Below are 55,000 nucleotides of genomic sequence, written 5' to 3' on the forward strand. Positions count from 1 at the left end.
GCGTGCCCGGCCACGCCAGTTGCTGTAGCCGGTACGGATACCGGCCGTGCCGACGCCTGCCTGATGCAGCGCCAGCAGCGTCAGGCCCAGCAGGACGAACGTCATGCCGGAGAGCCCGCCGGGGATCCGGGCGCCGACCAGGTCGAGCAGGAACCCCAGTCCGAAGATGATCGCTGCGACCACCGCGAGCATGTCAGGTCACCTCTTTCCCCAGGTCTGTAGGTGGGTCTGGGTCTCGGTCCGGCGGTTGGAGAGGGCGAGCAGGCTTTCCAGGACGTTCCTGTAGTCGCGCAGCGCCAGGCGCATCTGCTCGGTGTCGGCCGCCTCGGTGTCCTTCCAGCGGTCGCGCAGGCCGTTCGTGCGGTTGGTGAGGCTGCTGGTGAGGGCGTCCACGACCTCGCCGACCAGCCCGTCGGCGCGCCGCACGGCCTCGCCGGGGTCGTCGACGAACGACGCCTGCAGGTCGCGCCAGCGAGCCTGGACCTGGTCCGGGTCCTGGTCGAAGAGGACGACGTCCTCGGGGGCGGCGTGCGCGGGGACCTCGCCCGGCTCGGTCTCCGGACCGCTCTGCATGTCCTCGCCGGTCCTGGCGTAGGGGTCGCGGTACGCGCCGTCGTCGTACTCGGCCGCGGTCGATGTCACGGCGCCGGGCACGGCGGCGGTCGGTGTCACGGCGCCGGGCACGGCGGCGGCGTACTCGTCGCCGGCGCGCGGGCTGTGCCTGTCCGGCTCGTCGTCGTCCGCCACATGGTCGTCGTCCCCCGCGACACGGACGTCGCCCGGGACGTGATCGCCCGGAACACGGTCGTCGTCCGGGACCTGGTGGTCGCCCGCGACATGGGGAGAGTCGTCGTCGGCGAGCTTGCGGTCATCCGCGTACTCGCCGGGGCGCTCACCTGGGAACTCGTCATCGCGGAGGTGCTCATCGCGATGAGCGCGCTCCTCCTCGCTGCCACTCCTTGGGGTGCTGGGGGTGCTCATGTGCTCGTTCACCGTCCTCGTGTGGTCTCCTGCAGCAGTTCCTCGAACAGCGCGCGGTAGTGCACCATGGCCTGCCGCAGTTCTTCCGTGGAGGCCTCCTTCCTGGCCGCCCGCCCGCTGATCTCGTGGGCCGTCCGGTAGTGGTCGAGAGTCTTCGCGTGGCCCACCGACAGGGTGGACAGGCGCTCCTCGTAGTTCTCCGTCGGGTAGCCCCGTTCCGCCATGACCGCGGTGACCAGCTGGTCGGCCTCGGTCACCGCGAACCCCGGTGCGTCGACGAAGCGCTCCTGCACCTCGGTCCACTGGTTCGCGTAGGTGTCGCGCGACTCTTCCGTCAGGGGATGGATGTCGAGCTCCGCATGCCGGCGCTCCCGGTCGAGCAGCTCCTGCTCGGCCTCGTGGCGGTTGTCATGCTCGGCGACTATGCGTTCGTACTCGGGGCCGAAACGTTCGCGGAGATGGTCGCGACGCCTCTGCTGCATCACGAGATAGCCCACAGCGACGAGCGCCACCACCACGACCGCGACGACGGCCACCCAGATCAAGGTGGTCATGTTGTTCGCCTCCGGTCTCTTTGTTGAGACCAGCGACTGCCCTCGAACAGGTGGGTCGAAACTTACCGGTTCAGTGGGCTTCCAGTGCCTCCCTGGCCGCGGCCAGCACGGCTGCGACATGTGAGCCGGTTGGTGCGGCGGGGACCTCGCTGAACCCTTCAGCGGCGTCGTACCGCACGTCGAGCCCCGCGTCGACGAGCCGTTGAGCCCACCGCAGAGCCGTGTTCAGCCGCTCCGCCGAGGGCGGCTTCCCCTGCGCGGCCGCCGACAGATTACGCAGATTGGTGGCGGGACCGGACTGGGAGTGCTCGCGAGCCAGCTTCCACGGCACGGCCCGGCTGTGGTCGAGCATCGCCTTGGCCAGCCCGGCGGCCCGCTTGGCCTGCAGCACCCCGGACTCGCTGACCCCGAAGTGCGCGGCCAGCTCCTGCACGCTCATCCCCTCGGCCACCAACCTGGCCAGCTCTCGCCGATCGATGGTCGGCTTCCGCCCCACTCGGCCACCTCCGCCCCAGCTCTCCGTGTACGCGTGCACCTCCGATGTGCGCTAAGGTTATGACGTCCCGCTCCGCAGGGAGCGGCCGACACGACCGGGACGTAGCGCAGCTTGGTAGCGCACTTGACTGGGGGTCAAGGGGTCGCAGGTTCAAATCCTGTCGTCCCGACTGGTCACGCACGTCAGGGCCTTGATTCACATGGTGAGTCGGGGCCCTTTCTGCTTTCTCGCCACAAGATTGAGGCCGTCGGCTTCCTCTGCCTCAACGGGCTACCCACGATTTCACCGCCCCGGTACCCTTGCAAGATTCTTTGACTCCAGTGGAGGTCGTCGTGGGCTCCGATGCTCGCCATGCCGATCAGCGCGCTCGGGCGGAGCTTCGACTTCTTCCTGGCCGGACGGAAGTGACTGATCCGTGGAGTGACCGCCCCAGGACCTGAGCAGGTCCTGCACCCCTCAACCCCCGGGAGGTAGAGCCGTGGGCTCTGGCAAGAAGACGTGGACGGCAGCGTTGCTGGCCACTGCTGTGCTGGTGATCACTGCGGCCTGCGGCAGCGAAGGCGCCGACGGTGAGATCAAGTTGCGTTTCTCCTACTGGGGCAGCGACGCACGGCAGAAGATGACGCAAGAGGCGATCAAGAAGTTCGAAGCGAAGAACCCGGACATCGACATCGAGGAGGAGTTCTCCGGCTTCGGCAGCTACTATGACACGCTGGCCACGAAGGTCGCGAGCGACCAGACGCCTGACGTCATCACCCTGGAGATCCGCGGCCTGCGGGAATACGCCGAACGCGGCACGCTCGCCGACCTGTCCAGCGCGGTCGACACCGCCGACATCGACGGCAAGGTGCTGGCCACCGGCGCCATCGACGGCAAGCAGTTCGCCATCCCCACCGGCGTCAACGCCTGGTCCCTGGTCGTAGACCCGAAGGCGGTCAAGGACGCGGGGCAGCAACTGCCCGACGACACCGCGTGGACCTGGGACGAGTACGTCGACCTGGCGGCGCGGATCACTGCGAGGACCGGCGGCAAGGTCTACGGCACGCAGCAGGCCTTCAACCCGGCGTTCCTGCAGATCTTCGCCGCTCAGCGGGGCGAGTCCCTCTACAAGGGCAACAAGATCGGCGTCTCGCCGGAGACGCTCAAGGCGTGGTGGGCCATCCACCAGAAGCTGATCAAGACCAAGGGTTCTCCTGACGCCGCCAAGAGCATCGAGCTCGGCACCCAGGGCGAGGACCGGTCGCTGTTCGCCACCCGCAACGGCGCGATGGGGATGTGGTGGAGCAACCAGCTCGGCTCGATCAACAAGGCGGCCGGCGGCAAGGAGGTGGACCTGCTGCGGATGCCGAAGGCGCAGGGCGCCGCCGCGGGCGGCATGTTCCTCCAGCCCGCGATGTTCTACACCGCCTCGGCGAAGTCTCAGCACCAGGCCGCGGCGGCCAAGTTCATCGACTTCATGATCAACGACCCGGAGGCGGGCGCGATCATCCTCAGTGACCGCGGCCTGCCGGCCAGCTCCAAGGTGCTGGCGGCGGTCAGGGACAGGCTTCCGCAGAGCGACAAGAAGACGCTGGCCTTCCTCGACGAGATCAGGGGCGAGCTCACGGACCCGCCCGCCGTCCCGCCGAAGCGCGCCAGCGCCATCGAGGCCGTTGTCACGCGGTACACGAACGAGGTTCTGTACGAGCGGATGACGCCTGACGAGGCCGCCCAGAAGCTCATCACGGAGGCCAACGCCCTCATCGCAGGCTAGCTGGGCGGTCGCCGTCACCAGGTCCGGCCTATGTGGGGATGCGCAGGGCTGAGCGGTGGGCCCAGGTGGCCCACCGCCAGAGCCACTCGATGGGGCCCTGCCGGTAACGGCGCAGCCAGAGACTGGAGAACAGCCACTGGGCCGCGAGGATGGCTCCCGCGGCCAGGTACGCCACCTGCAAGGATTGGCCGATCGGCAGACCGAGGATGCGAGCGGCCACCAGAACGAGGAGGGTGGCGGTCAGGTAATTGGTCAGCGCCATCCGGCCCAGCGGCGCGAAGACGGCCGACAGCGCCGGTCGCAGCGGCGTTCTGAGCAGGACCAGCAGGGTGCACACGTACGCACCGGCGAGCAGCAGGTCGGCCAGGCCGGACGTGAAGGACGGCATGCCCGCCCCGGCTTGCACGCCGCCCCGCACCCACATGGCAGCGGCCGCCCCCGCCGCGAAGGCCAGGCCCATCAGGAGCGGCCCTCGGGCGGACCGCTCGATCTTTTCGATCATCCCGTAGCGGACCAGCGCCGAGCCTGCCAGGAACAGCCCGCCGATCATCAGGGGCCCGCCGCCCCCGCCGCCGATCAGCGCCCCCGCCACGAGCGCCGGGGCGAGGCCGGCCACGGCCCATCGCGGCAGCCAGGTCGAGGGCAGCAGCACCAGCAAGCCGACGACGGCGTAGGAGGTGAGGATCTCGGCCCGCCACAGCTGCATGTGCACCAGGCCGATCGCGAGCAGCGCCAGGAGCCGGCGCAGCAGGACGAGCCGTGGGCGGGGGGCGCGGCTCGCGGCGGAGTCCAGCAGCAGCGAGAACCCGATGCCGAACAGCAGGGAGAAGATCGGGAGTCCGAGCCACGGATCCCAGTCCCCCATGGGCTGGGTCATGACGGCGCTGTCGCCGTTGGCTATCAGCTGGATGTTGGCGAGCAGGATCTCGCACAGCGTGAACCCGCGCAGGACGTCGAGCGCGGCGACACGGGGCCGGCCGGGGGAGGTCATCGCGGGGCTTCCCCCGGTCGTCGTCTCGGCGCGGGTGGAGGGCGTGTGATCTTGATAGGGCATGCACCTCATCCTGGGGATGAGGCCCGGTACGGACATCGACCACCGGTTGGGGCTCGCGGTCCGCGACGGTACTTTCGGCCGATTCCGCCCTGGCGATCACCGTGGGGGTGCGGTGGGGGATCCGGGCGACCCCGAGATGGCCGCCGTGACCAGGCCGGCGGCCAGAAGCAGCGGAGTGGCACGGCAGGGCCCCGACGAGCCCGGCGTCACGGACACCTGGCACGGCCGGGGCAACCGTGGCCATCGGCGTCGACCCGCCATGAACGGGAGAGCGCGTCAGGCGTAGGAGCCCTCGACGAGATCGGCGACGATACCGGGACGGGAGGGCTGCCAGCCGAGCGTTTCGCGGGTACGGGTCGCGCTGACGCGCTGGCTGAGCGCCAGGGCCTGCGCGAAGCCCTCCCCGAGCTCCTGCGCGGCCTCCTCGACAGGCCAGGGCTCGGCCGCCTCCTTGACCCCCGCCGACCTGGCCGCCGCCTGGGCCACGACGCCGACGGGCACCGCCTCCTCGCTGATGGCGTGGTAGACGGCCGCGTCCCCCTTCTCCACGGCGGCCACGATCAGCTCGGCCGCATCGTCCACGTGCACGAAGGTCCACGTCGGCGCCGTGCCGTCCGCCGTCACGTACACACCGGTCCCGCGCCGCGCGGCCTGAGCCTTCAGCAGCGCCGGGATGCCCGTGCCGCGCCCGTGGACGACGCCGGGACGCACCACGGAGCCCCCGCCGTCGATCACCAGCCGCTCCACCTTGTCCCGGTACGCCACCAGGGGGATCGGGTTGGCCGGGCTGTCCTCGTCGGCGCCGTCGGTCTCGCCGAGCACCCAGACGCCGCTGACATAGACGACCTTCTTGGCCGATCCGGCGAGCACGCCGATCGTGGCCAGGTCGATCTCCTGCTCGCCGACCAACTGACCGGCGTGCACGATCGCGTCGAGGTCCGCGGTGATCGCCTTCTCCAGCGCGGCGGCGTCCGCGAGATCCCCGTACCGTACGTCGGCCACGCCCGGCACCCGCCTGTCCCCCTCCGCCGCCGGCCGTAGGTAGGCCGCCACCTCATGCCCCTGCGCGACCAGCCGCTCCACCAGGGCGCCGCCGATGTACCCCGTCGCGCCCAGCACCAGTACCTTCATGGTCCCACCTCAAAACTTCGACATTGAACATTTCCATGTAGGACGATAACCGATGACATCGAACATTTCAATGTCGTACGATTGCCGCCATGGGAGATGCAGTCGACGCGATCCTCGGGCAGTGGGCACGCACCCGGCCCGACGTGGACGTGTCCCCGATGGGCGTAGTCGGCCGGGTGTCGCGGGCCTCGCGGCTCCTGGAGCGGGGGGTCAAGGAGTTCCTGGTCGAGCAGGGGCTGGAGGCGTGGGAGTTCGACATGCTGGCCACCCTGCTCAGGAACGACGCCGACTCCATGTGCATGAAGGACCTGTCGGCCGCGGCCATGGTCAGCCCCGGCGCGCTCACCAACCGCATGGACCACCTGGTGGAGCGGGGACTGGTCGACCGCTGGCCGGCGCCGGACAACCGCCGCATGACGCTCGTGGCGCTGACGGACGAAGGCCGGCGGGTGGCCAACGACGTCCTGGAACGTCATGCGGCCAACGAGGCCCGGCTCCTGTCCAGCCTCTCCCCCACCGACCGCGACACCCTGGCCGGCCTCCTGCGCAAACTCCTCGTCTCCCTGGGCGACACCGGCCACCCGGCGTAGAGCGCTTCCCGGGGTGCGGCTCACCGCAGGTTGGGCGACACCGGCCGCCCGGCGTAGAGCATTGCCCCGGGGTGCGGCTCACCGCAGGTCGCGAACGACCCGGGTGCCGGCGAGACGGTCGCGCAGAGTGCCGCCCGTGCCGTGTGAGCGGGAGTGGTGCCCGTTGTGCGGCAAGCACGTCGCCTGGCTGGACGGCACCTCCAGCTCCCGGCACCGGCCGAGGCGTGGACGAGCCCGATCCTGCTGCGTTCACTGAACGCCGTCGCGGTCGGGCCCGGCAGATCCTCCTGGGGACCGGTCTACTCCTTCTTGGCGCGGGCCTCGGCCTCGGCGGCGTCCATGGCCTCCGCCTCCTCCGGCGTCGGAGCCGTGCCGCCCAGGTGGGCGGGCTGCCACCAGACCCCCGGCGGCACCTCCGGGTAGGTGCGCTGCGCCTGGTCCACCAGCTCCGACATCCGCTTGTGCAGGTCGGCGGTGTGGTCGTTGACGTTCTCGCCGCGCTTGGGGTACATCGGCTCGCCCACCAGGATGGTCAGCGGGACGTGCCGTTGCGTGAGCTTGCGGGGCCGGCCCTTGGTCCAGAAGCGCTGGCTGCCCCACAGCGCGACGGGGATGAGGGGCACGTTGGTGGCCTGGGCCATGCGGATGGCGCCGTTCTTGATCTCCTTGACGGTGAACGACCGGCTGATCGTCGCCTCCGCGAAGACCCCGACGACCTCGCCGGCCTTCAGCATGCGCAGGGCCGTGGCGTACGAGCCCGCGCCCGCCCCCCGGTCCACCGGGATGTGGTGCATGCCGCGCATCAGCGGCCCGGAGATCCGGTGGTCGAACACGTCCTGCTTGGCCATGAAGCGCACCAGCCGCCGCGAGGGCAGCGCGGCGAACCCCGCGAAGATGAAGTCGAGGTAACTGATGTGGTTGCTCACCAGCACCGCTCCCCCGGTCTGCGGCACGTGCTCCGTACCCTCCATGTGGAACCGTACGTCGAGCACGCGAAACAGGGTCCGCGCGGCGGCGATCACCGGCGGGTACACGATCTCAGCCATGACCAGAAGGTAGCCTACTCAGGCGGGTGCCACGATAGTCGGGAGCCGGACCATCCCGCGTACGTTGCCATGCGAGATGCGCCGGATGCCGTCCTGGTCGATCTCGTACGAGGGCGAGACGGCCTTGATGAGCTCCTCCAGCGCCACCCGGGCCTCCAGCCGGGCGAGCGGGCCGCCGAGGCAGTAGTGGCGGCCGACGCCGAAGCTGATGGACCTGGAGGTGTCGCGGCCCAGGTCGTAGACGTCGGGGTCGGGGAAGACCGACTCGTCCCTGTCGGCGGAGCCGATCAGGATCCACACCTTGGCGTCGGCGGGGAGCTGGACGCCGTGCCACTCGGCGGGCTTGGTGAGGCGGCGGGCGATGCCGTGCGCCGGGGTGTCGTACCGCAGCGACTCCTCCACCCACTGTGTGATCGCCCCGCCGAAGGCGGCGGCGCGCTGGCCGGGGTTGCGCCACGCCCAGTACCAGGCGGCGCTCAGCAGGTGGGTCGTGGTCTCCGAGCCCGCCCCGATCAGCAGGAACAGGAACGCCACGATCTCCTCGGGGCTCAGCCCGCCGTCGGCGACGAGCGCCGAGACGAGGTCGTCGCGGGGAGTGGCCCTGCGGTCGGCGACGATCGAGGCGTAGTAGTCGCCGAGGGACAGGATGCTCTTGAGCCCCGTGTCCGCCATCTTGCCCTGGGGGTCATACCTCACGAGGATGTCGGACCTGCGGCGGACGTCCGCGCGGTCGGAGGGCGGCACGCCCACCAGCTCGGAGATCACGTCGAGCGGCAGCTTGGCCGCGAAGTCGCGGGCGAAGTCGAACGTCCCGCGCTCGACGCCCTCCTCGATGTAGCCCCGCGCGATCTGCCTGATCATGGGTTCGAGGGCGGCCACCCGGCGCGGGGTGAAGGCCCGCGAGACGATGGCCCGCATGCGGGTGTGGTCCGGCGGGTCCATGGCCACGAACGACAGGTACGTACGCGCCTGCGGCCCCCACGCGGCCGGGTCGAGCACGGGGCCGTGGTCGCTGGACAGCAGGGTGCTGTCGCCGAGCGCGGCGGACACGTCGGCGTGCCGCGACAGTGCCCAGAAGTCGTGCTCGGCATTGTGATAGAGCGGCGCTTCCCGTCGTAACCACGCGTAGACGGGGTACGGGTCGTTGTTGACCGCCGGGTCATAGGGGTTGTAGACGACGTCCACCCCGCCCACGCTACGACGCTTGCGCCCTCGTGAAAATGGGCAGATCTTCTCACCATGAAGAAGCTCATCAACACGGCCGACTCCGTCGTTGAGGACGCGCTGAACGGCATGGCCGCGGCCCACCCCTCGCTGCGGGTGCGCGACCGGGTGGTCTACCGGGCCGAGGGACCGCGGCCGGGCAAGGTCGGCCTGGTCTCGGGCGGCGGCTCGGGGCATGAGCCGCTGCACGCCGGTTTCGTCGGGTACGGCATGCTCGACGCGGCCTGCCCCGGCGAGGTCTTCACCTCACCGGTGCCCGACCAGATCATCGACGCGACCAGGGCGGTCGACGGCGGCGCCGGGGTCCTGCACATCGTCAAGAACTACACCGGCGACGTGCTGAACTTCGAGATGGCCGCCGAGCTGATCGAGGGCGTCGAGGTGGCCAGCGTGCTGGTCGACGACGACGTGGCCGTACAGGACTCCCTCTACACGGCGGGCCGGCGCGGCACCGGGGCCACGGTGTTCGTGGAGAAGCTGGCGGGCGCGCTGGCCGAGCAGGGCGCGCCGCTGGCCCAGATCGCCGCGGTGGCGGGCGAGGTGGACGAGCGCAGCAGGTCGTTCGGCATCGCCCTGACCTCCTGTACGACGCCGCACGCGGGCAAGCCGACGTTCGACCTGCCGGAGACGGACGTGGAGCTGGGCATCGGCATCCACGGCGAGCCGGGGCGGGCCCGCGTGCCGATGGTGTCGGCGCGCGAGCTGGCCGGGATCGCCATGGAGGCCATCCACCGCGACCTGCCGCTCCGCGGCGACCTGCTGGTCATGGTCAACGGCATGGGCGGCACGCCGCTCATGGAGCTGTACGTGGTGTTCGCGGAGGTCGCGGCCTTCGCCAGGGGCAAGGGCGCCCGGGTGTCGCGCTCGCTCGTCGGCAACTACGTGACCAGCCTCGACATGCAGGGCTTCTCCGTGTCGATCTGCCTGCTCGACGACGTGCTCACCCGCCTGTGGGACGCGCCGGTCGAGACGCCGGGGCTGCGCTGGGGGCGCTGATGGACACCGACGTGTTCGTGGCCTGGTTCGAGGAGGCGGCCAGGCTGGTGCACCACGACCGCGACCGGCTGACCCGCCTGGACGCGGCGATCGGCGACGCCGACCACGGCACGAATCTCGACCGCGGCCTCACCGAGGTCCGCAAGACGCTGGCCGAGTCGCCGCCGGGCACTCCCGGGGAGGTGCTGGCCGCGGCGGGCGCGACGCTGATCCGCCGCGTCGGGGGCGCCTCAGGGCCGCTGTACGGGTCGGTGTTCCGGCAGATGGGCAAGTCGCTGGAGTCGCCGGTGACGCTGGCCGGGTTCTCGGCGGCGTTCGAGGCGGGGGTGGTCGCGCTCGAACGGCTGGGCAAGGCCGCGCTGGGCGACAAGACCATGGTGGACGCGCTGGTCCCGGCCTCCCGGGCGCTCGCCCTGGCCGTACGCGACGGGATCGGGGTGAAGGAGGCGTTCGAGCGGGCGGCCAGGGCCGCCGAGGAGGGGTCGAAGGCCACGATCCCGATGCAGGCGCGCAAGGGCCGGGCCAGCTACCTGGGCGAGCGCAGCATCGGGCACGAGGATCCGGGGGCGGCGTCGGCGGCCCTGTTCATGGCGGCCCTGGCGTCGGTGGTGGCGTGATGAGCGGCCCCGTTGACGATGTGGTCACCCTCGGAGCCGGGTGATGGTGGGGCTGGTGCTCGTCTCGCACAGCGCGGGGCTGGCGGCGGAGGCGGCGGCGCTGGCCCGCGGGATCGCCGGCGCCGACGCGCCCGTGGCGGCCGCCGGGGGCACGGAGGACGGCGGGCTTGGCACGAGCCTGGACCTCATCGAGGCGGCGCTGCGCAGCGTCGACCAGGGCGACGGGGTGGTGCTCATCCCCGACCTGGGCAGTTCGGTGCTGACCGCCCGCCTGCTGGAGGAGGACGGCCGGGTGGTGGTGGCGGACGTGCCGTTCGTGGAGGGGGCGATCGCCGCGGCGGTGGCGGCGGGCGCGGGCGTGCCGCTGGCCGACGTTCTGGAGGCGGCCGAGGAGGCCCGCACCTACCGCAAGCTGTGAGCTCCATCCACCGCAAGCTGTGAGCTCAGAGGGCGCCGGCGCCTGCCGCGAGCTGTGAGCTCAGTGGCCCTTGAAGGCCTCCTCCAGCCACCAGGAGCCGTGCTCCGCCGTGACCTTGGCGTGCACCAGGAGCGGCCGGTCGCGGGGCCCGGCCACCCATTCGGCCACGCCCGCCAGGTCGCCGGGCCCGCCGACGGTGACGGCGGCGAAGCCGTGGCCCCGGGCGATGGCGGCGAGGTCGGCCGCTGGGAACGTGACCGTCCCGAGCGGGTGCCCGTGCGGCCCGAAGTGATGGACCTCGGCCCCGTACGCCTCGTCGTCGTACACCACGATCACCATGGGCAGGCCGAGCCGGACGACGGTCTCCAGCTCCGCGCTGCCCATGAGCGCGCCGCCGTCGCCGAGCGCGGCCACCGGCAGCCGGTCCGGCCGGGCCACCGCGGCGCCGATCGCCGTCGCCAGGCCCAGCCCGATCGACTGGAACGCCTGCGTGAAGCAGAACCCACCCTCATCCGGGACATCCATAAACATCGACGGATATCCCATGAAATTTCCGGAATCGATGGCGACGATCCGCTCCCGCGGCAAGAGGTCGTCCAGCCCGATGCTGAGCGTCCGGGGGTCGATCCTGCCGCCGCCGCTCTCGTCCTCGTACGGCACGTCCCGCCAGCGCCCCTCGGCCCGCACGCGGGCGGCGATCTCCGGCGACCGATAACCCGGGCGGGACGCGACCTGAGCGGCCAGTGCCTCCGCGACGCGCGCCACGTCACCCGCCACGCCCAGGTCGGCGGGCACGTGGGTCTTGAACGCCGCCGGGTCGAGATCGACCTTCACGACCTTCGCCCCCGGCGAGACGAGCGTGCCGTGGCGGGTGGTCCACATGTTCAGCGCGCATCCCCAGGCGACGACCAGGTCGGCGCCGCGGATCAGCTCGGCGGCCAGCGGCGTCGCGAAGCCGCCGCTCACGTCGAGGTCCCACGGGCTGCCGCGGAACAGCCCCTTCGCGACCGCCGAGGTGGCCAGCAGGGCGCCCGCGAGGTCGGCCAGCTCCTCCAGCTCCCGCCGCGCGTGCCGGGCGCCGCGCCCCGCGATGAACACCGGCCGCTCGGCCGCGCCGAGCACCCGCGCCAGCTCCGCCGCCGCACCCGCCGAGATACCCCCGGAGGCACCGGCCGAAGCACCCCCTGAAGCACTGGCCGAAGCGCCCGCCGAAGAGTCCGCCGCGGGAACCGCCGAGGCGAGCGCGGGCGGCGTCACGTCGACGGTGCCCTCGAAGGGGGCGGCCTGGACGTCGAGCGGCAGGTTCAGCAGAACCGTGCGCCGCTCCTCCACCGCCACCCGGTACGCCTCGACCGCCCGCGACACCGCCTCCCGCGGCGAGGCGACGCGCATCGCCACCGCTCCCACCGCCGTCGCGAGCGCGGCCTGGTCGATGTGGAAGTTGGACTGGACCTCCGTGGCCTCCCCCGCCAGCACGATGAGCGGCGTGCGGCTCTTGGCCGCCTCGGTGAGACCGGTCAGGGCGTTGGTGAGACCGGGCCCCTGGTGCACCGACACGACGCCGGCCCGGCCGCTCATCCGCGCGTACGCGTCGGCCATGGTGGCGGCTCCGCCCTCGTGGCGGGCGGCGACGAAGCGCACGCCGCCCGCCACCAGGGCGTTGGTCACGTGGAAGTTGCCGCTGCCGACCACCCCGAAGGCGGTCCCGACGCCGCACGCGGCCAGGGCCCGCCCCACGGCCTCCGCGACGATCAACGTTCCACCAGGGCCAGCACGCGCACGGGGCTGCCGGAGCCGCCCACGATGGGCAGCGGCGGCGCGACCACGACGGCGCCGGTCACGGGCAGCCGGTCGAGGTTGCGCAGCTGGGTCAGGCCGTACTTGCCCGCCCCCAGCAGGAAGGAGTGGCACGGGAAGGCCGGGTCGAAGGAGTGGGCGGCGCCCGCGTCGGTGCCGACGGTCTCCACGCCGATCCCCGCGATCGGGGTCTCGGAGGCCAGCCATCTGGCGCACTCCACCGAGATGCCGGGCGTGTGGGGGCCGGAGGAGTCGGCGTTCAGGAAGGCCGCCTGGTCGCCGGAGCGGGTGTCCCAGCCGGTGCGGTAGAGCAACCAGCCGCCGTCGGGCAGCGGGCCGTTGGCGCGTTCCCACTCCTTGACATGGTCGATCTGCAGGAGGAAGTCGGCGTCCTTGGACGCCTCGGCGGCGAAGTCGAGAACGACGGCGGGCGCGATGAGGCTGCGCACGGGCACCTGGGAGACGTCCTGGCCGTCGCGGGCGGTGACCCAGTGGACGGGGGCGTCGAAGTGGGTGCCGGTGTGCTCGCCGGTGTGGATGTCGTTCCAGTACCAGGCGGGGCCGCGGTCGTCGTAGCGGCTGATCTCCTCCAGGCGGAACGGGATCGTGTTGCCGAACGGCTCGGGCAACTGGAGGATCGGCGTCTCGGACGAGAGGGGCGCCGTGAGGTCGATCACCTCGATCGCCCCGCTGCGCAGGCTGTCAACGAGGCTCTGCAACACCGACATGTCATCCTCCCAGTGGGCTGTGCGGTGGGCTGTGCGGTGGGCTGTGCGGTGGGCTGTGCGGTGGGCTGTGCGGTGGGCTGTGCGGTGGGCTGTGCGGTGGGCTGTGCGGTGGGCTGTGCGGTGGGCTGTGCGGTGGGCTGTGCGCATCCTCCTACGCACACCCCACCACTGCCAACAACCTCAGCCCTTGAGTCCGCTGAAGCTCATCGTGGCCACGAAGTGCCGCTGCGCCAGGACGAACGCGAGCACGAGCGGCAGCACCGCGATCACGTTGCCGGCCATGAGCGCCGACCACTCGGTGTGCCGGGCGCCGGCGAAGGTGGCCAGCCCGAGCTGCAGCGTGTAGCCCGACTCCGACGAGATCGCGATGAGCGGCCAGATCAGATCGTTCCAGGCGCCGAGCAGCGTGAACACCACCAGCGTGGCCAGCGCGGGCCGGGCCAGCGGCAGCACCACGCGGAAGAAGACGCCCAGGCGGGAGCAGCCGTCGATGACGGCGGCCTCCTCCAGCTCCTTGGGCAGCGACAGGAAGAACTGCCGCATGAGGAACACCCCGAACGCCGACGCCAGCCACGGCACGATGGCCGCCCCCAGCGTGTCGATCAGCCCCATGTTCTTGAACAGCAGGAACGTCGGGATCATCAGCACCTGGGTCGGCACCATGATGGTGGCCATGACCGCCGCGAAGGCGACCCCGCGGCCGCGGAACTCGATCCGGGCGAAGCCGTACCCGGCCAGGGAGCAGAGCACCACGTGCCCGAGCACCGCCGCCCCGGCCACGATCATCGTGTTGGCCAGCCAGAGCGGGTACTCGTCCTCGGTGAAGATGCGCCTGAACCCGTCCAGCGTGAAGTGCTCGGGCCAGAGCTTGGGCGGGTAGGTGTTGATGTCGGCGTCCGGCATGAACGCGGTCAGCGCCATCCACACCAGCGGCGCCACGAACAGCAGCGCGAGCGGCATCAGGAAGAGATGGGCGAGGCTGCGGCGCGTCACTTCGCACCCCTCCACAGGACCGCGCCCGACACGGCGAGCGTCACGATGAACAGGACGTAGGCGATGGCCGTGCCGTAGCCGGAGTGGAAGAGCTGGAACGCCTGCCGGTAGAGGTAGAACACGATGGTCGTCGTGGAGTCGAGCGGCTGGCCCTTGGTGGTGGTGTAGACGAGGTCGAACAGCTGCAGCGCGGTGATCGTCTGCCAGATCAGCAGGAAGACCGTGGCCGGGCGCAGCTGCGGCAGCACGACGTGGCGCAGGACGTGCCGCCCGGCGCCGCCGTCCACCCGGGCCGCCTCGATCAGCATGCGCGGGATGTCCTGCAGGGCGGCCAGGTAGACGACGGCGGGCATGCCCACGCCGCCCCAGAGCGAGATCGCGACCAGGGTGAGCATCGCCTGGTCGGGGTCCTGCAGGAACCCCATCGCGGGCAGGCCGAGCGCCTTCAGCCCGGCGTTGACGATGCCGAAGTCGGGGTCGAAGACGAAGTTCGACAGGATGCCCGTGGCGGCGGCGGAGACGACGTACGGGACGAAGAAGCACGTGCGGTAGAACCCGATGAGCCGGATCTTGAGGTTGAGCGCGAGCGCCAGTGCCAGCCCGAGCACCACCGAGCCGGGCACGAACAGCACGGTGTAGAGGAGCGTGTGCCCGGCCGCCGCGGCCAGCTCGGCGTCGCCGAACATGTCGCGGTAGTTCGCCAGCCCGACGTAGTCGCCGCCGGTGAGCAGGTCGCCGTCCCGCAGCGAGAGCAGCAGCGCCCACACCGCGGGGAACAGGCTGAGCCCGACGATCACGAGCGTCGCGGGGAACACGAAGCCCCACCCGGTCAGCTGGGGCGCCAACCGGCTCCGCCGCGCGGGCGGCGCGCTCACCCGCGCCGCCCCGCTCATCGTCGGGGCTGTCATCGCGAGCGCCCCAGCACCGCGTCGGCCTCGGTCGCGGCCTTGGTGAGGACCTGCTGCGCGGGCGTGCCGCCGACCAGCGACTGGGCGATCGCGTCGCCGACCTTCTCGGAGAACTCCGGGTACGCCGGCAGGGGCGGCCTGGCCTGCTTGGCGTTCTCGAGGTTCGCGGTGAAGACGTCGATGCCGGGGAAGTCCTTGACGAACTTCTGGTACGCCGGCAGCGCGGTCGTGGCCTTGCGCAGCGGCAGGTTGCCCAGGCCGAGCGACCAGCGGGCGTCCTGCTCCGGCCGGGTGAGCCAGGTGAGGAACTCCGCGGCGGCCTTGGCCCGGCGCGAGCCGTTGTCGAACACGACCCAGTTGTCCGGCCCGGCGACCGTCTCGTGGTTGCCGTTGTAGCCGGGCAGCACCTGCACGCCGTAGGAGATCTTGTGGTCGATGATGTCCAGCAGCGCGTACGGCGCCGCCGCGATCATCCCGATCTTGCCGCTCTGGAACAGCGGCAGGAACTTCTCACCATTTTGATCGAGATATACGGACTTATCCTGCTGGGCCATGGCGCTCCACAGGTCGAGCGCCTGCGCCGCCTGCGGCGTGTTGAACGCCGACTTCTTGCCGTCCGGCGTCAGGATCGAGCCGCCCTGCTGCCAGATCATCGGCCAGAACCGCCACACGGTGTCCTCGAGGCCGGTCACGGGGTACGCGGTGCCGTACACGCCGCCGCCGGTCAGCTTCTTCGCCGTGGCCCGGAAGTCGTCCCAGGTCCAGTCCTTGGACGGGTACGGCAGCCCCGCCGCGTCGAACAGCTTCTTGTTGTAGATGACGGCCAGGTTGTCGACCAGGGCCGGGATGCCGACGACCTTGCCGTTCACCTCCGACACGGCCCGCTCCGACGGCCAGAAGTCGTCCCACCCGAACCCGGAGGCCTTCACGGTGGCGGCCAGGTCGTACACCTTGGGGTTGCGCGCCAGGTGCGGCATCCACGTGCCGTACATGTACGCGATGTCAGGCGCCTTGCCGCCGGCCAGCACCGCCTGGACCTTCTGCAGCATGTCGTCCACGTTCGTGGACCCGACGGCGGGCGTGATCTTCACGTCCGGGTGGGCCTTGGAGTACTCGGCGGCCAGCTCCTCGATGACCTTGGCCTGCAGCTCCGTCTGGCCGTGCCACCAGGTGATCTCGACCGGGCCCGAAGCGTCCTCGGAGGAGGAGCCGCAGGCCGTCAGCAGCCCGGTGACCAGGACGAGCGCCGCCATCCCTGTCACGACCGGGCCCTTCATGACCGGCTCCTGAGAGACTCCGGCATCAGCTCGCCGTGGGCCTCGATCAGCGCGCCGCACAGCTCGTCGATCTGCTCGACGGTGAGGGTGGCGGCCGTGTTCGGGTCGGCCATCATGGCGTGCCGGACGTGCTCGGGCCGCCCCTCGGTGACGGCGCGCACGGTCAGCTCGTTGACGCTGACGTAGGCGCGGTTGAGCGCCGCGCACTGCGCGGGCAGGTCGCCGACGGCCGTCGGGCGGACGCCGAGCGCGTCGGCCACGCACGGCACCTCCACCACGCAGCCGTCCGGCAGGTTCGCGACCAGGCCCCTGTTCTGGACGTTCCCGTAGACGACCCGGCTCGTGCCGGTGGTGACGCTGTGGATGATCTGCGGGGCGTATTCCATGGTCCCCTCCACGGTGATCGGCCGGCCCGCTCTCAGTGCGTCGCGGGTGGCCTCGTACTGGCGCACGTTCTCCTCGCTGATGCCGATGTACGCGCCCACGGGGATCCGCAGGCGCTCGATCTCGCTCTCGTCGCGCAGGTACCAGGGCACGTACTCGGCAGAGTGCTCGCTCGTCTCGGTCGGGTAGTGGCCGAGCCTGCGGTACATGTCCACGCGCACCCGGCGCAGCAGGCCGGGATCGCGCTCGATGGCCTCGTCCAGGCGCGGGTAGAGGTCCTGGCCGCCGGACTCGAAGCGCAGCATCCACGACTGGTGGTTGACGCCCGCCGCGAGGTACGACACCTCCTCCAGCGGCACCCCGACCAGCTCGGCCAGGTCGTGGGCGGTCCAGTAGATGGAGTGGCAGAGCCCGACGACGTTGCGCACGGGGGTGGCGGCGGCCAGGTACCAGACGTTCATGGCCATCGGGTTGGTGTAGTTGAGCAGCCACGCGTCCGGGCACACCTCGGCCATGGCCCGCCCGATCCGGTCGAGCGCCGGGAAGGTGCGCAGGGCGCGGAAGATGCCGCCCACGCCGATGGTGTCGGCGATCGTCTGGCGCAGCCCGTACCGCGCGGGCACCTCGAAGTCGACGCGGGTGGCGTCGATCATGCCGACCTGGATCATGTTGATCGCGAAGTCGGCGCCTTCGAGGGCCCGGCGCAGGTCGAGGTGGGCGGAGATCTTGACGGGCCGCCCGGCCGCGATGACGCGGGCGGCGGCCTCGGCGGTGTCCAGCCGCTCGGGGTGGATGTCGTGCAGCGCCACCTCGAACTCCCCCAGATCGGGGAAGGCGACCAGGTCCGCCAGCAGCCCTTGGGTGAACTCGACGCTCCCGGCGCCGAGAAAGACGATTTTCATAGCTCCTTCCAGGTGGGCTGGGCGGCGGTGCCGCCGGCGGCCTGGGTAGAAAGGGATCCGCAGGTCACGGCCACGCGCAGGCATTCGCGCAGGCTCATCCCGCGCAGCCGGGCGGCCAGGAAGCCGGCGTTGAAGCTGTCGCCGGCGCCGACGGTGTCCACCGGCTCGACGGGGGCGGCGGGGGCCCGGGTCAGCTCGCCCGCCTGCCACGCCAGCGCGCCCTCGCCGCCGTCCTTGACGACCACGGCGGGCCCGAGCCCGCCGATCCGGGCCGCCGCGGCCTCGATGCATTCGGGATCGGTGTCGAAGAGCCGGGCCGCGACGGCCCGCGCCTCGGCGGCGTTCGGGAGGAACACGTCCACCTCGGCCAGCACCTCCCCGAGCCCCTGCCACTCTCCGGCGGGGTCGTCGTTGGTGTCCAGCGAGGTGGTCGCGCCCGCGCGCCGCTCCTCCGCCAGGAAGCCCGGCAGGCCGGACGCGAGCCCCGGTTGCAGGAAATATGACGACACGTGGACGTGGCGGGCCGCGCCGCGCGGCAGGTCCTCCACGCTCAGGTACGGCAGGCAGCCCGGCGAGGTGAGGATGGCCCGGTCCGCCCCGTCGGCCAGCACCACGGTCATGGCCGTGGGCCGGGAGTCGATCACGCAGCGGGAGACGTCCACGCCCCGGCCGGCCAGGGCGTCCAGCACGAAGCGCCCGGCGGCGTCGTCACCCACGCGCCCGGCGAACGCGGTCCGCACGCCCAGCCGGGCCGCCCCGCACGCGGTGATCGCGCCGGACCCGCCGAGCACCAGGTCGCCGCCGGAGACGAGCTGTTCACGCTGGCCGTACGCCAACCCGCGCGGCACCCCGGAGAGCACCACGTCGGGGTTGGCGTCACCGACGACCAGCAGGTCGAAGTCACGCGCCACGGCAGGGCACGCGGTAGGCGTCGAGCTCGTACTTCTTCTTCAGCGAGTTGAAGTTCTGAGCGTTGGACCTGGCGCAGAAGGCCGAGGTGGCCAGGTTGTACTCGACGTTGAACACGGCCTTGCCCGCCTTGACGAACTGGTCGTACCCGTAGTCGTCGTTCTGCGCGGTGGTGCACTCGGAGTGCTCCCAGCACTCCTCGTTCACCGCGAAGTCGAAGTACGGCAGCAGCGCCGGGATCTGCTCCACGTCGTTCTTGAGCGCGACCGACAGCCCTCGCTTGTGGGCCTCGTTGGCGAACCAGGTGTTGTAGGCGAGCTGGTCGCCGGCCTTGAGCGGGAAGCCGCTGCCGTTCGCGTAGCCGTCGACGTTGTCGGGCTCCACGGCGTCGAACCCGGCGGCCTTGCACATGTCGAGCCGGGCCTTCATGATCTGGCCGAGCTTGCCGGTGTACTTGCGGATGTCGAGCCAGCGCTCGCCCGGCCAGTCCTCAAGCGGCTTGCCGAGCACCTCGGTGGCGAACTGGCTCGCGTCGGGGCGCCAGTCCTCGTACGTGCCCGCGCTGATGTAGCAGACGACGCCGCGGCCCGGCTTGTCGGCCTTGAGCGACTTGACGATGGCGCCGTCCTTGGCGGCGAAGCCGTCGATATCGAACATCTGCACGTTCGGGTACGGCTTGGCCGGCAGGGAGGAGAGCTGCCACTGCCAGGAGGTGTTCAGCGCGGGCTTCCAGCAGCCGTCGCAGGCGACGGGGGCGGGCAACGCCCTGGCTTCAGCAGCGGGTGCGGTGACGAGGGCGGTGGCGGCCAGGGCGGCCGCGGAGATCACAGCAGGGATCAGGGCAGGGAGACGACGCACAGGCACTCCTCGCGAACGGATCGGGTTCGGATTTGTGGCGCTGCGCACTGTTCCGCACTCTCCGAGTCGCGTCCTGGCCGGGGACGCCGGAGTGGCGTGGCCCATAACCGTAGGGCGTCACGCCAGCACGCTCCAGGCGTGCCTCCCTTCTTACTTGCCGCACAGAATTGCGCATTCCTGCTCTTTTGTCCAGGGTTTGACGCACAAAAGCGTCATGCCCTGATCCACTCCGCGCATCCGGCGGTCCTGAACGCCTTGTCCGTGGCCAGGACGGTGACGCTGACCGGGCCCGTCGGCATGCCGCTCGCGATCTCGCCCCCCGTGGCGCTCCTCAGCCTGGCCCAGTAGCACATGGGGATTCCCCCGGTCGGGCCCGCCGTGCGGTAGGTGCCCGGCTGGATGTCCGTGCCCACGACGAGCGTCCGCATGGACACGGAGTTGAAGGCGGGACTGCTCCCGGTCCCCCCGCTCGGCTGACCGGTCTGGCCGGGCGCCGTCTGGCCGGGCTGGGTGGCGCCCGGCTGGGTGGCCGGCGGCTGCGTTCCCTGGGGCGGCGTTCCCTGGGGCTGCGTGGGCTGTGTGGGTTGCGTGGGCTGTGTGGGCTGGACCGGCGATGACGGGCCCGTGCCGGTGTCCCCCGACTCCGGGGGCTGCGTGTCCTCGACCGTGACCGTGACCCGGGGGGCGGGCTCCGCGGACGGCGTGGCCGCGCCGTACCCCACGAAGACCCCCAGCAGGAACCCGAGCAGCGCGGCGAGCCCGGACACGAGCACGATGATCGTCGGACTGCTCGTCGCGCGCGGATACTCAGGCGGATATTCAGGAGGCCCGTACATCACGGACCAAGGGTGCCATCCCTGTCAACGGTGGAGATAGTCGACCAGCGACGCCTTCTCCGTCTCCAGTTCCTCGATCGCGCTCTTGACCACGTCGCCGATGCTCACGATGCCCACGAGCCGGCCGTTCTCGACCACCGGCATGTGCCGGAACCGCTGCGTGGTCATGATCTGCCGCAGCGAGTCGACGTTCTCGCCGGGCCCCACCGTGCGCACCTCGCTGGTCATGATCGCGGATACCGGGCCGTCGAGGATCGCCGGGCCGCGGTCGTGCAGGCGGCGCACGACGTCGCGTTCGGACACGATGCCCTCGATCGTGAGGCCGTCGGTGGAGACCACCACGGCACCGATGTTGCGTTCAGCGAGCGTGGCCAGCAGCTCGCGCACGGTCGCCCCGGGCGACACTGTCGCCACGTCGCTTCCCTTGGCGCGGAGAATCGTTCCGATGAGCATGTGCACCACCTCTTGCACCTCAGTCTTCCAGGCCTTGCGTACAGGCAAACAACCCTGCGGGGACCGCGTCAAGGGGAGCCGGGTTGTAACGGCGCGGTCACTTTTCGTGCCTGGCTGACAACATGTGACCTGCGTCTCATACCTTTCGCGCAAATTCCCACGAAAGCATCGACTACTAGACAACCCGTCAGTAGGGTTGCCACTCATCCGTAGGCGGCGGAGGTGGTCATGGCGGTAACCCGAGGTCGCCGATGACCCTGTCCGGGTACATCGGACGCCGGGCCGGGTCGACGCTCGGCCAGATCGGCGAGCTGTTCGTCATCGTCCTGGAGGGGCTGCGCAGGACCTGGGACGTCAGGCGCTGGTGGTGGGAGTTCGTCGAGCAGTGCTGGTTCCTGGCCCGCGTCACCAGCGTCCCGGTCCTGCTGGTCGCCCTGCCGCTGGGCGCCACCGTGGCACTCCAGGTGGGCGAGCTGGCCAGGCAGCTCGGCGCCAGCTCCGCGACCGGCAGCGCGGTCTTCGTCGGGCTCATCCGCGAGGTGGCGCCGCTGGCCAGCGCGCTGCTGATCGCCGGGGCCGGCGGCAGCGCGATGACCTCCGACATCGGCGCGCGCCACATCCGCGACGAGCTGAGCGCGATGGAGGTCATGTCGGTCAACCCGATCCACCGCCTGGTCACGCCGCGCATGTGGGCGGCCAGCACGATCGCGGTCTGCCTGTGCCCGCTGGTCATCCTGGCCGGCGCGAGCGGCGGCTACTTCTTCAACGTGATCGTGCAGGGCGTCACCCCGGGCGCGTACTTCGACGGCGCGTTCTCCCTGGTCGTCGCCTCCGACCTGTACGTGACGCTGTTCAAGGCGTGGATCTTCGGGTTCATCGCGGCGGCGGTCGCCTGCTACAAGGGCATGACGTGCGCCTCCAGCCCCGTCGGCGTGGGGCGGGCGGTCAACCAGGCGACCGTGGTGACGTTCATGCTGGTGTTCGCGTTCAACTACGTGATCTCGGCCGTCTACTTCCTGGCCTACCCGCCGAGGTCGCTGTGATGATGGTGACGCGCACGGCCGGTCTGCGGCTCGCCCTGCGGGGGCGGGACGTCGCCGAGCGGTTCGCGACGCTGGCCGACTGGCCGCTGTTCGTGTGGAAGGTGCTGTTCTACTCCGTACGCGACGTCGTCCTGCGGCTGAAGTTCTTCAAGGTCGTCATCAGGCAGGTCAGCGACGTCGTGGTGGGCGTCGGGGCGACCGTCATCGGCGGCGGCATGATCTTCGTGGTGTTCACGATGGCGTTCGTCGTGGGCGCCACCGTGGGCCTGCAGGGCTACCAGGGATTACAGGCGATCGGCGCGGAGTCGTTCATGGGGCTGGTGGGCAGCTTCGCGAACGTCCGCGAGATCACCCCGATCATCGCCGCGACGGCGCTGGCGGCGCAGGTGGGCTCGTCGTTCACGGCGGAGCTGGGCGCGATGCGGATCTCGGAGGAGATCGACGCGCTGGAGGTCATGGGCATCAACGCCTTCACGTACCTGATCTGCACCAGGGTCGTGGCGGCGCTGCTGGCGCTGGTGCCGATCTACCTGATCGCGCTGTTCGCCAGCTTCTTCGCCACCCGGCTGATGTGCACGGTGCTGTTCGGCCTGGCGCCGGGGGTCTACGACTACTACTTCTACCTGTATCTGCCGGTCCGGGACATCGCGTTCAGCGTCACCAAGGTCGGCGTGTTCGCCTTCGCGGTCATCGTGATCCACTGCTACCACGGCTTCCACGCCACCGGCGGACCGGTGGGCGTGGGCGTGGCGGCGGGCCGCGCCATCCGCCAGTCGATCGTCACGATCGTGCTGCTCAATCTGCTGCTGTCGTACCTGTTCTGGGGCAGCGGCGGCAACATACCGCTGACGGGGTGAGCCGGTGGGCCGATTCCAACTCTCCCTCGCCGCCCGGGTGGGCATCGCGTTCGCCGTGCTCGCCGTGCTCGCCGCGGCCACCCTGTACGTCGTCCGCACCGCCACCGAGCTGAGCGGGACCAGGATCGACGCCGTGTTCGCCAGGGCCGGGCAGGGCCTGGACGCCGGCTCCCCCGTCAAGATCCGCGGCATCACGGTCGGCAGGGTGACGGGCATATCACTGGACGCCAGGGGCCGGGCCGTGGTGACCATGCACCTCGACCCCGGCGTCAAGGTCCCGAGCTCCACGGTCGCCTCCGTCGAGCCGGCCTCGGTGTTCGGCCCCAAGTTCCTCGACCTCAAGCCCGGCTCCGGCGAGACCACCGGCCCCTACCTGGCCGCCGGCGCCGTCATCACCGACACCGAGGGCCCGCTCGACCTGTCCGACACGCTCGGCGCCGCCTACCGCGGCCTGGACGCCGTCGACCCGCGCGAGGTCACCGTCATCGTGCACACCCTGGCCCAGGGCCTGGACGGCGAGGGCGAGAACCTGCGCGAGCTGATCGGCGACGCCGGCACGCTCGTCGGCGTCGCGCACCGGCAGCGCGGCCGGGCCAGGCAGTTCCTGCACGACGCCGCCCTGCTGGGGACGGCCCTGCAGGACAAGGGCGACGACCTCGTCTCGATCTCCTCCGACGTCAACGTCATCACCCCCGACCTGCTCGCGCGGGCCGACAAGGTGCGCGCCCTGCTGGACGAGGTCACCTCGGTCTCCGGCCTGGCCGCGCACGGGCTGGCCAAGCACCGTCAGGACCTGCGGGCCGGCGTGCACTCCACCGAGCGGGTGGCCGCGCTCATCTACGCCCAGCTCGGCCTGGCCGGCGACGGCGTACGCGGGCTGAACAGGCTGGTCGACCTGCTCAACGAGCTGATCGAGGCGCCCGGGCCGGGCAACACCCGCCAGCTCCAGGTCGAGGCGTTCGTGGCGACCGACCTCTGCGAGCTGATCGTCGGCGCCTGCGGCCCGACCGACGGGAGGCGCTGACATGCGGCGGGCCTGGACCTTCGCGCGGTTCGCGGTCTTCGTCGGCGTGTGCGTGACACTGATCGCAGTGATCGGCGTGCAGATCGCCCGGGTGAGCACGGGCGCCGGTTACCCGCTGGTCGCCGTGTTCGACGACGTGTCGGGGCTGAACGAGGGCGACCAGGTGAAGATCGCCGGGGCGCCCGTGGGCCAGGTGGACACGATCAAGGTGGTGGACGGGCGGGCGGAGGTGACCATGGAGGTGCAGCAGGGGGTCACCGTGCCCGCCGACACCGAGGCCGCCATCCGCTGGCGCAACGCCGTCGGCCAGCGTGTGGTCTACCTGCTGCCCGGCACCGCGCCCGGCAGGCTGACGCCCGGGGCGCGCATCACCCGTACCTCCTCCGTGGTGGATATCGGCCAGCTGGTCAGCGACCTCGGCCCGCTGACCCGCAGCCTGGACCCCGACCAGATCAACCAGCTCCTCACCGCCGCCGCCAGGTCGCTCAAGGGCAACGAGCAGAACATCCCGAGGCTGCTCGACAACGTCAACGCCATCACCACCACGGTCACCGAGCGCAAGAAGACCATCGAGCAGCTGCTGAAGGACTACGCCACCGTCACCGGCGTGGTCGCCCGGCGCGACAAGCAGATCGAGCAGCTGGTCGACAACCTCGTCACGCTGTCGGAGGCGTTCGCCGACAACCGCGAGCTGATCGACGAGTCGCTGGTGGAGCTGTCGACGACCGTCCACACCTCCAACGAGGTGCTCGGCAAGAACGCCGACGAGCTCGGCCGGCTCGTCGACAACCTGTCGGGGCTGACCGGCGGCATCAGGCGGCACGTGAACCAGATCGACAGGACGGTCAGCACGTTCCAGCCGCTGTTCGCCCGCGCGTACCAGACCGTGGACCGCGGCCGCTACTTCATCACGGCGGTCCCGTGCGTGGCGCTGAGCGCCGCGCCCTGCCCGTACGGGATGCAGGCGCCGCCGCCGCTGCGCAACACCCGGGTCCAGAGCACGAAGGACCTGCAGAAGCTCCTGGTGGGCGAGTGATGGCGCTCAAGTCCTTCCGCGACCGCAACCGGATCGTCGTCGGCCTCGTGTCGCTGGCCACGCTCGCGGCGATCCTCGTCGGCACGTTCCTGGTCGGCAACCTGGGACTGCTGGAGGGCGGCTACTACATGTCCGGCGTGTTCGTGGACTCCGGCGGGCTGCGCACCGGCAACGACGTCAGGGTCGCCGGGGTGCGCGTCGGCAAGGTCACCGAGGTCCGCGCCGACTACGCGCGGGGCGACGTCGTGGTCACCTGGAAGGTGGACGACGGCGTGCGGCTCGGCCGCGGCACCCGGGCCGACATCGCCCTGTCGAACCTGCTCGGCGGCCGGTACGTCAAGCTCACCGGCCCCGTCACGGCCCCGTACATGGACCAGCTCCCCGAGGGGCAGAGGCGCATCCCCGTGACGCGGACCGGCGTGCCCACCCTGATCAACGACGCCATCAAGGACGCGACCCGGCTGGTCGAGCGCCTGGACACCGACGCCGTGGACGACCTGCTCACCGAGCTGGACAAGGTCGACCTCGGCAAGCGCGGCCACATCACCCGGCTGTTGCAGAACATCGGCGACCTGTCGGACACGATCAGCAAGAGCGAGCCGCAGCTCCAGCGGCTCATCGACAACGGCACCCGGATCATGAACGTCCTGGAGAGGAAGGACAGGCAGCTCGGGCGGCTCATCGACGCCATCGGCGTCATGCTGGCCGAGCTGCGCAGGCGGCGCGAGGAGCTGCGCACGCTGCTGGGCGACGGCAGCGACCTGGTGCGCAGCACGACCAAGCTGATCAACGAGCACGAGAAGACCCTCGTCCAGGTGCTGGACGACAACGCGGCCATCACGACGCGGCTCAGCGACAGCAACAAGCAGTTCAATTCGCTCCTGGCATGGGCGGGCCCGACGTTCTCCGGCCTGTCCACGATGGGCGGTCAGGGCCCGTGGCTCGAGGCCATAGCCACGGGCCTCGGCCCCATCAACCCCGAGGTGCTCGCCGCCATCCGCAAGGACAGGGAGAGCGCCAAATGAGACGACTCGTGGCGGTCCTGCTGGCCGTGGCCGGGGTGTTCCTGACCTCGGGGTGCACCGTGCTGGGGCCGGAGCCGTACCGGCTGGTGGCGATCTTCCGCAAGGCGCCTTCCCTGTACGAGCAGGCGCGGGTCAAGGTGATGGGGCTGGACGCCGGATATGTCGAGAAGATCCGGATCGATGGGGACAAGGTGAGGGTCGACCTGCTGGTGGACCGGCAGGTGCCGCTCCCGGCCGGGGTGAAGGCCGTGGTCGCGCCGCAGAACACGCTCGGCGAGCGGAACGTCGTCCTCTACCCCCCGTGGAAGCCCGGCGACCAGAAGGTCGCGCCGGGGACGGTCATCCCCCTGGAGCGCACCGACCTGCCGGTGGAGATCGACGACGCGCTCGACGCGTTCACCAAGCTCACCGACGCGCTCGACGACAAGAAGCTGGGCTCCGTGGCGAGCGACCTGGCCGACGGCGTCAGGGGGCGCGGCAAGACCGTCAACAACGCCATCGCCGACACCTCCCGGCTCACCGGCACCCTGGCCAAGCAGGACCAGCAGCTCGTCGACCTGGCCAAGGGGCTGAACCGGCTGGCCACCGGCCTCAACCGGCGCGAGAGCCAGGTGACGGGCGCGATCGACGCGTTCGCCGAGGCCGGCTCGATCCTGGCGGAGGAGCGGCGGCGGCTGCGCGACTTCATCACCGGCATCTCGGACTTCGTCCGGCGCGGTGACGTGATCATCGAGCAGTACTCCGAACGGCTGCCCCAGGCCGCCGGGACGCTGGCCGAGCTGGTGCTGACCATGCGGGCCAACAGCGCGTCCGTGGCCCGGGCGGTCAAGGGCGCGGCCGACTTCGCCGACGTGGTGATCGACTCGTGGGACAGGAAGCAGCACGTGCTGAAGATCCGCGTCGTGCTCAACGCGATGACCAGGGCGTGGCTGACCCCGCTGTTCGAATCGCTGAACCTGGGGCGGGTGCCGTGCCTGCCCGCCGGGCTAAGCAACTGCCCCTACGAGCAGCAGGGGAGGCGGCGATGAGGGCACGCCTGCTCGCCGCGATCCTCGCACTCGCCGTGACGGCGTCGTGCTCGCTCCAGACGCTCGGCGCGACCACCGGCGACCTGACCCTGCACGCGGTCTTCGACGACGTGCAGAGCCTGGTGGCCGGGCACAGCGTGCAGATCTCCGACGTACGGGTGGGCACGGTCACCGACATCAGGCTGGAGGGCTACCGGGCCAAGGTGACGATGTCGATCGTGTCCAAGTACCGGGTGCCCGAGGGCAGCACGGCCACCGTGGCCAAGACATCGGTGCTGGGCGAGAACTACGTCCTGCTCGCGCCGCCCGCGGGCAAGGACCTGGCCACGGGGCCGTACCTGAGCAACGGCGCCACCATCGCCGACACGTCGGTCGAGCCGGACATCGAGCAGGTCACCGCGAAGGCCGGGCCGCTCATCGAGGCGCTCGGCGCGCAGGACGTGAACGCCATCCTCGACGCGGCCTCGACCGCCTTCGCCGGGAAGGGCGACGACGTCAACAAGCTGATCAAGCAGACGGCCGAGGTCACCGACGCCTACGCCGCGGCCCGCCGGGACCTGGGCACCAGCATCGACGCCCTGGCCAAGCTGGGCGACGACCTCGCCAAGGGCAGCGGCGAGCTGGACCGGCTGCCGGGCACGCTGGCCGCGGCCACCGCGCGGATCGCGCACGGGCGCAAGCACGTCAAGAAGACGATCATCGCGCTGACCAGGCTGGCCAAGGAGGCCAACCTGACCGTCTACCCGCGCCACGCCGCCCGGCTGCGGACGCTGCTGCTGGAGCTGGAGGCGATCTCCTCGGCGATGCAGCGGGGCAAGGAGGACCTGAAGACGCTGGTGGCGCGGCTGCAGAAGTTCATCGACGCGCCGCCGATCACCGTCAACGGGCAGGTGCTGATCTACCTGTGGCTGAAGGGCGTCCTGCTGCCCAAGAGGTCGGCGCAGGGGCCGCTGCCTAACCGGATCGAGGACTTCCGCCTGCTCCTGGAGCCGCCGCGATGAGAAACCGGATCTATCTGAACCTGGGCTTCTTCGCCGTCCTGGGCGTGGTCATGACCGTCTGGGCGTTCAGCACGATCATCCGGCTCGACGCCATCGAGCGGCCCTACCGGGTCTCGGCCGAGTTCGTCTCGTCGCCGGGCCTCATCCAGGGGTTCGACGTGGCGTACCTGGGGGTGCGGGTCGGCAAGATCGGCGACGTGCGGCTGGCGCCGGGCAAGATCGTGGTCGGCCTCGACATCGACAGGGGGATCCGGCTGCCGAAGGGCGCCACGGCCGAGGTGCGGCGCAAGTCGGCCATCGGGGAGCCGTACGTGGAACTCTCGCCGCCCGCCACCGGCGTGACGGGGCCCCCGCTTGCGGCCGGGGACACGATCCCGCTGGCCAAGACGTCGGTGCCGCTCGACTACAAGAAGCTGTTCGAGGGCGTCGGCAAGCTGCTGAACGCGGTGCCGCCCCGGGACGCGAAGACGATCACCCATGAGCTGGCCGTCGCGCTGGACGGGCGGGCCCCGGCGATCAGGAACATCATCGACGACGCCCACTCCCTGACCGGCACGCTGGCCGACAACGCCGCCGTCCTCGACGACCTGTCGGCGCAGCTCACCCGGCTCACCCACACGCTGGCCGGCAAGCGGGGCGAACTGGCCTCCGGGATCACCGACCTGAGCACGGTGACGGGCACGCTGCGTGCCTCCCGTGCCGACCTGAACGCCTTCCTCGACCGGGGGCCTGGGGTGTTCGCCCAGCTGGACGCGGCCGTCAAGAAGTCCAGGCCGGGGTTCTCGTGCCTGCTGACGGCGCTGGGGCAGCCGCATCGACCGGCCTTCTCGCCGCAGACCGAGCGGAACGTGCACCACCTGCTCAGCATCGTCCCGACCGCGCTCAGCCTGGCGGACGACATCAGCGACCGGCACGGCGACACCGTCTACGGGAGGGCGGCGTTCATCTTCAGCGTGCCGGGCGGGCCGACCCCGGCCGAGGAGTACGCCGGCGCGGTCGGGCCTCCGACGGTGCCCGCCCTGCGCTCCTGCCCCTCCCCCGCCGCCGCCGGGGACTCCCCGGACTCCGGCGACTCCCCCGCGAACCCCCGTACGGATCGCCGCCAGGACGCCGCCGGACCGGCGGACACCGCCTCGCCCGCCGAGTCCGCGCGCCCGGTGGCGAGAAACACCGAGAAACCGAAGCAGCGGCCTGAGGCCACCCCGTCGCCCAGCGGCGCGGCGGCCGCCGGGCCCGCGTCCCGCACCCCGCCGAACGCCACCCCGCTGATTGCCGGGATATTCCTCGCCGTGGTGGCCGGTGGTGGCATCGTGGGCTGGATCGCGACGGGCCGGGCCGCCCGCCGCCGTGAGGAGTCGAAATGACCACCAAGCAGGACCTGGCCGAGGACGCCCGCACAGAGGAGGCCCCCTCCGAGGAGGCCCGCGCGGAGCAGGCCCCATCCGAGGAGGCCCGCACCGAGGACACCCCCTCCGAGGACGAGCAGCCGACGGTGGCGGATGCGGCTCCGGCGGAAGGGGCGGCGGGCGGAAAGAGCGGCGGGCGCGTCACGCGGGCCCGGGTGCTCGGGACGCTGGCGGCGATGCTGGTGGCCGCGCTCGCCGCCACGGCCGTGCTGCAATGGATCTCCGCCGCACAGGCCGGCGACGCGCGCGCCAGGCTCGAGTCCGAGCGCGCGCTGCGGCTGGAGGTGTCGGGGGCGGCGAGCGCGTTCAGCAAGGCGCTGCTCAGCTACGACTACCAGAACCTCCAGAGCACCCGCTCCACCCTCGCCGCCCAGGCCACGGGCGATTTCCTGGCCACCTACGACGCGGCGTTCGGCGGGGCGATGGCGCAGGTCATCGTCAAGCTCAAGGCCACCTCGCAGGCCACGGTGCGCGAGGTCTATCTGGCCGACGTGGACGAGGCCACCGCGCACGCCATCGTCGTGGTCGACCAGCAGGTGAACACCTCCGAAGCGATCCGCTCAGTCAAGGACTCGCACCTTAAGATCAGCCTTGTGAAGGAGAAGGGGACCTGGAAGATCCATGACGTGACCGTTCTCGGCGCGGCCTCGGAGGACCAGTACAACCTCACCGGCGACAAGAAGAAGGACTGACCATCGGTTTCTTAGCGATGGGCGGCCGCCCCGACGAGGTGCGCGCCCCGGAAGACTGGCTCACCGAGGTGGAGACCGAGCGGGCCGGGCGGTTCAGGTTCGAGGCGGATCGAGCCAGCTTCGTCGCGGCCCACCTGCTCGTGCGGCTCTGCGCCGCCGCCGTGCTCGACGCCGGCCCGCACGAGCTGACCCTGCGGCAGCGCTGCGACCTGCACGGCCTCGGGCACGGGAAGCCGTACATCGAGGAGGCGCCCGAGCTGGGCGTCAGCTTCAGCCACACGCGCGGCTACGTCTGCGCGGCGGCCGGCCCCGGCAAGGTCGGCGTGGACGCCGAGCACGTGCCGCCGGGGCCGCTGGACCCGCTGCTCGCGGACCGGGCGCTGACCCCGCGCGAGCGCGCGATGGTCACCGGCAACGACGAGCTGATCCGGCACTGGACGCGCAAGGAGGCGTTGATCAAGCGCGGCGAGCTGACGCTCGACAAGCTCCGCTCGGGCGGCGACGATCTCGACGGCCGCCACCTGCTCGAGTGGAGCGTGGGGCCGGACATCAGGGTGGCCGTCGTCGCGGACGCCCCGGTCAGGAGGGCACCCATCCCCCCTGGATAAACTTGCATGCATGTTCTACCGGAAATCCCTGGAGGAGCGGATCGCCGACCGCGTGGCCCAGCGGCGGCCCCTCGAAGAGGGCAAGACGTTCGAGCACGGGCCGGCCAAGTTCGTGTTCATCTCCTTCGTCGTCATCGTCGTGCTGATGCACGTGATCGGCGTCGCCGTCGCCATGCATTTCTACAGCTGATCCGCCCCTGCCCCCGTCAGCGGCGGCGGGTCGGGGTGGGGTCGAGGAAGACCTGACTGATCCCGGAGAAGCGCTCGCGCAGCCGCCGGTCCACCTCGTCGCAGGCGATCTCCACACCTGCCGCGCTCGCCACGTCCACGAAGTCGATCTTGGCGGCCACCAGGACGGAGCCGGGCCCGATCATCATCGTGAGCAGCTCGACGACCTCCTCCACCTCCGGCTGGGCCGTCAGCTCGGCGCGGATGCCCTCCTCGACGTGCGGGGGCGCGGCCTGGCCGATGAGCAGCGAGATGTTCGACCGGATCAGGATGAGCGCCACCACCAGCAGGAGCAGGCCGATCCCGACCGACGCCAGGCCGTCCCACAGCGCCGAGCCCGTCAGCTGCGACCCGGCCAGCCCGGCGCCCGCGATGAGCAGGCCCACGAGGGCGGCCGCGTCCTCGAACAGCACGGCCTTCAACGGGGTGTCGGAGGTGATCCGCACCAGCCGGATCGGGTGGAGGTCGTGCCTCGCGGCCTGCCTGCGCAGCTGGGAGAGGGCCTTGGCGAACGAGACGGACTCGACGGCGAACGCGATGGCCAGCACGATGTAGGACGGGGTGAGGTTCGTCAGCTCCTCGCCGTGCTCGATCACGTGCACTCCGTGCGTGATGGAGAACCCGGCCCCGCCCACCAGCGTCGCGGCCGCCGCCATCATGGCCCAGAAGAACCCGCTCTTGCCGTGGCCGAACGGATGCCGCCGGTCCGCCGGCCGGCTCGCGCGGCGCACCGCCACCAGCAACAGCAGCTCGGTCACGGTGTCGGCGGCGGAGTGGACCGCCTCCGACAGCATGGCCGCCGAGCCGCTGATGAGGCCCGCGACGAGCTTGGCCACGGCGATGGTCAGATTGGCCGCTCCCGCGACCAGGACGGTGCCCAGGCTCTCTCCTGAATCCCGCTGTTCCATAGCGCTTCACTCTACGTGCGCTAGATTGGAGATCATGAGCGCGCCTCGTTGGCTTTCACCCGCCGAACAGCGTGCCTGGCGCACGCATCTGGCGCTGCACAAGCTCCTCATGCACCGGCTCGACCGGGAGCTGCAGGAGCATCAGCTCTCGTTGAACGACTACGAGATCCTGGTCAACCTCTCGGAGAGCGAGGGGCGGCGCATGCGGATGAGCGACCTGGCCGACGCGACGATCCAGTCGCGCAGCCGGCTGTCGCACCAGATCTCCCGCATGGAGGCCAAGGGCCTGGTGACCAGGGAGGACTGCCGCGACGACCGGCGGGGCACGTTCGCGGTGCTGACCGACGAGGGCTGGGAGACGATCCAGCGGGTGGCGCCGCACCACGTGGCGAGCGTGCGCGAGCACTTCGTCGACCGGCTCACCGACGACCAGCTCGAAGCGATCGATGCCGCCTACGGGCCGATCGTCGAGCGCCTGAAGAAACTGCGCTGAAGAAGTTGCCGCTGAAGAAGTTGCGCTGACACCCAACCGATATCCGCGACGCCTCACGGCGTTCCCGGGCGATCGATACGATCCGCACATGCTCAGAAAGCTTCTGATCGTGGCCGTTCTGGCGCTGGTGTCGGCGTGCTCGTCGGGCGGGGGCGACGAGCTGCCCGCCGGACCCGACCTGATGAAGAAGGCCTCCGAGGCCATGAAGAGCGTCAAGTCGACCAGCTTCTCGATCGCGACCGAGGGCAAGCCCAAGGTGCCGGTCAAGAAGGCGGACGGCAGGCTCACTGCCGCCGGTGACGCCGACGGCACGATCACGATCGACATCCTGGGCAGCCTGCAGGAGGTCAGCTTCGCCCTGGTCGGCGACACCGTGCACTTCAAGGGGCCGACGGGCGGCTTCCAGAAGATGACCCGGCAGCAGCTCGCGCAGTTCTACGACCCCTCGGTGATCCTCGAACCGACCAAGGGCATCGCGCAGCTGCTCGCCTCGGCCGCCGATCCCCGGGTGGAGGCGCTGGAGGGCGACGCGTACCGGGTGGCCACCGCGTTCCCCGGGTCGGCCATCGGCCAGATCATCCCCGGCGTCACGCAGGGCGTGAACGGCAAGGTCTGGCTCGACAAGGCCACCAGCCGCCTGACCAAGGCCAGCCTGCCGCTGCAGGACGGCACGGTGACGGTGTCGTTCAGCGACTACGACGCGCCGGTCACGATCACGCCGCCCGCCGCCGGATGAGAGGCGCCCGCCGGGTCGTCCTCGGCGCCGGGGGCGCGGTGGTGCTGCTGGCCGCGCTCGACGCGTACGTGGTGGTCACGGTCCTCATCGACATCGCCGAGGACGTGGGCATCCCGCTGAACCACCTGGAGCGGGCCACGCCGATCGTGACGGGGTTCCTGCTCGGGTACGTCGCCGCGATGCCGCTGCTCGGCCAGCTCTCCGACCGCTACGGGCGGCGGCCGCTGATCCACGCCTGCCTGGCCGCGTTCGCGCTCGGCTCGGTGCTGACGGCGCTGGCCGCCGGCGAGGTGATGGTGGTGGCCGGGCGCACCGTGCAGGGGGTGGCCGGTGGGGCGCTGCTGCCGATCACGATGGCGCTCATCGGCGACCTGTGGGACGAGCGCGAGCGGCCGGTGGCGCTGGGAGCCGTGGGGGCGGCGCAGGAGCTCGGGAGCGCCCTCGGGCCCCTGTACGGCGGGGTGCTGGCGCTGATCCCGAGCACCGTGGTGGCGGGGGTGGAGCTGGGCGGCTGGCACGCCATCTTCTGGATCAACGTCCCGCTCGCCGCCCTGGCAGCCGTCGCGGTCCACTTCACCGTCCCCTCCGGCACGGCGCTCCCCTCAGCGGGCGCGTCCGGCACGGCGGCGCCCACGGCCGGCACCCCTGGCACCGCATCCCCCACGACGCCCGCCGACGGCCGGCAGGCCGGGATCGGTGGCGGGAGACGGCGTGTGGACGTCGTCGGCGGGGCGTTGCTGGCGCTGGCGCTCGCGCTGCTGGTCGTGGGCCTGTACAACCCCGACCCGGCCAAGACCGTGCTCCCCCCGTGGGGCCTGCCCGTGATGGCCGCAGGAGCGCTGGCGGCCGGGATCTTCGTGTGGTGGGAGATCCGCTCCCCCGTACGCCTGCTCGATCTCTCCGCCACCCGCAAGGGCCCCCTGCTCGCCACCCTGGCCGTGAGCTTCCTGGCCGGGGCGGCACTTCTGGTGACCATGGTGTTCGTCCAGTTCACCGCCCAGACCCTGCTAGGCGCGGACGCGCTGGGAGCGTCGCTGGTCCTGGCCAGGTTCCTGGCCGCGCTCACCGTGGGTGCCCTGCTGGGCGGTCTCCTGGCCCGCCGGCTGGGTGACAGCGTCGTCGCGGTGGCGGGCATGGTGCTGGCGGCGGCCGGCTACTGGCTGATGAGCCGCTGGCCGCTCGAACTCAAGAGCGCGGGGCTCCTCGTGGACGTCGACCTGGTGGTCGCCGGCCTGGGACTGGGCCTGGTCATCGCCCCGGTCTCGTCGGCGGTGCTGCGCGTGACCTCGGCGGCCCAGCACGGCGTGGCGTCGGCGGCGGTCGTGGTGGCCAGGATGATGGGCATGCTGATCGGCATCGCGGCGGTGTCGGCGTGGGGCTTCTACCGGTTCCAGTCGCTGACCGCCCATCTGGACACGCCGCTGCCGTTCGGCGTGGACGCGGCGACGTACCAGCGGCGGCTGGCCGAGTACGCCGCGAAGGTGCAGGCGGCGCTGCACACGGAGTACACGGAGATGTTCCTGGTCACGGCGTTCATCTGCCTGCTGGGCGCGGCCGTCGCGCTGCTGATGCCCCGCGCCCGGCGGAGCGGGCCCCCTACGCCCGGGTGAGGGCGGGCGCAGGGGGCGGCGCCGGAAGGGGTTACGGGGAGAGGCGGTGGAGGTCGCGGGGGAAGGCGGTGGTCTGGCGGATGTTGGCGGCCCCGGTCAGCCGTGCCGTCCACCGTTCCAGCCCGAGCGCGAACCCGCCGTGCGGCGGCATCCCGTACTGGAACGCCTGCAGGTACCCCTCGTACGCCTCCACGCCCTCGCCCCGGGCGGCCAGGGCGGCCACGTAGTCCGGGTAGCGGTGCAGCCGCTGCCCGCCGGTGACCAGCTCCAGCCCCCTGAACAGCAGGTCGAACCCGTTGGAGTAGCCGGGCCGCGCGGGGTCCGGGTGGGTGTAGAAGGGCCGCTTGGACATCGGGTAGCCGGTGACGAACAGGAACTCCGACCCGTGCTCCTTCTCCGCCCACTCACCCAGCCACCGTTCCTGCGCGGGTGACAGGTCGGGCTCGGCCGAGCCGGTCAGCTCCTGCGCCTCGGTGAAGTGGATGGCCGGGATCTCGGCGGGCACCTCGGGAAGGATCGCCCCGGCGCGTTCGACGGCGGACGGGGCGCGGCGCCGTACCGACTCCAGCATGCCCGCCACCACCTCCCGAAGCACCGCCATCACGTCCCGGTGGTCCCGGACGAACCCGAGTTCGGCGTCGAGGCTGGTGTACTGGGCCAGATGGCGTACGGTGTCGTGCGGCTCGGCCCGGAAGACGGGACCGACCTCGTAGACCCGCTCGAACACCCCCACCATCGCCTGCTTGTAGAACTGCGGCGACTGGGCCAGGTAGGCGCGCCTGCCGAAGTAGTCGATGCCGAAGACGTTCGCGCCCGACTCGGTGGCCGAGGCGACGATCTTCGGCGTGTGGATCTCGGTGAACCCGAGCCCGTCGAGCGTCTCGCGGAACCCCGCCACGCTCGCGGCCGAGATCTCCAGCGGCGCGCTGAGCAGCGGATGCCGCAGCGCGACCGGCGCGTGGTCGAGGATCGTCGGCAGTCCGGCCGGCACGACGGGCCGGTAGAGGTCGAACGGCGGCGCCGCGCACGGCTCCGCCAGCACCTCGATCTCCGGCTCGACCAGCTCGACGCCTCCCGGCGCCTGCGGGCCGGCCGTCACGGTGCCGGTGACCTCGACGACGCTCTCCTCGCCCGGCAGGTCGCTCGCGGCCACCACCTGGGCGAGGCCGGTACGGTCCCTGACGACGAGGAAGGACACGGATTTCAGCTGCCGGCGGCGATGGACCCAGCCGGCGATCGTCACTCGTTGGCCGGCGTGCTCAGCGAGCTCCGCCGACATGACACGAGAGATCATTACAGCTCCTCACGAGGAATTGCATGACCCCTTGGGAGTGCGGGAGAGAAGGGAGCTCTCGGTGCCACCGCACTTTCGCCGCCTCAGCGGAGGCGGCCTCGACGACCCGATGACGGGGGTCAGGCCGGCGGGGCATTTCCTCCCCGCACTCGGGAGTGTCTTCACCAGCGGAGCACGGGACCGCCTTCGCAGCTATCGGCGGCTCTCTCGACCCCTGCGGGACCTCTGGCTACTCGTCTCCGTCAACGCGTTGCCGTAGATCTTACGGCCGCGGGGGGGGGGGGGGGGGGGGGGGGAAGGGGGGGGGGGAACGGCAAAGCCATTCCCCCGGGCGCGGCGCCCGCTACTTGTCCTTCTTGGCCCGCTTCTCCCGGATCTTCATCGTGACCTCGATCGGCGAGCCGGCGAACCCGAACTCCTCCCGGATGCGCCGCTCGATGAAGCGCCGGTAGGTGTCCTCCAGCCATCCCGACGTGAACAGCACGAACTTCGGCGGCTCGACGGAGGCCTGCGTGGCGAAGAGGATCTTGGGCTGCTTCCCGCCCCGCACCGGCGGCGGCGTCTGCTGCACCAGCTCCGTCAGGAACGCGTTGAGGCGGGCGGTGGGCACCCGGGTGGACCAGGAGTCGAGCGCCTTCTCCAGGGCGGGCACCAGCCGGTCGATGTGCCGGCCCGTCAGGGCGGAGATGTTGACCCGCAGCGCCCACGGGGTGCGGACGAGCTGCCGGTCGATCTCCTTCTCCAGGTAGTAGCGGCGGTCCTCGTCGACGAGGTCCCACTTGTTGAAGGCCACCACCATCGCCCGGCCCGACTCGATGACCAGGCCGATGATGCGCAGGTCCTGCTCGGTGAGGATCTGGCTGGCGTCGATGAGCACGACGGCCACCTCGGTGCGCTCCAGCGCGGCGCGGGTGCGCATGGCCGCGTAGAAGTCGGCGCCCTGCAGCTCGCGGTCGCGCCGCCGGATGCCGGCCGTGTCGACGAAGCGCCAGGTGCGCCCGCCCAGCTCGATCAGCTCGTCGACCGGGTCGCGGGTGGTGCCGGCCATGGGGTCGACCAGCACCCGCTCCTCGCCCGCGAGCTTGTTGAGCAGCGAGGACTTGCCGACGTTGGGCTTGCCGAGCAGCGCCACGCGGGCCGGGCCGCGCTCGGTCTCGAAGCCCAGCGCGGGCGTCTCGGGCAGCGCGTCGAGCACCACGTCGAGCAGGTCGCCGCTGGAGCGCCCGTGCAGGGCGGAGACCGGGTACGGCTCGCCGAGGCCGAGCGACCACAGCGCGGCGGCCTCCAGCTCCAGCTGCTGGTTGTCGACCTTGTTGGCGGCCAGGACGACCGGCTTGCCGGACTGGCGCAGCACCGAGCCCACGATCTCGTCGGCGTCGGTCGCGCCCACGGTGGCGTCGACGACGAACACGATCACGTCGGCCAGCTCGACGGCGACCTGGGCCTGCTCGGCGATGCGCAGGTTCATCCCGGTGGCGTCGGGGTCCCAGCCGCCGGTGTCGACCACCGTGAAGCGGCGGCCACGCCAGTTGGCGTCGTACGTGACCCGGTCGCGCGTGACTCCGGGCACGTCCTCCACGACCGCCTCGCGGCGGCCGATGATGCGGTTGACCAGCGTGGACTTGCCGACATTAGGCCGCCCCACGATGGCGACGACCGGCAACGGCGTGGTGTCGCCGTGCTCGGTGATCTCAAGGTCGTCGAGGCCGGCCTCGACCCAATCCCCCGTTGGCACGAAATTTCATCCTTTGTGAGTACCGCACCCTCAGGTGCGCTCGTGTAGACGGTCGCGGCCGCTTCGGAACTCGTTGGCTCCGCTCTCTCCTTCCGAGCTCCTCCGCTCCGCGACCAATCTCAACACCTCGGCGATGACCTCTTCCAAGGTCAGCGGAGTGGTGTCGAGCTCGACGGCGCCATCCGCCATCGAGAGGGGGTCCGTCTTGCGTGTCGAGTCGAGGGTGTCACGCTTGGCCATGGCCTGCTGCTGCGCCTCCACCGTCGAGCCGGCGAGCTCGGCGTTGCGCCGGGCGGCACGGGCCTCCGGGCTGGCCGTCAGGTAGACCTTGACGGCGGCGTCGGGCCAGACGGCCGTGCCGATGTCGCGGCCTTCGACCACGATGTCCCCGGCCCCGATCAGCTCCCGCTGGAGCGCGACCAGGCGGGCCCGGACCTCGGGGACGGCGGCCACGGCCGAGACGGCGTCGGTGACCACGGACTCCCTGATCGGTCCCGCCACGTCGACGCCGTCGACGTGGATGGTGGGGCCGTCAGGGTCGGTGCCGGACACGATGCGCGGCTCGCCGCAGCAAGCCGCCACGGCGGCGGGGTCGGTCAGGTCGACGGACTGCCGGAGCATCCACCAGGTCATCGCCCGGTACATCGCCCCGGTGTCGAGGTAGCGCAGGCCCAGCGCCCGGGCGACCCCGCGCGACGCGCTCGACTTACCCGACCCCGAAGGACCGTCCATGGCGACGACCAGACCGGTCACGGCCTCTCCCTCTTCACGAGCTTCTCAAGAACCCCAACCTGAAGAGGCTACCGTGTCCGGCTCAGTCGGCGATCCAGCTTCCGTGGAAGCCGAGCGGGACGCGGGCGGGCAGGTGGACGGTGGCGACCGGCTCGCCGGCGAAGTCCTGCGCGGACAGGATCACCAGGTCGGCCGCTCCCCTGGCCTCGTTGTTGACCAGGGCGAGCACGTACCCGTCGTCCTCGGCCTCGCCGCGGGCCACGAACGCGGGCTCGCCGACGTACGCGCCCCGCCCGAACCGCCGCTGTTCCTGCGTCCCCCGCACCAGGTCGTGCTTGATGAGCGTGTTGTCGAAGGCCTGGTCGGGCAGGTCCTCCAGCTCGCTGTCGGCCCGGTAGAGCACGTCGTGAAGGTCGCGGGCGGCCGAGGTGTAGCCGTAGCGGTACGGCCGGCCGGTGCGGCGCTCGTCCACGCGCGGGAACTCCTGCGGCCGGTCGTCCAGCCGCGTCTGCCGGACCTTGCCGGCGATCGGGTCGATCGTCCACCGGTCGAGCGTCGGCAGGCCGCCCAGGTCGAGCCGGGCGTCCACGAACCGCTTGGGGTAGCGGACCACGTCCACGACCACCTCGTCGCCGTCCTCGTAGGCGTTGAGCGTGTGGAACACCCAGCACGGGTCCACCTCCACCCACCGCACGTCGCCGCTCTCGCGTGACATGAGCCCGAGCCGGGCGCCGTGGGCGTCGTCCCACGCGTACGGCAGCGGGACGCCCTTCTCCGCGTGGGCCTGGCTGAACGTCACCGGCAGGTCGTAGATCACCACGTACCGCTCGGTGAGCGCGAAGTCGTGCAGCATCGGGGCGTCGGCGATCGGGATGTCCCTGATCCGCGTCACCGAGCCCTTGGGGTCGATCACGATGTGCTGGTGGTGGTCCCAGCCGAAGAAGTAGGCCAGCGCGTGCAACTCGCCGCTGACCGGGTCGAGGTGGGTGTGCGCGGCGAACCCGCCGGGCAGGCCGCCGTCGAAGTCGCACGTGCCGACGGTGCCGAGCTCGTAGTCCAGCTCGTACGGCAGGGGCCCCGCCTCGACAGTCGCGAACGTGCGCCCGGCCAGCCCGATGACGTGCGTGTTGGCGGCGAAGTCCCAGTTCCTGTGCAGCGGCCCCGGCCGGGGCGGCTCGCCGAGCCGTTCGGCGACGCGGGCGCTGCGTACCCAGCGGTTGCGGTACCACTCGGCGCGGCCGTCGCGCAGCCGCACGCCGTGCACCATGCCCTCACCGAGGAACAGGTGGCCGGCCGTGGGGTCGTCGAGGCTGAGCGGGTTGGGGCCGTTGCGCAGGTAGCGGCCGTTCAGCTCGGCCGGGATGCGGCCGGTGACCTCCAGGTCGAAGGCCGTGATCTCACCGGTCACGGGCGCGAACCCGCCGGTGAAGGGCGTCATGTCACGTTCCTCTCGTCGTGGGGCCGGGCGCCTGAAGCCAGGAAAGGCGCGAGGACCGAGTCGCAGAGCAGCCGGTAGCGCTGTGCCACCTCGTCCGGCTCGAAATAGCCGGATATTTCCAGACTTACGGCGCCGTGTATGGCCATCCACAACACATCGGCGATCTCCCGGGCCACTCCCCCGCCCAGCACCCCCGCCTCCAGGCACTCCTCCACGCACCGCAGCAGCAGGTCGAACGTCCGCCTGGCGGCCTGCACCGCCTCCGGGTCCGGCCTGAACCCCGGCATCGCCCCCTGGAACATGACCCGGTAGTAGTCGGGCTCGGCCAGCGCGTAGGCGCGGTAGGCATCCAGGCCCTTGCGCAGCTTGACCAGAGGGGCGTCCGGCCCCATCAACTCGATCAGCCACCGCTCGAAGCGGGCGAACCCCTCCAGCCACACCGCCTGGCTGAGCCCGTCCTTGCCGCCGAACAGCGTGTAGATCACCTTGGTCGAGCAGCCGACCTCGCCGGAGATCCGCCGCACGGTCAGCGCCGCCGGCCCCTCGGTGGCGAGCAGGTGCGTGGCGACGTCGAGGATCGCGGCCCGGACGACGCTCTGCCCCTCCTGCTGGGCCTGCTGGTACGCGGTGCTCACGGTAACGCCGTTTCCTCTCGGGAACGCTGTTACCGCCTTTCCTACCCCTTTCCGGGGAGCGCGTCAATCGGAGGAGTAAGAGAGCGTGGCGCGGTAAGTGGCACTCTGTGAACGATCCGCGCGTCACCGTGGTGGTGGCCAGCAAGGACAGGCTGCGGGTGCTGGCCCGTACGCTGCCCCTGCACCCGCGCCCGGTGATCCTCGTCGACAACGGCTCGACCGACGGGACGGCGGGGTTCGTACGGCGCCACTTCCCGGACGTTCACGTGGTGGAGGCGGGCAGGAACCTCGGGGCGCCGGGCCGCAACCTCGGCGTCCGCCTGGCCGAGACCCCGTACGTGGCCTTCGCCGACGACGACTCCTGGTGGGCGCCGGGGGCGCTGGAGCGGGCCGCGGACGTGCTGGACGCGCATCCGCGCCTGGCCGTCCTGGGGGCGCGCGTGCTGGTGGGGCCGGAGGAGCGCCTGGACGCGGTGTCGGAGGCGATGCGCGACTCACCGCTCGGCGTGGAGCCGGACCTGCCGGGGCCGAGCGTGCTGGGCTTCCTGGCGCTCGGGGTGGTGGTGCGCAAGGAGGCGTTCCTGGAGGCGGGCGGGTTCGACGACGTGATCTTCTTCTTCGGCGAGGAGGAGCGGCTGGCCGTGGACCTGGCCGCGAAGGGGTGGGGGCTGGCGTACGTGGACGAGGTCGTGGCCCACCACCACCCGCCTCGCCCCAAGGACCCGCACGGCAGGCAGGTGCTGGCCGCGCGCAACGCCGTGCTGACCGCGGTGCTGCGCCGCCCGTGGCGGGTGGTGGCGCGGCGGTCGCTCGACGCGCTCCGCGCCGGTCCGGCGGGCTGGGAGGGGCTGCGGACGGCTGTGCCGCGGCTGCCGCGGGCACTGGCCGAGCGGCGGGAACTGCCGGCGGAGGTGGAACGGGCGCGGCAGCGGCTGGAAAGACCCGATTGCTGACCGAATGTTACATATCGTGACAGAAGGGCAGCACAGAGTTATGACAACGATACCGAACCCGATCGACCTGCTCAAGAACCTGAGCGGCGTGGAATTTCCGGCCAACAAGCAAGACCTGATCAGGGCTGCCCGCGAGCGCAAGGCGAGCAAGGACATCATCAAAGCCCTGGAGACCCTGCCCGACCACGAGATGTTCGACGACCCGAGTGACGTGACCGAGGCCCTGACGACCAGGCGCTGATCACGGAAGGTGCGACGGGCGGGGTCCTGCGGCCCCGCCCGTCGTGCTGTTCACCCGAGCCCCGCGCTCAGCGCGAACACCCACACGGGCACCAGGCCCCGCTTCAGCAACGTGAACGTGGGGATCGGACTGCTGCTCACGGTCTCCTTGTACGTGATCGCCGCCCGGCCCTTCAGATACCACCTGCGCGGGCTGTCGTCCGGCCGGGTGAACTGGATGACCGCGTCCTTCCGCCCCAGGGAGACGGGCTGATGCACGTACCCGAACCGGAACGCCTTCGGCGTCCTGCCCCGCAGGGTCGCCGCGAGCGAGTCGGCGGCGTGCAGGCCGGTGGGAATGCCGCCCTGGCAGGTGCCGTGCAGCACGCCGTACGGCTGGCTGACCGCGGCGGCGTCGCCGACGGCGTACACGTCGGGGTGGGACACCGAGCGCAGCGCGGCGTCCACCACGATCCGGCCGTGGGCGTCGACGGTCAGCCCCGACTCGGCGGCCAGCGGCAGGCCCCTGGTGCCGGCGGTCCACAGTGTCGCGTCGGAGTGGACGAGCTCGCCCCCGGCCAGCTCGACGCCCTCCGGCAGCACCTTGGTGATGTCCGCGCCGGTGCGCACCTCGACGCCCAGCCGCTCCAGCGCGGCGTCCAGGTGGGCGCGGGCCCGCTCGCCCATCATGGAGCCGGGCCGCCCCCTGGTCAGCAGGACCACGTGCAGGTGCGGGCGGGCCTCGGCGATCTCCGCGGCCGACTCGACTCCGGTCAGCCCGCCGCCGGCCACGACGACCGTGCCCGAGGTGAGGGCGCCGAGGCGTTCGGCGAGCCGTACGGTGCCCGCGTAGTCGTCGTAGACGAAGGCGTGCTCGGCGACGCCGGGCACCGAGGCGTCGGTGACGGTGCCGAGCGCGTAGATCAGCTTGTCGTAGCCGAGCACGCGCCCGTCCTGCAGGCGGGCCTGCCGGCGCTCGACGTCCAGCCCGGCCACCCGGCCCTGGACGAACTCGATGCCGGTGCCCGCGACCACGTCCTCCAGCTGGAGGTCGGCCAGCCGCTGCCCGGCCGCCGTCTGGTGCAGCCTGAGCCGCTCGGTGAACCTCGGCGAGGCGTTCACCAGCTTCACCCGGCCGCCCGTGCGGCGGGTCCTGACGGCGGTCCTGATGGCCGCGACGACGCCGGTGTAGCCGGCTCCGAGTACCAGGATGTCGGTCATCTTCCTTACCTCCTCGATCGCCCTGAAGACGGATCGAGGAGGCTCGGGTGTGACATCGGGCCGGCGCTGATCAGCCGGCGGCGGGCACCGCGGGCTTGTCGTCGGTCCAGCCCACCTTGTACGTCTCGACCCCGCTCTTGCCGCCCAGCCGCTTGCCGCCGTCCTGGAGGTCGACGTAGCGGGCCAGCAGCGTCATCGTCCGGGTGTCCACGATGAACTGCTCCTTGAGCACCGAGCTCTTCTGCTCCAGGACCGGCAGGGCGACCTTCTGACCGGACCGGTTCAGCGGGTCCTTCGCCTGGCCGAGGTCACTGACGCCCTTGGTGGTCCGCAACGCCTGGTAGGCGGCGGACCTGACCTTGAACGGCACGGGGTTCTCGTACAGCAGCCGGGTCATGTACTCGGCCACGTACCGGTCGAGGTTGACCAGCCAGTCCTCCTTCTTGGCACTCGGGTCGGTGAGCTTGGCCTCCTCCGCGGCCTCGTCGATCCAGGCGCGCACGTCCGCGACGACGCGCGCCCTGAGGGCTCCGGGCTCGGCCGGCAGGGCCTGGAGCTGGGCGTACGTCACCCATTTCTCCCCCATCCGGAACTTCCCGGCAGGCCGCCCCTTCACCGGGCTCACCCGCCCCTTGCCCGGCTCGGTGGACAGCGAGACCTTCATGCCTTCCGTCCGGTACGTCCACGAGGTCGGCGAGCCGTCGGCCCGCCAGGCCGCCTCGTCCTTGGCGGTCTTGGGCCGGGCGCCCAGCTCGCGGTAGGCGGACCACGCCTTGCCCCCGGGCGTCTGCCACTCGACGTGGGCCGACCGCTCGGTCAGCGTGTATCCGCTGCCCACGGGGCGCGGGTGGTCCGCGGTCCGCACCACCTCGACCCGCCAGTAGTCGCCCTCGGCCGGGGCCGCCTGCGCGGGCGCGGCGACGACGCCGGCGGTGATGAGGACGGCCGCTGCGGCCACGGGATATCTCACTTCGTCTCCTCCAATGGGTTGTCATTCGTCCAGCGGCTGTCCTGGACCGCGGTGTACTCCAGGAGCAGCCCGTCCTTCACCGACCGGGTCTCGATGGACAGCGGCATCCCGCTGACCGGGTCGATCACCAGCCGGGTGCGGGTCTCTCCCGCGTACGGTGTCTTGGGGTATTCGGCGGAGCGGTACTCGACCGCCTGCCCCGCGCGACCCAGCACGTCGGTCACCGGGCCGACGGCGGCGACCCCGGGCAGCGAGGCCAGCAGCCGGTAGGCGGCGGCCCTGGTACGGCTGGTCACCGGTGCGAAGAAGAGCAGGCGAGCGGTGTTGTCGACGGTCGCCTGATCGTCGGCCTCGCCGAGGAGCACGCGCAGGCCCTCGGGGGTGTCGGGCACCTCGTTCATCTTGGTCAGCGGCTTGCCCGCGAGCATGATGCGGAAGTCCCAGTCCTCGGTGGAGAAGGTCTCCGGCTTGCCCGGGGCCGCCCGTACGATGCCGTTCGGGACGTTCTCGGTGGGAAATCCGGGAGCCTTCCCCTCGTACGTCCACGACTCCGGCGCCCCGGCGGCGCGCCAGGCCGCCTCGTCCTGGGGCGTGGCGGGCTTGGCGCCCAGATACTTCCAGCGGTACCAGGTGCGGCCCTCCGGGTCAGCGGGGATCCACGTCTCCTGCGACTCGCTCTGCCGCAGGACGTAACCCTGGCCGGGCTCGCGGAGCTCCATGCCGTTGACCAGCGTGCTCCCCCACCAGGCGCCGGTGTCCGGCACGGAGGCCACCGAAGCCGCGGCGGCCAGCAGGAACCGCTTGCCGTCCGGCGCGGCGAGCACGCCGTGCCCGGCCGGTGGCACGGTGGGGGCGGTGGCGGGGACGACGACCAGGGCCGCCGCGGCCGCCGCGCCCGCCAGGCCGAGCCCCAGCCCGGCCCACCTGGCGGCCCCGCGGCCCTTCCGCCCCCGCTCCCGCGCGATCGCGGCGGCCAGCTTGTCGCGTCCGGCCCGTTCCACGCCGGGCGTCAGCGGCGGCGCGGGCAGCAGCTCCCGCACCGCCCGGTAGTCATCCATCGGTGCCTCCGTTCAGGGGGTTGACGCTGCCCAGGGCGGCACGAAGCTTCTTGCGCACGCGGGACAGGCGGGAGCCGACGGTGCCGTAGGGGATGTCGAGGGCCTGGGCCACCTCTTCATGGCTCAGCTCGCCCAGCGCGCTCAGGAGCAGCACGTCCCTGTCGCCGTCGGACAGTGCCCGCAGCTCCGCCGCGAGCCGTCCTTGCGCGCTCACGGCGTCCACGCGGGTCACCACGCGCTCCTCGTGGCCGTCCTCCGGGGCGCGGTGCACACCGGCGCTGCGCTGCAGCGCCGCAAGCCGCCGGGTCTCGGCCCGGCGGTGCAGGGCGATCAGGTTGGTGGCGAACCCGTAGAGCCAGGCGCGGACCTCGCCGCGCCCGGAATCGAACGTCTCGCGCTTCTTGAAGGCCGCGAGGAACACCTCGGCGGTCAGGTCGTCGGCGGCCTGCCGGTCCAGACGCCTGCCCAGGTAGGCGTGGATCTCCGCCACGTACCGGTCGTAGATCTCACCGAAGCGCTCGGGTTTTCGGCGCGACAGCTCCAGCAGGGCCGCGTCGCTCAGTGCCTGCGCCGGGTCCGATGGCCCGGCGCGAGCCGTCACATTGGCAGTCACACCCTTTACTCAACCGATGGGGCGTTCTGCTTTCACGGCAAGGCCCAGGTCTCAGGGAACCTCCCAGCCGCGCTCGCGCAGGCCCTCGGCCAGCGTGGACACGGCGTCGGGCTGGACCGACAGCTCGGCGATGCCCAGGGGCAGCCCGGGGGCGTGCTCCAGGCGCACGTCCTCGACGTTGACCCCGACCTCGTCGCACACCCGGAAGAGGCGGGCCAGCTGGCCGGGACGGTCGCCGATGACGACCTGGACGACGGCGTAGGAGGAGGCCGGGCCGCCGTGCTTGCCGGGGATGCGGTCGTGGCCGACGACGCCGCGCTTGAGCAGCTGGGTGATGTCGTTGGTGGCGGTGCCGTCGCCCTCGGCCAGGGCGCGCAGGGCGCTGGCGGCGTCGGCGAGGTCGGCGGCGACGGCTTCGAGCACCTCGGCGACCGGGGAGGCGTTGCCGGACAGGATGCCGAGCCACAGGCTCGGGTCGCTGCCCGCGATCCGGGTGACGTCGCGTACGCCCTGACCGGCCAGGCCGAGCGCGACGTCGGTGGCGTCGGCCAGACGGGCCGCCACGGCGGAGGCGGCGACGTGGGGCGCGTGGGAGACGACGGCGACCGCGCGGTCGTGCTCGGACGCGCTCACCTCGACCGCGTTGGCCCCGCACAGCTCGATCAGCCGCAGCACGGTCGCCTTGGCCTCGGCGTCGGCCTCCTCGGTGGGGCACAGCGCCCACGGCCGGCCCAGGAACAGGTCGGCCCTGGCCGCCCCCGGGCCGGACTTCTCGCGGCCCGCGAGCGGGTGGGAGGCGACGTAGGAGGTCAGGTCGCAGCCGAGCTGCGTGGCCCGGTGCAGGGGCTCGGCCTTCACGCTGGCGACGTCGGTGTAGAACCTGGCGGCGTTCATCCGCTGCAGCTCCAGCAGCTCGCTCGCCACGTGGGCCGGGGGGACGGCGATGATGGCCAGGTCCACCTCGCCGGCCAGCTGCTCGCCCGGGTTCCAGTCTTCGCCCGCGCCCAGCTCCCGGGCCAGCCGTACGGCGGCTTGATCGCGGTCGGCGAGCAGCACGCGCACGCCGCGCTTGCGCAGCGCCAGGGCCGCGGAAGTGCCGATGAGACCGGTGCCGACGACGAGCGCGGTGCGAAGTTCCATCTCGGTGTCCTGATTTATCGGGCCATAGTGGGCGTGAATATGCCCTGACGTAATCGCCGGGCTTTACTGGGCGATATCCTGCCGCAACTTCACCGCGCCACGCAGGTAGACATGCTGGATCGCGGAGCGCGGGCGGTCGAGGTCGACGTGGGCCATGAGGCGTACCACGCGGGGCAGCGCGCCCGGCACGTCGATCTCGGTGCAGCAGATCAGCGGCACCTCGTGGAAGCCCAGCTTGCGCGCCGCGAGCGCCGGGAACTCGGCCGTCAGGTCGGGCGTGGCCGTGAACAGCACGCTGATCACGTCGTCGGTGGTCAGCTCGTTACGCTCCATGATCGCGGTGACCAGCTCGGTCGTGCCTGCGATGATCGAGTCGCGGTCGTTGGCTTCCACCTGGATCGCCCCGCGGATCGCCCGCACCATGTGGTCAGTCCCCTTCCATAGCGGGAGAGCCCGTGCGGAGGTTCGCACGGGCTCCTGCGTCCGGCCAGATTACAGCTTCACGGCCGCGTACAGCTCACCGACCTCTTTCAAGGTCAGCGCCCTAACCGTCCCGGGTTTGGTACGGCCCAGCTTCACCGGTCCGAACTCGATCCTGGCCAGGTCGATCACCCGGTGGCCCGCCTCTTCCAGCATGCGCCTGACGACGTGCTTGCGGCCCTCGTGCAGGACGACCTCGACCAGCGCCTGCTGGCCGTGCTCCTGCACGATCGCGAAGCTGTCGGCCTTGACGAGGCCGTCCTCCAGGTCGATGCCCTGCTTGAGCCTGCGGCCCAGGTCGCGCGGGATCGGGCCCGGCACCTTGGCCCAGTACTTCTTCTGCACGCCGTAACTGGGGTGTGTCAGCCGGTTGGCCAGCTCACCGTCGTTGGTCAGCAGCAGCAGGCCCTCGGTCTCGGTGTCGAGCCTGCCCACGTGGAACAGCCTGGGGGCCAGCTCCTCGACATAGTCGGCCAGGCACGGGCGGCCCTGCGGGTCGCTCATGGTGGACACGACGCCGATGGGCTTGTTCAGGGCGTAGTAGACGAGGTCGGGGGCGGTGGGGATGCGCTTGCCGTCCACGTGGATGACCTGCGCGGCCGGGTCCACCTTGGCCCCGAACCGCCGCACGACCTGGCCGTTCACGGTGACCCTGCCGTCGCCGATCATCTCCTCGCACGCCCGGCGGCTGGCCACGCCCGCCTGGGCGAGCACCTTCTGCAGCCGCACCCCGTTGGGGACCTCGGTGGTGTCGCGCTCGTCGGTGTAGTCGTCGGGGTAGAAGTCGCGGTCGCGGAGGGGCTGGCGAGCGGCCTTCACCCGGTCGCGCTGCGGGCTGCCGCCGCCGATCGTCTGCACGTCGTCGCGGCGGGGCGTACGGGGAGTGCGGGGGGCCCGGTCGGTGGTGCGGTCGGCGGTGCGGGCATCGCCGTCCCGCCTGCCGAACCGGGCACGCGAGGAGGCCGGAGCGGCCCCGTCCCTGCGCCCGCTCCGATCAGCCCGGAACCCGCCGCGCTCATCCCGCCGCCCGGCACCGGAGCCTTCGCGCTCGTCACGCCTGCCGGCACCATAGCCGCCGCGCTCGTCACGCCGACCAGCGCCGTAACCGCCACGCTCGTCACGCCTGCCGGCACCGAAGCCGCCACGCTCATCGCGCCGACCGGCACCATAGCCGCCGCGCTCGTCACGCCTGCCAGCGCCGTAACCGCCACGCTCGTCACGCCTGCCGGCACCGAAGCCGCCACGCTCGTCACGTCGGTCGGTGCCGTAGCCGCCACGCTCGTCGCGGGAACCACGGGTGCGCTCGTCGCCGTACCCGTCGCGCCCCCTGGCACCGTAACCGCGGCGGTCGTCGCGGAACCCGCCGCCACGCTCGCCGCCTCGCTCGTCGTCGCGGCGGTCGGAGCGGTATCCGCCCCGGTCACCGCGGGGCCGCTCCTGGCGCTCACCGCGCCCGTTGCGGTCTTCGTACCGGCTCCCCCGGTCTTCGTAGCGACTGCCACGGTCTTCGTACCGGTTGCCGCGGTCTTCGTTGCGGCTGCCGCGGTCGTCACGCGCCGGGCCGCGCTCCTCGCGCCCGCCACGGGGGTTCCTCTGTTCGCGGTCACCGGACCCGTACCGGGCGCGCGAGCCGCTCCGGTCGGCGCGGAGGGAGTCCCCGGACCCGCCACGGAAGCCATCGTTGGAACGGGACCCAGAACCTGAGTCGGAGCGGAAGGCGGGACGTCCCGCGCGGCCCTGCCCCGAGCCGCCCGTACGTCCACGACCGCGTCCATCACCGGACGGGGTGCTACGCCTGTTGATCACTTTGTTGTCTCCTCGAGGTTTTCCACGTCGTCGGGGAGGAAGGGCGCGAGCTCGGGGAGCTCGCTGAGGTCCCGCAGTCCCAGACGTTCAAGGAAGTATGAGCTTGTCCGGTAGAGCACTGCCTGGCTCTCCGGGTCGGTGCCGGCCTCTTCGACCAGCCCTCTCGCGACGAGCGTCCGCATGACGCCGTCGCTGTTGACGCCGCGTACCGCGGCGACGCGGGCCCGGCTCACCGGTTGCCGGTAAGCCACGACCGCAAGTGTTTCCAGCGCGGCCTGGGTCAGCCGCGTCTGCTGGCCGTCGCGTACGAACCGCTCGACCAGGGGCGCGCAGTCGGCCCGCGTGTAAAAACGCCAGCCGCCCGCGACATCTCTCAAGTCAAAACCTCGGCCGGCAGCGGTATATTCCGCCGCCAGGCCCCGCAACGCGGCGACGACCTCGTGGGTGGGCCGCTCCAGCACCTGGGCCAGGGTGATCTCGGACACGGGCTCATCGACGACGAGCAGGATGGCCTCCAACGCCGCCTCCAACGTCGGCCCCTCCCCGGACCGCTCGTCCGCGTCCCCGAACCCCTCCTCCAGGCCTTCCGGCTCTTCCTCGGCCCGCCCGGAACCGCCTTCCGCGCCACTCGCCTGGCGACCGTTGCCCGCCGGCGCCTCACGAACCTCCGGCACCCCACTGGCCTCCGAAGCGCCCGCCTCCTCGGCCGCGCCCGTTGCGCCGAGCTCCACCGCACCACGACCCACCGACCCGGCGCCCGAAAGACCCAGGCCCCGGACGGAGGGCGCATCCGGCGCCGGGGCGTTGCCCGACGGCGTCGCCTGCGAAAGCGCCCCACCCGCCGGCGCCGCCTCGGCTGTCGACCGCGCCTCATCCTTGAACGGCGCATCGTCCGTCAACGGTGCATCGGCCGTCTGCGTGGGGTCGGCCGTCTGCGTGGGGTCGGCCGTCTGCGTGGGGTCGGCCGTCTGCGTGGGTTCGGCCGCCGACGGCGGCTCGGCCGTCGATTGGGTGTCATCCGCGTGTGGGATGTCGTCCGGGGGCGGCGGTTCGGTTGGTGATGGTGCTTCGGCCGTGTCCTCCGCCGGTGGGGATGATGGTTGGGCGAGGGAGCCGGGGAGGGTCATCCAGGAGGGGAGCGGGGGCTCGGAGTCCGGGGAACGGCGAGGGGTGGGCAGTGGGTTGTCAGTCATTGCGTGGTTTCTCCGCGGATTCCTCGTAATCGTCCCCCACCGCGACGTCCCCGTCGTCAGCGCCCGTCCAGGTTACGTGCAAGTCCCCCAGCGCTTCGACCTGTTCGAAGGTGACCGCCGACTCCCGGAAGAGCTCCAGCACCGCCAGGAAGCGGGCGATGACCTCGAAGGTGCCCGAGCAGTCGGCCACCAGCGTGCGGAAGGTGGCACGCCGGAGCCGGCGCAGGTGCATGACGAGGATGGCCGCCTGCTCCTTGACGCTCGCCAGGGGCTGGTAGATGTGCCCGACGCTGACGGTGGGGGGCAGCTTGGGGGTGAAGGCCCTGGCGGCGATCTTGGCGAGCTGCTCGGGCCCGATGCCCAGGATGAGCTCGGGCAGGAGGTTGGCGAACTGCGGCTCCATCGGCACCGTGCGGGGAAAGCGCAGCGCCTCCTCCGCCATCCGCCCCGCGAAGAGCTTCGCCACCTCCTTGTACGCCTTGTACTGCAGCAACCGCGCGAACAGCAGGTCCCTGGCCTCCAGCAGCGCCAGGTCCTCCTCGTCCTCCACCTCGCCCGAGGGCAGCAGCCGGGCCGCCTTCAGGTCGAGCAGGGTCGCCGCGACCAGCAGGAAGTGGCTGGTCTGGTCGAGGTCCCACTCAGGCCCCCGGGAGCGGATGTAGGCGATGAACTCGTCGGTGACCTTGGAGAGCGAGACCTCGGTGATGTCCAGCTTGTGCTTGGCGATGAGGCCGAGGAGCAGGTCGAAGGGTCCCTCGAAGACGTCCAGGTGGACCTGGAACCCCTGAGGCTGCTCGGCGTCGGTCACCTGGCCATTGTGGCAGGCGCCGACCAGCGCGAGAGCACCTCGCGGGCCAGCTCTCGGTAAGCGTTGGCACCGAGCGAGGACGGGTCGAAGGTGGTGATGGGCTCGCCGGCGACCGTCGCGTCGGGGAAGCGCACCGTACGGTTGATCACCGTGTGGAACACCTTGTCGCCGAACGCCTCCACCACGCGCGCCAGCACCTCACGGCCGTGCAGCGTACGGGCGTCGTACATGGTGGCCAGCAGGCCCTCGATCTCGAGGTCCTCGTTGAGCCGCTCCTGGACCTTGGAGATCGTGTCCATGAGCAGCGCCACGCCGCGCAGCGCGAAGAACTCGCACTCCAGCGGCACCATGACACCGTGGGCGCAGGTGAGGGCGTTGATCGTGAGCAGGCCCAGCGACGGCTGGCAGTCGATGAGGCACACGTCGTAGTGCGGCAGCAGCGGCTTGATCACCCGGCCGAGCACCTGCTCGCGGGCGACCTCGGTGACGAGCTGCACTTCGGCGGCCGACAGGTCGATGTTGCTGGGCAGCAGGTCGAGGCCCTCGACGCCGGTCTCCAGGAGCACGTCCTCGGCGGTGACGCCGCGCTCCATGAGCAGGTTGTAGACCGTCAGGTCGAGCTGGAGCGGGTTGATGCCCAGGCCGACGGAGAGCGCGCCCTGCGGGTCGAAGTCGACCAGCAGCACCTTGAGCCCGTATTCGACGAGTGCGGCACCCAGGTTGATGGTGGTCGTCGTCTTGCCGACGCCGCCCTTCTGGTTGACCATCGCGACCACACGCGCCGGGCCGTGCACCGCGGGCGGCACCGGCTCGGGGAACACGGGTCTGGGCCGCTGCGTGGGCCCGAGATTGACGCCGTTGGAAGGCGCGTTGGTCTTCGTGTCGCCCCAGGGGTTGTCGGGGGTCCCCGGGGTCGAACCCTTGGTCGTCACAGTCACCAGCTCGAACCTCCCTGACGATCCCGAACCGGACCGTCCGGACGGACACTATGGGCTCGCCACTTTAGGCGGCAAGGCGGCACGCCGAGGGTTGCCGCACGTCGCAAAAGACTATAGATCACTGCCGGGCACGCGGATGCGCGGCGGCGTAGACCTCGCGAAGTTTGTCGACCGTCACCAGTGTGTAGACCTGTGTGGTCGTCACGGAGGCATGACCGAGCAACTCCTGGACCACCCTAACGTCAGCGCCGCCGTCTATCAGATGGGTTGCGAAGGAATGGCGAAGAACGTGGGGACTTATCCCGTCGAGCTCGGCGCGTTCGGCGGCGGCCTGGAGCACTTCCCACGCTCCCTGCCTGGTCAGACGGCCTCCCCTGGCGTTCAGGAAGACGGCCGGGGTGCCGCGCCCGTGGGCGAGCAGGCCGGGGCGGGCCCGTACGAGGTAGGCGTCGAGCGCGGAGCGGGCGTAGCGGCCCAGGGGCACGACGCGCATGCGTTCGCCCTTGCCACGCAGGCGCACCTGGTCGTCCTCGAGGTCGTCCACGGCCAGCCCGACGGCCTCGGAGATGCGGGCGCCGGTGCCGTACAGGAGCTCGAGCAGAGCCCTGTTGCGCAAGGTCAGGGGCGCGCCGTCGGGGCCGGAGGCGGCGATGAGCCGCTCGACCTCGTCGACGGTGATGGCCTTGGGGAGCCTGCGCGGCTGGCGCGGCAGGCGTACCTCGTGGGCGGGGTCGTGGGCCGTGACGCCTTCGCGCAAGGCGAAAAGGTGCAGCCCGCGCACGGCGGAGACGGCGCGGGCGGCCGAGCTGGCGGCGAGCGCGGGGTGCTCGCCGTCGCCCTCGCGCAACGCGGCGAGGAAGGCCAGCACATCGGCCTCCCCCACCTCGTCGAGCTCCGCCCGGCCGCGCGCGTGCAGGTGTTCGACGTATCGCCGCAGGTCACGACGGTAGGACGCGAGCGTGTTGGCAGCCAGGCTCCGCTCCACCGCCAGATGGGCGAGGTAGCTGGAGAGCACCGCCTCCACGAAAAGGTCCTTCCGATCACGCCTCAGGGGCGTCGGCGGGGCGCAACAGGGCGAACCCCTCAACCGAAGCCGCGTACGCGGCGAGGATACCGGCCACGGCCGGGGAATTGTGGATCATTCCCATGAGCGCCCTCTCGACCGCGTCGGCCAGCGGCACCCACTCGACCGGCATGTCGATCTCCTCGTGCCGGTGGACGAAGTCGGTCTCGATCTTGGTCAGGTCGCGGGCGAGGAAGACCCGGATCCGCTCGTCGGTCATGCCCGGGGAGGAGCGCAGGTCGACGAGGGTGTGCCAGGTGTCGGCCCGGTAGCCGGCCTCCTCGGCGAGCTCGCGGGCCGCCCCTTCGACGAGCGATTCGCCTTCGACGTCGCGGATCCCGGCGGGCAGCTCCCACATCAGCATGCGCGTGGGGTGGCGGTACTGCCTGATCATCAGGACCCGCTCCCGGTCGTCGAGCGCGAGCACGGCGACCGAGCCGGGATGCACCACGACGTCGCGGTCGGCGACCTCGTCGCGGGGCATCTTCACCGAGTCCGTGACCACCGTGATGACGTGGCCGCGGAAGCGTTCTTTGGAATCGACGACGTCCCACGCCTCGGGCGTGTCTGTGATCATGGTCGCACTCGCTTCCGGCCCTCGTTGGTTACGCAAGCTACCGCCCTCGGTCCGAGGCTCGCCGCTCCAGGCATCCTCACTGGGTCACCTTCGTGGTCACTCGCGCGTCGGCGTACGCGAGGGCCGCGGTGATGAGGCCCTTGAACATGGGGTTGGCCCGCGTGGGGCGCGAGCGGAACTCGGGGTGGGCCTGGGTGCCGATGAAGAACGGGTGGACGTCGGTGGGCAGCTCGGTGTACTCGACCAGGCGGCCGTCGGGCGACAGGCCGGAGAAGACCAGGCCGACCTTCTCGAGCTGCTCGCGGTAGGTGTTGTTGACCTCGTAGCGGTGGCGGTGGCGCTCGTCGGCCTTGGCCTTGCCGCTGTAGAGCTGCCTGGCCAGGGTGCCCTCGCCGAGCTTGGCGGTGTAGCTGCCGAGCCGCATGGTGCCGCCCATGTCGCGCTCGCCGGCGACGACGTCCTCCTGGTCGGCCATGGTGGAGATGACCGGGTGCTTGGTGTCGGGATCGAACTCGGCGGAGTTGGCGTCCTCGATGCCGGCCATGTGGCGAGCGGCCTCGATGACCATGCCCTGCATGCCGAGGCAGATGCCGAGCAGCGGGATCTTGCCCTCGCGGGCGTGGCGGATCGCGCCGATCTTGCCCTCGATGCCGCGCACGCCGAACCCGCCGGGGATCAGCACGCCGTCGACGCCGTCGAGCTCGCGCCCGGCGCCCTCGGGGGTCTCGCAGTCGTCGCTCTTGACCCACCGGATGTTGACGCGGGCGTCGTTGGCGAACCCGCCGGCCCGCAGCGCCTCGGTGACCGACAGGTACGCGTCCGGCAGGTCGATGTACTTGCCGACCAGGGCGATCGTGACCTCCTTGGCCGGCCGGTGCACCCGGCGCAGGAGCTCCTCCCACTCCTTCCAGTCGACGTCGCGGAACGGCAGGCCGAGCCGGCGCACCACGTAGGCGTCGAGCCCCTCGGAGTGGAGCACCTTGGGGATGTCGTAGATCGAGGCCGCGTCCACGGCGGAGACGACGGCGTCCTCGTCCACGTCACACATCAGGCTGATCTTGCGCTTGATCGCCGTCTGCACGGGCCGGTCGGAGCGCAGCACGATCGCGTCCGGCTGGATGCCGATGCTGCGCAGCGCCGCCACGCTGTGCTGGGTCGGCTTGGTCTTGAGCTCGCCCGAGGGGCCGATGTACGGCAGCAGCGACACGTGCAGGAAGAACACGTTGTCGCGCCCGACCTCGTGCCTGATCTGGCGGACGGCCTCCAGGAACGGCAGCGACTCGATGTCGCCGACCGTGCCCCCCACCTCGGTGATGACCACGTCCACCTCAGGAGCTGCCATGCCCCTGATCCGGTCCTTGATCTCGTTGGTGATGTGCGGGATCACCTGGACGGTGTCACCCAGGTATTCGCCCCGCCGCTCCTTGGCGATGACGTTGGAGTAGACCTGGCCGGTCGTCACGTTGGCCGAGCCGTGCAGGTCGGTGTCGAGGAAACGCTCGTAGTGGCCGACGTCGAGGTCGGTCT

At 71.2% G+C, this 55,000-nt stretch carries 59 protein-coding genes and 1 tRNA gene (2 of these 60 running past the window's edge); 22 read left to right on the plus strand and 38 right to left on the minus strand.

Annotated features, from left to right (window positions below):
* The 4 genes from ACFKCF_RS37180 to ACFKCF_RS37195 form a co-directional block, all read right to left on the minus strand.
* Positions 1–192, minus strand: the 5' portion of a protein-coding gene (locus ACFKCF_RS37180) for a hypothetical protein (RefSeq protein ID WP_394499991.1). The gene continues 6 nt to the left of window position 1, outside the view; the window shows 192 of its 198 coding nt (coding positions 1–192); the start codon lies at positions 190–192; its stop codon lies beyond the left edge, outside the window.
* Between the two features lie 6 nt (positions 193–198).
* On the minus strand, positions 199–993 hold the full coding sequence (locus ACFKCF_RS37185) for a hypothetical protein (RefSeq protein ID WP_394499992.1): 795 nt from the start codon (positions 991–993) through the stop codon (positions 199–201).
* A complete protein-coding gene (locus ACFKCF_RS37190; RefSeq protein ID WP_394499993.1) occupies positions 990–1,535 on the minus strand; it encodes a hypothetical protein in 546 nt (181 codons plus the stop codon). Before ACFKCF_RS37190 ends, ACFKCF_RS37185 begins: the two co-directional genes overlap by 4 nt.
* A 70-nt stretch (positions 1,536–1,605) precedes the next feature.
* Positions 1,606–2,031 (minus strand): helix-turn-helix domain-containing protein, encoded by a 426-nt coding sequence (locus ACFKCF_RS37195; RefSeq protein ID WP_394499994.1) that lies wholly within the window; start codon positions 2,029–2,031, stop codon positions 1,606–1,608.
* Positions 2,032–2,126: 95 nt separating this feature from the next.
* Between ACFKCF_RS37195 and ACFKCF_RS37200 the strand changes: the two genes are divergently transcribed.
* A tRNA-Pro gene (locus tag ACFKCF_RS37200) sits at positions 2,127–2,200 on the plus strand.
* 309 nt (positions 2,201–2,509) lie between these two features.
* Positions 2,510–3,784 (plus strand): ABC transporter substrate-binding protein, encoded by a 1,275-nt coding sequence (locus tag ACFKCF_RS37205; protein ID WP_394499995.1) that lies wholly within the window; start codon positions 2,510–2,512, stop codon positions 3,782–3,784.
* 28 nt (positions 3,785–3,812) lie between these two features.
* Here the strand turns inward: ACFKCF_RS37205 and ACFKCF_RS37210 are convergent, their stop codons facing one another.
* Complete coding sequence (locus ACFKCF_RS37210) at positions 3,813–4,838, minus strand: DUF418 domain-containing protein (RefSeq protein ID WP_394499996.1); 1,026 nt, start codon at positions 4,836–4,838, stop codon at positions 3,813–3,815.
* A gap of 276 nt (positions 4,839–5,114) precedes the next feature.
* Positions 5,115–5,969, minus strand: coding sequence for an NAD-dependent epimerase/dehydratase family protein (locus ACFKCF_RS37215; protein WP_394499997.1), 855 nt, complete (start codon positions 5,967–5,969; stop codon positions 5,115–5,117).
* 89 nt (positions 5,970–6,058) lie between these two features.
* Between ACFKCF_RS37215 and ACFKCF_RS37220 the strand changes: the two genes are divergently transcribed.
* Entirely contained in the window at positions 6,059–6,559 is a 501-nt protein-coding gene (locus tag ACFKCF_RS37220; RefSeq protein WP_394499998.1) for a MarR family winged helix-turn-helix transcriptional regulator, read from the plus strand.
* Positions 6,560–6,858: 299 nt separating this feature from the next.
* Here the strand turns inward: ACFKCF_RS37220 and ACFKCF_RS37225 are convergent, their stop codons facing one another.
* Entirely contained in the window at positions 6,859–7,605 is a 747-nt protein-coding gene (locus ACFKCF_RS37225) for a lysophospholipid acyltransferase family protein (protein ID WP_394499999.1), read from the minus strand.
* Between the two features lie 18 nt (positions 7,606–7,623).
* Positions 7,624–8,790, minus strand: coding sequence for a cytochrome P450 (locus tag ACFKCF_RS37230; protein WP_394500000.1), 1,167 nt, complete (start codon positions 8,788–8,790; stop codon positions 7,624–7,626).
* A 54-nt stretch (positions 8,791–8,844) separates the two neighbouring features.
* Here ACFKCF_RS37230 and dhaK point away from each other — a divergent pair, with 54 nt between their 5' ends.
* The 3 genes from dhaK to ACFKCF_RS37245 are packed head-to-tail and all read left to right on the plus strand — an operon-like array spanning position 8,845 to position 10,860.
* On the plus strand, positions 8,845–9,825 hold the full coding sequence (gene dhaK, locus ACFKCF_RS37235) for a dihydroxyacetone kinase subunit DhaK (protein ID WP_394500001.1): 981 nt from the start codon (positions 8,845–8,847) through the stop codon (positions 9,823–9,825).
* Positions 9,825–10,442, plus strand: a complete 618-nt coding sequence (gene dhaL / locus ACFKCF_RS37240; RefSeq protein ID WP_394500002.1) for a dihydroxyacetone kinase subunit DhaL — start codon at positions 9,825–9,827, stop codon at positions 10,440–10,442. Before dhaK ends, dhaL begins: the two co-directional genes overlap by 1 nt.
* A 43-nt stretch (positions 10,443–10,485) precedes the next feature.
* Positions 10,486–10,860, plus strand: coding sequence for a PTS-dependent dihydroxyacetone kinase phosphotransferase subunit DhaM (locus ACFKCF_RS37245; RefSeq protein ID WP_185073166.1), 375 nt, complete (start codon positions 10,486–10,488; stop codon positions 10,858–10,860).
* Between the two features lie 60 nt (positions 10,861–10,920).
* Here the strand turns inward: ACFKCF_RS37245 and ACFKCF_RS37250 are convergent, their stop codons facing one another.
* From ACFKCF_RS37250 to ACFKCF_RS37300, 11 genes are all read right to left on the minus strand, one after another.
* On the minus strand, positions 10,921–12,615 hold the full coding sequence (locus ACFKCF_RS37250) for a thiamine pyrophosphate-binding protein (RefSeq protein ID WP_394500003.1): 1,695 nt from the start codon (positions 12,613–12,615) through the stop codon (positions 10,921–10,923).
* Positions 12,612–13,385: a cyclase family protein gene (locus ACFKCF_RS37255; protein ID WP_394500004.1), complete on the minus strand. Its 774-nt coding sequence runs from the start codon at positions 13,383–13,385 to the stop codon at positions 12,612–12,614. The genes ACFKCF_RS37250 and ACFKCF_RS37255 overlap by 4 nt, the downstream gene beginning before the upstream one ends.
* The gene (locus ACFKCF_RS37260; RefSeq protein WP_394500005.1) at positions 13,331–13,546 is read right to left on the minus strand and encodes a PT domain-containing protein; all 216 of its coding nucleotides are present in this window, start codon (positions 13,544–13,546) and stop codon (positions 13,331–13,333) included. Before ACFKCF_RS37260 ends, ACFKCF_RS37255 begins: the two co-directional genes overlap by 55 nt.
* A 19-nt stretch (positions 13,547–13,565) precedes the next feature.
* Positions 13,566–14,378 carry a carbohydrate ABC transporter permease gene (locus ACFKCF_RS37265; RefSeq protein ID WP_394500007.1) on the minus strand — a complete coding sequence of 271 codons (813 nt, stop codon included), beginning with the start codon at positions 14,376–14,378 and terminating at the stop codon, positions 13,566–13,568.
* A complete protein-coding gene (locus tag ACFKCF_RS37270) occupies positions 14,375–15,286 on the minus strand; it encodes a carbohydrate ABC transporter permease (RefSeq protein WP_394500008.1) in 912 nt (303 codons plus the stop codon). The genes ACFKCF_RS37265 and ACFKCF_RS37270 overlap by 4 nt, the downstream gene beginning before the upstream one ends.
* Positions 15,283–16,563, minus strand: a complete 1,281-nt coding sequence (locus ACFKCF_RS37275) for an ABC transporter substrate-binding protein (protein ID WP_394500009.1) — start codon at positions 16,561–16,563, stop codon at positions 15,283–15,285. Before ACFKCF_RS37275 ends, ACFKCF_RS37270 begins: the two co-directional genes overlap by 4 nt.
* The gene (locus ACFKCF_RS37280) at positions 16,560–17,849 is read right to left on the minus strand and encodes an alpha-glucosidase/alpha-galactosidase (protein WP_394500010.1); all 1,290 of its coding nucleotides are present in this window, start codon (positions 17,847–17,849) and stop codon (positions 16,560–16,562) included. Before ACFKCF_RS37280 ends, ACFKCF_RS37275 begins: the two co-directional genes overlap by 4 nt.
* Entirely contained in the window at positions 17,846–18,760 is a 915-nt protein-coding gene (locus ACFKCF_RS37285) for a carbohydrate kinase family protein (protein ID WP_394500011.1), read from the minus strand. The genes ACFKCF_RS37280 and ACFKCF_RS37285 overlap by 4 nt, the downstream gene beginning before the upstream one ends.
* Positions 18,750–19,616 carry an endo alpha-1,4 polygalactosaminidase gene (locus ACFKCF_RS37290; RefSeq protein ID WP_394500012.1) on the minus strand — a complete coding sequence of 289 codons (867 nt, stop codon included), beginning with the start codon at positions 19,614–19,616 and terminating at the stop codon, positions 18,750–18,752. The genes ACFKCF_RS37285 and ACFKCF_RS37290 overlap by 11 nt, the downstream gene beginning before the upstream one ends.
* Positions 19,617–19,828: 212 nt before the next feature.
* The gene (locus ACFKCF_RS37295) at positions 19,829–20,455 is read right to left on the minus strand and encodes a hypothetical protein (protein WP_394500013.1); all 627 of its coding nucleotides are present in this window, start codon (positions 20,453–20,455) and stop codon (positions 19,829–19,831) included.
* A 21-nt stretch (positions 20,456–20,476) separates the two neighbouring features.
* Positions 20,477–20,905 (minus strand): CBS domain-containing protein, encoded by a 429-nt coding sequence (locus ACFKCF_RS37300; RefSeq protein ID WP_394500014.1) that lies wholly within the window; start codon positions 20,903–20,905, stop codon positions 20,477–20,479.
* 251 nt (positions 20,906–21,156) lie between these two features.
* On the opposite strand from ACFKCF_RS37300, the gene ACFKCF_RS37305 reads away from it, so the two are divergent.
* Genes ACFKCF_RS37305 through ACFKCF_RS37355 form a run of 11 tightly spaced genes read left to right on the plus strand, consistent with a single transcriptional unit; the run spans position 21,157 to position 30,815 of the window.
* On the plus strand, positions 21,157–21,948 hold the full coding sequence (locus ACFKCF_RS37305) for an ABC transporter permease (protein WP_185073156.1): 792 nt from the start codon (positions 21,157–21,159) through the stop codon (positions 21,946–21,948).
* Positions 21,948–22,805, plus strand: coding sequence for an ABC transporter permease (locus ACFKCF_RS37310; protein WP_313045386.1), 858 nt, complete (start codon positions 21,948–21,950; stop codon positions 22,803–22,805). The genes ACFKCF_RS37305 and ACFKCF_RS37310 overlap by 1 nt, the downstream gene beginning before the upstream one ends.
* A gap of 4 nt (positions 22,806–22,809) precedes the next feature.
* A complete protein-coding gene (locus ACFKCF_RS37315; RefSeq protein ID WP_394500015.1) occupies positions 22,810–23,829 on the plus strand; it encodes an MCE family protein in 1,020 nt (339 codons plus the stop codon).
* Between the two features lies 1 nt (position 23,830).
* Positions 23,831–24,865, plus strand: a complete 1,035-nt coding sequence (locus ACFKCF_RS37320) for an MCE family protein (protein ID WP_394500016.1) — start codon at positions 23,831–23,833, stop codon at positions 24,863–24,865.
* On the plus strand, positions 24,865–25,890 hold the full coding sequence (locus tag ACFKCF_RS37325; RefSeq protein ID WP_394500017.1) for an MlaD family protein: 1,026 nt from the start codon (positions 24,865–24,867) through the stop codon (positions 25,888–25,890). Before ACFKCF_RS37320 ends, ACFKCF_RS37325 begins: the two co-directional genes overlap by 1 nt.
* Positions 25,887–26,918, plus strand: a complete 1,032-nt coding sequence (locus tag ACFKCF_RS37330) for an MCE family protein (protein WP_394500018.1) — start codon at positions 25,887–25,889, stop codon at positions 26,916–26,918. Before ACFKCF_RS37325 ends, ACFKCF_RS37330 begins: the two co-directional genes overlap by 4 nt.
* Positions 26,915–27,919: an MCE family protein gene (locus ACFKCF_RS37335; RefSeq protein WP_394500019.1), complete on the plus strand. Its 1,005-nt coding sequence runs from the start codon at positions 26,915–26,917 to the stop codon at positions 27,917–27,919. Before ACFKCF_RS37330 ends, ACFKCF_RS37335 begins: the two co-directional genes overlap by 4 nt.
* Positions 27,916–29,283 carry an MCE family protein gene (locus ACFKCF_RS37340; RefSeq protein WP_394500020.1) on the plus strand — a complete coding sequence of 456 codons (1,368 nt, stop codon included), beginning with the start codon at positions 27,916–27,918 and terminating at the stop codon, positions 29,281–29,283. The genes ACFKCF_RS37335 and ACFKCF_RS37340 overlap by 4 nt, the downstream gene beginning before the upstream one ends.
* Complete coding sequence (locus ACFKCF_RS37345) at positions 29,280–30,017, plus strand: hypothetical protein (protein WP_394500021.1); 738 nt, start codon at positions 29,280–29,282, stop codon at positions 30,015–30,017. The genes ACFKCF_RS37340 and ACFKCF_RS37345 overlap by 4 nt, the downstream gene beginning before the upstream one ends.
* Before the next feature lie 17 nt (positions 30,018–30,034).
* On the plus strand, positions 30,035–30,625 hold the full coding sequence (locus tag ACFKCF_RS37350; protein WP_394500022.1) for a 4'-phosphopantetheinyl transferase family protein: 591 nt from the start codon (positions 30,035–30,037) through the stop codon (positions 30,623–30,625).
* 10 nt (positions 30,626–30,635) lie between these two features.
* Positions 30,636–30,815, plus strand: a complete 180-nt coding sequence (locus ACFKCF_RS37355) for a hypothetical protein (protein ID WP_394500023.1) — start codon at positions 30,636–30,638, stop codon at positions 30,813–30,815.
* 16 nt (positions 30,816–30,831) lie between these two features.
* On the opposite strand, the gene ACFKCF_RS37360 is transcribed toward ACFKCF_RS37355, so the two are convergent.
* On the minus strand, positions 30,832–31,761 hold the full coding sequence (locus tag ACFKCF_RS37360) for a cation diffusion facilitator family transporter (RefSeq protein ID WP_394500024.1): 930 nt from the start codon (positions 31,759–31,761) through the stop codon (positions 30,832–30,834).
* Positions 31,762–31,795: 34 nt separating this feature from the next.
* On the opposite strand from ACFKCF_RS37360, the gene ACFKCF_RS37365 reads away from it, so the two are divergent.
* The 3 genes from ACFKCF_RS37365 (at position 31,796) to ACFKCF_RS37375 (ending at position 34,600) form a co-directional block, all read left to right on the plus strand.
* The gene (locus ACFKCF_RS37365) at positions 31,796–32,254 is read left to right on the plus strand and encodes a MarR family winged helix-turn-helix transcriptional regulator (protein WP_185073145.1); all 459 of its coding nucleotides are present in this window, start codon (positions 31,796–31,798) and stop codon (positions 32,252–32,254) included.
* Positions 32,255–32,342: 88 nt separating this feature from the next.
* Positions 32,343–32,990 (plus strand): LppX_LprAFG lipoprotein, encoded by a 648-nt coding sequence (locus ACFKCF_RS37370; RefSeq protein WP_394500025.1) that lies wholly within the window; start codon positions 32,343–32,345, stop codon positions 32,988–32,990.
* A complete protein-coding gene (locus ACFKCF_RS37375) occupies positions 32,987–34,600 on the plus strand; it encodes an MFS transporter (protein ID WP_394500026.1) in 1,614 nt (537 codons plus the stop codon). The genes ACFKCF_RS37370 and ACFKCF_RS37375 overlap by 4 nt, the downstream gene beginning before the upstream one ends.
* Before the next feature lie 31 nt (positions 34,601–34,631).
* Here ACFKCF_RS37375 and aspS read toward each other — a convergent pair whose 3' ends face one another.
* The 5 genes from aspS to ACFKCF_RS37400 all read right to left on the minus strand — a co-directional run bounded on the left by aspS (position 34,632) and on the right by ACFKCF_RS37400 (position 40,434).
* Positions 34,632–35,894 (minus strand): aspartate--tRNA(Asn) ligase, encoded by a 1,263-nt coding sequence (gene aspS / locus ACFKCF_RS37380; protein ID WP_394500027.1) that lies wholly within the window; start codon positions 35,892–35,894, stop codon positions 34,632–34,634.
* 343 nt (positions 35,895–36,237) lie between these two features.
* Positions 36,238–37,629 carry a ribosome biogenesis GTPase Der gene (gene der / locus ACFKCF_RS37385; RefSeq protein ID WP_394500028.1) on the minus strand — a complete coding sequence of 464 codons (1,392 nt, stop codon included), beginning with the start codon at positions 37,627–37,629 and terminating at the stop codon, positions 36,238–36,240.
* A 30-nt stretch (positions 37,630–37,659) separates the two neighbouring features.
* Positions 37,660–38,382 carry a (d)CMP kinase gene (cmk, locus tag ACFKCF_RS37390; protein ID WP_394500029.1) on the minus strand — a complete coding sequence of 241 codons (723 nt, stop codon included), beginning with the start codon at positions 38,380–38,382 and terminating at the stop codon, positions 37,660–37,662.
* 61 nt (positions 38,383–38,443) lie between these two features.
* Positions 38,444–39,799: a carotenoid oxygenase family protein gene (locus ACFKCF_RS37395; RefSeq protein ID WP_394500030.1), complete on the minus strand. Its 1,356-nt coding sequence runs from the start codon at positions 39,797–39,799 to the stop codon at positions 38,444–38,446.
* A complete protein-coding gene (locus ACFKCF_RS37400) occupies positions 39,796–40,434 on the minus strand; it encodes a TetR/AcrR family transcriptional regulator (RefSeq protein ID WP_394500031.1) in 639 nt (212 codons plus the stop codon). Before ACFKCF_RS37400 ends, ACFKCF_RS37395 begins: the two co-directional genes overlap by 4 nt.
* 107 nt (positions 40,435–40,541) lie before the next feature.
* Between ACFKCF_RS37400 and ACFKCF_RS37405 the strand changes: the two genes are divergently transcribed.
* Both ACFKCF_RS37405 and ACFKCF_RS37410 read left to right on the plus strand, forming a co-directional pair.
* The gene (locus ACFKCF_RS37405) at positions 40,542–41,387 is read left to right on the plus strand and encodes a glycosyltransferase family 2 protein (protein ID WP_394500032.1); all 846 of its coding nucleotides are present in this window, start codon (positions 40,542–40,544) and stop codon (positions 41,385–41,387) included.
* Positions 41,388–41,427: 40 nt separating this feature from the next.
* Positions 41,428–41,628 carry a DUF2795 domain-containing protein gene (locus tag ACFKCF_RS37410; protein ID WP_394500033.1) on the plus strand — a complete coding sequence of 67 codons (201 nt, stop codon included), beginning with the start codon at positions 41,428–41,430 and terminating at the stop codon, positions 41,626–41,628.
* A 50-nt stretch (positions 41,629–41,678) separates the two neighbouring features.
* Here the strand turns inward: ACFKCF_RS37410 and ACFKCF_RS37415 are convergent, their stop codons facing one another.
* From ACFKCF_RS37415 to ACFKCF_RS37475, 13 genes are all read right to left on the minus strand, one after another.
* Positions 41,679–42,827, minus strand: coding sequence for an NAD(P)/FAD-dependent oxidoreductase (locus tag ACFKCF_RS37415; RefSeq protein WP_394500034.1), 1,149 nt, complete (start codon positions 42,825–42,827; stop codon positions 41,679–41,681).
* 70 nt (positions 42,828–42,897) lie between these two features.
* A complete protein-coding gene (locus ACFKCF_RS37420; RefSeq protein ID WP_394500035.1) occupies positions 42,898–43,797 on the minus strand; it encodes a hypothetical protein in 900 nt (299 codons plus the stop codon).
* Positions 43,794–44,855, minus strand: coding sequence for a hypothetical protein (locus tag ACFKCF_RS37425; RefSeq protein WP_394500036.1), 1,062 nt, complete (start codon positions 44,853–44,855; stop codon positions 43,794–43,796). Before ACFKCF_RS37425 ends, ACFKCF_RS37420 begins: the two co-directional genes overlap by 4 nt.
* Positions 44,848–45,468: an RNA polymerase sigma factor gene (locus ACFKCF_RS37430; RefSeq protein WP_394500037.1), complete on the minus strand. Its 621-nt coding sequence runs from the start codon at positions 45,466–45,468 to the stop codon at positions 44,848–44,850. The genes ACFKCF_RS37425 and ACFKCF_RS37430 overlap by 8 nt, the downstream gene beginning before the upstream one ends.
* 51 nt (positions 45,469–45,519) lie before the next feature.
* Entirely contained in the window at positions 45,520–46,608 is a 1,089-nt protein-coding gene (locus tag ACFKCF_RS37435; protein ID WP_394500038.1) for a prephenate dehydrogenase, read from the minus strand.
* Positions 46,609–46,671: 63 nt separating this feature from the next.
* Entirely contained in the window at positions 46,672–47,031 is a 360-nt protein-coding gene (gene aroH / locus ACFKCF_RS37440) for a chorismate mutase (RefSeq protein ID WP_185073133.1), read from the minus strand.
* A gap of 69 nt (positions 47,032–47,100) precedes the next feature.
* A complete protein-coding gene (locus tag ACFKCF_RS37445) occupies positions 47,101–48,894 on the minus strand; it encodes a pseudouridine synthase (RefSeq protein ID WP_394500039.1) in 1,794 nt (597 codons plus the stop codon).
* Positions 48,891–49,475, minus strand: coding sequence for an SMC-Scp complex subunit ScpB (scpB, locus tag ACFKCF_RS37450; RefSeq protein WP_394500054.1), 585 nt, complete (start codon positions 49,473–49,475; stop codon positions 48,891–48,893). The genes ACFKCF_RS37445 and scpB overlap by 4 nt, the downstream gene beginning before the upstream one ends.
* Before the next feature lie 604 nt (positions 49,476–50,079).
* A complete protein-coding gene (locus tag ACFKCF_RS37455) occupies positions 50,080–50,895 on the minus strand; it encodes a segregation and condensation protein A (RefSeq protein ID WP_394500040.1) in 816 nt (271 codons plus the stop codon).
* Positions 50,892–51,827, minus strand: coding sequence for a ParA family protein (locus ACFKCF_RS37460; protein ID WP_394500055.1), 936 nt, complete (start codon positions 51,825–51,827; stop codon positions 50,892–50,894). The genes ACFKCF_RS37455 and ACFKCF_RS37460 overlap by 4 nt, the downstream gene beginning before the upstream one ends.
* 124 nt (positions 51,828–51,951) lie before the next feature.
* Positions 51,952–52,857 carry a site-specific tyrosine recombinase XerD gene (locus ACFKCF_RS37465; protein ID WP_394500041.1) on the minus strand — a complete coding sequence of 302 codons (906 nt, stop codon included), beginning with the start codon at positions 52,855–52,857 and terminating at the stop codon, positions 51,952–51,954.
* 16 nt (positions 52,858–52,873) lie between these two features.
* Positions 52,874–53,473 carry an NUDIX domain-containing protein gene (locus ACFKCF_RS37470; RefSeq protein WP_394500042.1) on the minus strand — a complete coding sequence of 200 codons (600 nt, stop codon included), beginning with the start codon at positions 53,471–53,473 and terminating at the stop codon, positions 52,874–52,876.
* 76 nt (positions 53,474–53,549) lie between these two features.
* Positions 53,550–55,000 carry the 3' portion of a CTP synthase gene (locus ACFKCF_RS37475; protein WP_394500043.1) on the minus strand. Its footprint extends 214 nt past the window's final position, so only the last 1,451 of its 1,665 coding nucleotides appear in the window; its start codon lies beyond the right edge, outside the window — the gene reads right to left on this strand; the stop codon is at positions 53,550–53,552.

Source organism: Nonomuraea sp. JJY05, from assembly GCF_043496855.1.
In the GTDB taxonomy this organism is placed as follows: domain Bacteria; phylum Actinomycetota; class Actinomycetes; order Streptosporangiales; family Streptosporangiaceae; genus Nonomuraea.

Coding starts and splice junctions, on each gene's coding strand:
- ACFKCF_RS37190 (WP_394499993.1), bottom strand. CDS start 1,535: ATGACCACCTTGATCTGGGTGGCCGTCGTCGCGGTCGTGGTGGTGGCG.
- ACFKCF_RS37210 (WP_394499996.1), bottom strand. CDS start 4,838: ATGCCCTATCAAGATCACACGCCCTCCACCCGCGCCGAGACGACGACC.
- ACFKCF_RS37215 (WP_394499997.1), bottom strand. CDS start 5,969: ATGAAGGTACTGGTGCTGGGCGCGACGGGGTACATCGGCGGCGCCCTG.
- ACFKCF_RS37220 (WP_394499998.1), top strand. CDS start 6,059: ATGGGAGATGCAGTCGACGCGATCCTCGGGCAGTGGGCACGCACCCGG.
- ACFKCF_RS37225 (WP_394499999.1), bottom strand. CDS start 7,605: ATGGCTGAGATCGTGTACCCGCCGGTGATCGCCGCCGCGCGGACCCTG.
- dhaK (WP_394500001.1), top strand. CDS start 8,845: ATGAAGAAGCTCATCAACACGGCCGACTCCGTCGTTGAGGACGCGCTG.
- dhaL (WP_394500002.1), top strand. CDS start 9,825: ATGGACACCGACGTGTTCGTGGCCTGGTTCGAGGAGGCGGCCAGGCTG.
- ACFKCF_RS37245 (WP_185073166.1), top strand. CDS start 10,486: ATGGTGGGGCTGGTGCTCGTCTCGCACAGCGCGGGGCTGGCGGCGGAG.
- ACFKCF_RS37255 (WP_394500004.1), bottom strand. CDS start 13,385: ATGTCGGTGTTGCAGAGCCTCGTTGACAGCCTGCGCAGCGGGGCGATC.
- ACFKCF_RS37270 (WP_394500008.1), bottom strand. CDS start 15,286: ATGACAGCCCCGACGATGAGCGGGGCGGCGCGGGTGAGCGCGCCGCCC.
- ACFKCF_RS37275 (WP_394500009.1), bottom strand. CDS start 16,563: ATGAAGGGCCCGGTCGTGACAGGGATGGCGGCGCTCGTCCTGGTCACC.
- ACFKCF_RS37280 (WP_394500010.1), bottom strand. CDS start 17,849: ATGAAAATCGTCTTTCTCGGCGCCGGGAGCGTCGAGTTCACCCAAGGG.
- ACFKCF_RS37300 (WP_394500014.1), bottom strand. CDS start 20,905: ATGCTCATCGGAACGATTCTCCGCGCCAAGGGAAGCGACGTGGCGACA.
- ACFKCF_RS37305 (WP_185073156.1), top strand. CDS start 21,157: ATGACCCTGTCCGGGTACATCGGACGCCGGGCCGGGTCGACGCTCGGC.
- ACFKCF_RS37310 (WP_313045386.1), top strand. CDS start 21,948: ATGATGGTGACGCGCACGGCCGGTCTGCGGCTCGCCCTGCGGGGGCGG.
- ACFKCF_RS37320 (WP_394500016.1), top strand. CDS start 23,831: ATGCGGCGGGCCTGGACCTTCGCGCGGTTCGCGGTCTTCGTCGGCGTG.
- ACFKCF_RS37325 (WP_394500017.1), top strand. CDS start 24,865: ATGGCGCTCAAGTCCTTCCGCGACCGCAACCGGATCGTCGTCGGCCTC.
- ACFKCF_RS37330 (WP_394500018.1), top strand. CDS start 25,887: ATGAGACGACTCGTGGCGGTCCTGCTGGCCGTGGCCGGGGTGTTCCTG.
- ACFKCF_RS37335 (WP_394500019.1), top strand. CDS start 26,915: ATGAGGGCACGCCTGCTCGCCGCGATCCTCGCACTCGCCGTGACGGCG.
- ACFKCF_RS37340 (WP_394500020.1), top strand. CDS start 27,916: ATGAGAAACCGGATCTATCTGAACCTGGGCTTCTTCGCCGTCCTGGGC.
- ACFKCF_RS37345 (WP_394500021.1), top strand. CDS start 29,280: ATGACCACCAAGCAGGACCTGGCCGAGGACGCCCGCACAGAGGAGGCC.
- ACFKCF_RS37350 (WP_394500022.1), top strand. CDS start 30,035: ATGGGCGGCCGCCCCGACGAGGTGCGCGCCCCGGAAGACTGGCTCACC.
- ACFKCF_RS37355 (WP_394500023.1), top strand. CDS start 30,636: ATGTTCTACCGGAAATCCCTGGAGGAGCGGATCGCCGACCGCGTGGCC.
- ACFKCF_RS37360 (WP_394500024.1), bottom strand. CDS start 31,761: ATGGAACAGCGGGATTCAGGAGAGAGCCTGGGCACCGTCCTGGTCGCG.
- ACFKCF_RS37365 (WP_185073145.1), top strand. CDS start 31,796: ATGAGCGCGCCTCGTTGGCTTTCACCCGCCGAACAGCGTGCCTGGCGC.
- ACFKCF_RS37370 (WP_394500025.1), top strand. CDS start 32,343: ATGCTCAGAAAGCTTCTGATCGTGGCCGTTCTGGCGCTGGTGTCGGCG.
- ACFKCF_RS37375 (WP_394500026.1), top strand. CDS start 32,987: ATGAGAGGCGCCCGCCGGGTCGTCCTCGGCGCCGGGGGCGCGGTGGTG.
- aspS (WP_394500027.1), bottom strand. CDS start 35,894: ATGATCTCTCGTGTCATGTCGGCGGAGCTCGCTGAGCACGCCGGCCAA.
- ACFKCF_RS37395 (WP_394500030.1), bottom strand. CDS start 39,799: ATGACGCCCTTCACCGGCGGGTTCGCGCCCGTGACCGGTGAGATCACG.
- ACFKCF_RS37410 (WP_394500033.1), top strand. CDS start 41,428: ATGACAACGATACCGAACCCGATCGACCTGCTCAAGAACCTGAGCGGC.
- ACFKCF_RS37415 (WP_394500034.1), bottom strand. CDS start 42,827: ATGACCGACATCCTGGTACTCGGAGCCGGCTACACCGGCGTCGTCGCG.
- ACFKCF_RS37425 (WP_394500036.1), bottom strand. CDS start 44,855: ATGGATGACTACCGGGCGGTGCGGGAGCTGCTGCCCGCGCCGCCGCTG.
- ACFKCF_RS37435 (WP_394500038.1), bottom strand. CDS start 46,608: ATGGAACTTCGCACCGCGCTCGTCGTCGGCACCGGTCTCATCGGCACT.
- aroH (WP_185073133.1), bottom strand. CDS start 47,031: ATGGTGCGGGCGATCCGCGGGGCGATCCAGGTGGAAGCCAACGACCGC.
- ACFKCF_RS37470 (WP_394500042.1), bottom strand. CDS start 53,473: ATGATCACAGACACGCCCGAGGCGTGGGACGTCGTCGATTCCAAAGAA.